At 35.8% G+C, this 57,671-nt stretch carries 50 protein-coding genes and 1 other annotated feature (1 of these 51 running past the window's edge); of the genes, 45 read left to right on the top strand and 5 right to left on the bottom strand.

Going from position 1 to position 57,671, the window contains the following annotated elements; all coding sequences use genetic code 11:
* The 10 genes from GF867_RS09980 to GF867_RS09930 form a co-directional block, all read left to right on the top strand.
* Positions 1–937, top strand: partial view of a S41 family peptidase gene (locus GF867_RS09980; protein ID WP_253940801.1) — the 3' portion only. 536 nt of this gene lie to the left of the window's left edge; 937 of the gene's 1,473 nt are visible here — the last part of the coding sequence; its start codon lies beyond the left edge, outside the window; the stop codon is at positions 935–937.
* A complete protein-coding gene (lepB, locus tag GF867_RS09975; RefSeq protein ID WP_153832962.1) occupies positions 930–1,523 on the top strand; it encodes a signal peptidase I in 594 nt (197 codons plus the stop codon). Before GF867_RS09980 ends, lepB begins: the two co-directional genes overlap by 8 nt.
* 124 nt (positions 1,524–1,647) lie before the next feature.
* Positions 1,648–2,502: a ribosome biogenesis GTPase YlqF gene (ylqF, locus tag GF867_RS09970; protein ID WP_153832961.1), complete on the top strand. Its 855-nt coding sequence runs from the start codon at positions 1,648–1,650 to the stop codon at positions 2,500–2,502.
* Positions 2,502–3,305 carry a ribonuclease HII gene (gene rnhB / locus GF867_RS09965; protein WP_153832960.1) on the top strand — a complete coding sequence of 268 codons (804 nt, stop codon included), beginning with the start codon at positions 2,502–2,504 and terminating at the stop codon, positions 3,303–3,305. Before ylqF ends, rnhB begins: the two co-directional genes overlap by 1 nt.
* Positions 3,306–3,426: 121 nt before the next feature.
* Positions 3,427–4,329, top strand: a complete 903-nt coding sequence (gene dprA, locus GF867_RS09960; protein WP_153832959.1) for a DNA-processing protein DprA — start codon at positions 3,427–3,429, stop codon at positions 4,327–4,329.
* Between the two features lie 139 nt (positions 4,330–4,468).
* Positions 4,469–6,529 (top strand): type I DNA topoisomerase, encoded by a 2,061-nt coding sequence (gene topA, locus GF867_RS09955; protein ID WP_153832958.1) that lies wholly within the window; start codon positions 4,469–4,471, stop codon positions 6,527–6,529.
* A 142-nt stretch (positions 6,530–6,671) separates the two neighbouring features.
* Entirely contained in the window at positions 6,672–7,601 is a 930-nt protein-coding gene (gene xerC / locus GF867_RS09950) for a tyrosine recombinase XerC (protein WP_153832957.1), read from the top strand.
* Between the two features lie 3 nt (positions 7,602–7,604).
* Positions 7,605–8,135, top strand: coding sequence for an ATP-dependent protease subunit HslV (hslV, locus tag GF867_RS09945; protein ID WP_153832956.1), 531 nt, complete (start codon positions 7,605–7,607; stop codon positions 8,133–8,135).
* Between the two features lie 28 nt (positions 8,136–8,163).
* Positions 8,164–9,576 (top strand): ATP-dependent protease ATPase subunit HslU, encoded by a 1,413-nt coding sequence (hslU, locus tag GF867_RS09940; protein ID WP_153832955.1) that lies wholly within the window; start codon positions 8,164–8,166, stop codon positions 9,574–9,576.
* Positions 9,577–9,593: 17 nt separating this feature from the next.
* Positions 9,594–10,499: an aldose 1-epimerase family protein gene (locus GF867_RS09930; protein WP_153832954.1), complete on the top strand. Its 906-nt coding sequence runs from the start codon at positions 9,594–9,596 to the stop codon at positions 10,497–10,499.
* Positions 10,500–11,352: 853 nt separating this feature from the next.
* Here GF867_RS09930 and plsY read toward each other — a convergent pair.
* Positions 11,353–11,988: a glycerol-3-phosphate 1-O-acyltransferase PlsY gene (gene plsY / locus GF867_RS09925; RefSeq protein WP_153832953.1), complete on the bottom strand. Its 636-nt coding sequence runs from the start codon at positions 11,986–11,988 to the stop codon at positions 11,353–11,355.
* A 242-nt stretch (positions 11,989–12,230) separates the two neighbouring features.
* On the opposite strand from plsY, the gene parE reads away from it, so the two are divergent.
* The 7 genes from parE (at position 12,231) to GF867_RS09895 (ending at position 21,893) form a co-directional block, all read left to right on the top strand.
* A complete protein-coding gene (parE, locus tag GF867_RS09920; protein ID WP_153832952.1) occupies positions 12,231–14,324 on the top strand; it encodes a DNA topoisomerase IV subunit B in 2,094 nt (697 codons plus the stop codon).
* A 2-nt stretch (positions 14,325–14,326) separates the two neighbouring features.
* Entirely contained in the window at positions 14,327–16,816 is a 2,490-nt protein-coding gene (parC, locus tag GF867_RS09915) for a DNA topoisomerase IV subunit A (RefSeq protein WP_153832951.1), read from the top strand.
* A gap of 277 nt (positions 16,817–17,093) precedes the next feature.
* Positions 17,094–19,322 carry a formate C-acetyltransferase gene (pflB, locus tag GF867_RS09910; RefSeq protein WP_153832950.1) on the top strand — a complete coding sequence of 743 codons (2,229 nt, stop codon included), beginning with the start codon at positions 17,094–17,096 and terminating at the stop codon, positions 19,320–19,322.
* A gap of 75 nt (positions 19,323–19,397) precedes the next feature.
* Positions 19,398–20,168 carry a pyruvate formate-lyase-activating protein gene (gene pflA, locus GF867_RS09905; RefSeq protein ID WP_153832949.1) on the top strand — a complete coding sequence of 257 codons (771 nt, stop codon included), beginning with the start codon at positions 19,398–19,400 and terminating at the stop codon, positions 20,166–20,168.
* A 227-nt stretch (positions 20,169–20,395) separates the two neighbouring features.
* Complete coding sequence (locus tag GF867_RS14255) at positions 20,396–20,530, top strand: hotdog family protein (RefSeq protein ID WP_301538515.1); 135 nt, start codon at positions 20,396–20,398, stop codon at positions 20,528–20,530.
* Between the two features lie 66 nt (positions 20,531–20,596).
* Complete coding sequence (locus tag GF867_RS13840; protein ID WP_216650289.1) at positions 20,597–20,842, top strand: hotdog family protein; 246 nt, start codon at positions 20,597–20,599, stop codon at positions 20,840–20,842.
* 118 nt (positions 20,843–20,960) lie between these two features.
* Positions 20,961–21,893, top strand: a complete 933-nt coding sequence (locus GF867_RS09895; protein WP_153832948.1) for a manganese-dependent inorganic pyrophosphatase — start codon at positions 20,961–20,963, stop codon at positions 21,891–21,893.
* Between the two features lie 62 nt (positions 21,894–21,955).
* Here the strand turns inward: GF867_RS09895 and GF867_RS09890 are convergent, their stop codons facing one another.
* A complete protein-coding gene (locus tag GF867_RS09890) occupies positions 21,956–23,671 on the bottom strand; it encodes an Rqc2 family fibronectin-binding protein (protein WP_153832947.1) in 1,716 nt (571 codons plus the stop codon).
* A gap of 730 nt (positions 23,672–24,401) precedes the next feature.
* On the opposite strand from GF867_RS09890, the gene GF867_RS09885 reads away from it, so the two are divergent.
* From GF867_RS09885 to GF867_RS09845, 9 genes are all read left to right on the top strand, one after another.
* Positions 24,402–24,599, top strand: coding sequence for an ABC transporter substrate binding protein (locus GF867_RS09885; protein WP_153832946.1), 198 nt, complete (start codon positions 24,402–24,404; stop codon positions 24,597–24,599).
* On the top strand, positions 24,581–25,231 hold the full coding sequence (locus GF867_RS09880; protein WP_366927812.1) for an ABC transporter substrate-binding protein: 651 nt from the start codon (positions 24,581–24,583) through the stop codon (positions 25,229–25,231). Before GF867_RS09885 ends, GF867_RS09880 begins: the two co-directional genes overlap by 19 nt.
* Entirely contained in the window at positions 25,228–25,401 is a 174-nt protein-coding gene (locus tag GF867_RS09875) for a hypothetical protein (protein ID WP_153832944.1), read from the top strand. Before GF867_RS09880 ends, GF867_RS09875 begins: the two co-directional genes overlap by 4 nt.
* Before the next feature lie 332 nt (positions 25,402–25,733).
* A complete protein-coding gene (locus GF867_RS09870; protein ID WP_153832943.1) occupies positions 25,734–26,726 on the top strand; it encodes an ABC transporter substrate-binding protein in 993 nt (330 codons plus the stop codon).
* 5 nt (positions 26,727–26,731) lie between these two features.
* On the top strand, positions 26,732–27,634 hold the full coding sequence (locus GF867_RS09865; protein ID WP_153832942.1) for an ABC transporter permease: 903 nt from the start codon (positions 26,732–26,734) through the stop codon (positions 27,632–27,634).
* Positions 27,634–28,428: an ABC transporter ATP-binding protein gene (locus GF867_RS09860; protein ID WP_153832941.1), complete on the top strand. Its 795-nt coding sequence runs from the start codon at positions 27,634–27,636 to the stop codon at positions 28,426–28,428. The genes GF867_RS09865 and GF867_RS09860 overlap by 1 nt, the downstream gene beginning before the upstream one ends.
* A 245-nt stretch (positions 28,429–28,673) precedes the next feature.
* A complete protein-coding gene (locus tag GF867_RS09855) occupies positions 28,674–29,549 on the top strand; it encodes an LD-carboxypeptidase (protein ID WP_172974006.1) in 876 nt (291 codons plus the stop codon).
* Between the two features lie 200 nt (positions 29,550–29,749).
* Positions 29,750–29,977 (top strand): glutaredoxin-like protein NrdH, encoded by a 228-nt coding sequence (gene nrdH, locus GF867_RS09850; protein WP_153832939.1) that lies wholly within the window; start codon positions 29,750–29,752, stop codon positions 29,975–29,977.
* A 92-nt stretch (positions 29,978–30,069) separates the two neighbouring features.
* Entirely contained in the window at positions 30,070–30,543 is a 474-nt protein-coding gene (locus GF867_RS09845; protein ID WP_153832938.1) for a nucleoside deaminase, read from the top strand.
* 42 nt (positions 30,544–30,585) lie between these two features.
* Here the strand turns inward: GF867_RS09845 and GF867_RS09840 are convergent, their stop codons facing one another.
* Positions 30,586–31,749 (bottom strand): helix-turn-helix domain-containing protein, encoded by a 1,164-nt coding sequence (locus GF867_RS09840; protein WP_153832937.1) that lies wholly within the window; start codon positions 31,747–31,749, stop codon positions 30,586–30,588.
* A gap of 277 nt (positions 31,750–32,026) precedes the next feature.
* On the opposite strand from GF867_RS09840, the gene GF867_RS09835 reads away from it, so the two are divergent.
* The 9 genes from GF867_RS09835 to GF867_RS09795 all read left to right on the top strand — a co-directional run bounded on the left by GF867_RS09835 (position 32,027) and on the right by GF867_RS09795 (position 44,142).
* On the top strand, positions 32,027–32,515 hold the full coding sequence (locus GF867_RS09835) for a PTS sugar transporter subunit IIB (RefSeq protein ID WP_153832936.1): 489 nt from the start codon (positions 32,027–32,029) through the stop codon (positions 32,513–32,515).
* 690 nt (positions 32,516–33,205) lie between these two features.
* Complete coding sequence (locus GF867_RS09830; RefSeq protein ID WP_153832935.1) at positions 33,206–33,925, top strand: thermonuclease family protein; 720 nt, start codon at positions 33,206–33,208, stop codon at positions 33,923–33,925.
* 29 nt (positions 33,926–33,954) lie between these two features.
* Positions 33,955–37,452, top strand: a complete 3,498-nt coding sequence (locus GF867_RS09825) for a pyruvate carboxylase (RefSeq protein ID WP_153832934.1) — start codon at positions 33,955–33,957, stop codon at positions 37,450–37,452.
* Between the two features lie 22 nt (positions 37,453–37,474).
* Positions 37,475–38,665 (top strand): CapA family protein, encoded by a 1,191-nt coding sequence (locus GF867_RS09820; RefSeq protein ID WP_153832933.1) that lies wholly within the window; start codon positions 37,475–37,477, stop codon positions 38,663–38,665.
* Between the two features lie 86 nt (positions 38,666–38,751).
* A complete protein-coding gene (locus GF867_RS09815) occupies positions 38,752–40,413 on the top strand; it encodes a coiled-coil domain-containing protein (protein WP_153832932.1) in 1,662 nt (553 codons plus the stop codon).
* 90 nt (positions 40,414–40,503) lie between these two features.
* Complete coding sequence (locus GF867_RS09810; protein ID WP_172972539.1) at positions 40,504–40,860, top strand: DUF6568 family protein; 357 nt, start codon at positions 40,504–40,506, stop codon at positions 40,858–40,860.
* Between the two features lie 46 nt (positions 40,861–40,906).
* On the top strand, positions 40,907–41,488 hold the full coding sequence (locus GF867_RS09805) for a hypothetical protein (RefSeq protein ID WP_153832931.1): 582 nt from the start codon (positions 40,907–40,909) through the stop codon (positions 41,486–41,488).
* Positions 41,489–41,588: 100 nt separating this feature from the next.
* Positions 41,589–41,809 (top strand) — a binding site (T-box leader).
* 72 nt (positions 41,810–41,881) lie between these two features.
* Positions 41,882–42,529 (top strand): amino acid ABC transporter permease, encoded by a 648-nt coding sequence (locus GF867_RS09800; protein ID WP_153832930.1) that lies wholly within the window; start codon positions 41,882–41,884, stop codon positions 42,527–42,529.
* A gap of 431 nt (positions 42,530–42,960) precedes the next feature.
* Complete coding sequence (locus GF867_RS09795) at positions 42,961–44,142, top strand: pyridoxal phosphate-dependent aminotransferase (RefSeq protein WP_153832929.1); 1,182 nt, start codon at positions 42,961–42,963, stop codon at positions 44,140–44,142.
* Positions 44,143–44,322: 180 nt separating this feature from the next.
* Here the strand turns inward: GF867_RS09795 and GF867_RS09790 are convergent, their stop codons facing one another.
* Positions 44,323–44,829 carry a GNAT family N-acetyltransferase gene (locus GF867_RS09790; protein WP_153832928.1) on the bottom strand — a complete coding sequence of 169 codons (507 nt, stop codon included), beginning with the start codon at positions 44,827–44,829 and terminating at the stop codon, positions 44,323–44,325.
* 197 nt (positions 44,830–45,026) lie between these two features.
* On the opposite strand from GF867_RS09790, the gene adhE reads away from it, so the two are divergent.
* From adhE to GF867_RS09750, 8 genes are all read left to right on the top strand, one after another.
* The gene (gene adhE / locus GF867_RS09785) at positions 45,027–47,669 is read left to right on the top strand and encodes a bifunctional acetaldehyde-CoA/alcohol dehydrogenase (RefSeq protein WP_153832927.1); all 2,643 of its coding nucleotides are present in this window, start codon (positions 45,027–45,029) and stop codon (positions 47,667–47,669) included.
* Positions 47,670–47,793: 124 nt separating this feature from the next.
* Positions 47,794–49,020, top strand: a complete 1,227-nt coding sequence (locus tag GF867_RS09780; RefSeq protein WP_153832926.1) for a serpin family protein — start codon at positions 47,794–47,796, stop codon at positions 49,018–49,020.
* Positions 49,021–49,156: 136 nt separating this feature from the next.
* Positions 49,157–50,491, top strand: coding sequence for a TrkH family potassium uptake protein (locus GF867_RS09775; protein ID WP_153832925.1), 1,335 nt, complete (start codon positions 49,157–49,159; stop codon positions 50,489–50,491).
* 9 nt (positions 50,492–50,500) lie between these two features.
* Positions 50,501–51,157 carry a potassium channel family protein gene (locus GF867_RS09770; RefSeq protein WP_153832924.1) on the top strand — a complete coding sequence of 219 codons (657 nt, stop codon included), beginning with the start codon at positions 50,501–50,503 and terminating at the stop codon, positions 51,155–51,157.
* 26 nt (positions 51,158–51,183) lie between these two features.
* On the top strand, positions 51,184–51,645 hold the full coding sequence (locus GF867_RS09765) for a GyrI-like domain-containing protein (protein WP_153832923.1): 462 nt from the start codon (positions 51,184–51,186) through the stop codon (positions 51,643–51,645).
* Between the two features lie 303 nt (positions 51,646–51,948).
* A complete protein-coding gene (locus GF867_RS09760) occupies positions 51,949–53,184 on the top strand; it encodes a M20 metallopeptidase family protein (protein ID WP_153832922.1) in 1,236 nt (411 codons plus the stop codon).
* Positions 53,162–54,346 (top strand): M20 metallopeptidase family protein, encoded by a 1,185-nt coding sequence (locus GF867_RS09755; RefSeq protein ID WP_153832921.1) that lies wholly within the window; start codon positions 53,162–53,164, stop codon positions 54,344–54,346. The genes GF867_RS09760 and GF867_RS09755 overlap by 23 nt, the downstream gene beginning before the upstream one ends.
* A gap of 118 nt (positions 54,347–54,464) precedes the next feature.
* Entirely contained in the window at positions 54,465–54,908 is a 444-nt protein-coding gene (locus tag GF867_RS09750) for a hypothetical protein (RefSeq protein WP_153832920.1), read from the top strand.
* A 74-nt stretch (positions 54,909–54,982) separates the two neighbouring features.
* Here GF867_RS09750 and pcp read toward each other — a convergent pair whose 3' ends face one another.
* Entirely contained in the window at positions 54,983–55,630 is a 648-nt protein-coding gene (gene pcp, locus GF867_RS09745) for a pyroglutamyl-peptidase I (protein ID WP_153832919.1), read from the bottom strand.
* A gap of 160 nt (positions 55,631–55,790) precedes the next feature.
* Here pcp and GF867_RS09740 point away from each other — a divergent pair, with 160 nt between their 5' ends.
* Positions 55,791–56,468 carry a hypothetical protein gene (locus GF867_RS09740; protein WP_153832918.1) on the top strand — a complete coding sequence of 226 codons (678 nt, stop codon included), beginning with the start codon at positions 55,791–55,793 and terminating at the stop codon, positions 56,466–56,468.
* 23 nt (positions 56,469–56,491) lie between these two features.
* Positions 56,492–57,523, top strand: a complete 1,032-nt coding sequence (locus GF867_RS09735) for a YdcF family protein (protein WP_153832917.1) — start codon at positions 56,492–56,494, stop codon at positions 57,521–57,523.
* The last annotated feature ends 148 nt before the right edge of the window (positions 57,524–57,671 follow it).

The following is a 57,671-nucleotide window of genomic DNA, read 5'->3' as shown; positions in this document are numbered from 1 at the left end:
AGATTCAGAGGTCGTATTGTTAATACAAAGAAATAACTCTACGTTTGAAGTAACGTTAGTCCGTGCAACGATTCCTAATATCACAGTTACTGGTGAAATTGATGAAACTGAATCAACAGTTGGTCACATTAAAATTTCTCAATTTGCGGATAATACCTATAATGAATTAGTTGAGACAATCAGTGAATTACGCAAAGAGGGAGCAAAAAGTTTAATCATTGACTTACGTATGAACCCTGGTGGTTTACTGGACTCAGCTTTAGATATCGGTAACATGTTCCTAGAAGACGGGGATATGATTATGCAGATAAGCGAAAGAAATGCTGATGAAGCATCTAAATTCACTGCGAATGAACGTGCATTTGGTTCTTTCAAAATAACGGAACCTTATGTATTGTTAATAGATGAGGGTAGTGCCAGTGCGAGTGAAATTGTGGCAGCAGCAGTTCAAGAGAATACGGATGCTAAACTAATTGGTCAAACAAGCTTTGGTAAGGGAACTGTTCAGACAATCTTAAACCCAAGTGATTTAGGCGAATTAAAATTAACGTCGGCTAAATGGCTAACACCTTCTGGTAACTGGATTCATGATGTAGGAATTGAACCAGATATTACAGTTGAAAACTTGCCTGTTGCCTCTTCTTTATTAATGAACTCCAATGAAACTTTATCATTAGGGGTAAGTAATGAATTTGTTGAAAGTTTAGCTCTGATGTTAAACGCTTTAGGCTATGAAGTTAAATCTGAAAACTTTTTCGATGAAGAAATGGAAGCAGCAGTTAAAGAATTCCAAGCAGCCAATGATTTAGAAGTAGATGGTCAAGTGACAGGTGAGACAGCTCATGCGTTAAACCGTTTAGTTCGCGAATATCTAGCTGAAAACGACCCACAGTATCAAGAAGCGGTTAAATTATTAGTAGGCGCGACGAATGATTAGATTATTAAAGACATTAATTGTCGAAACAGTTAATGTGATTTTTGCAGTATTGGTTGCGGTTCTAATCTTTTTGGCTTTACGCCAATATATCGTACAACCTTTCCAGGTTGATGGCCATTCTATGGACGAGACGTTAGCTGATGGTGAACAGATGTTAATGTTTAAACAAACAAGCTTAGATCGTTTTGATATCGTTGTTTTTCCTGACCCTCGTGGTTCAGGCGACTCTTATGTCAAACGAATCATCGGCTTACCTGGAGATGAACTGTACTACGAGGACGATCAATTGATTTTAAATGGTATTGTTGTAGACGAACCTTACTTAGAGCCTTTAAAAAGCGAAAGTATTGAAAACTTTACCCAAGATTTTGACTTGTGGAGTGGTTTAGGCGTCACGACTGTCCCAGACGGATATTATTTCGTTTTAGGTGACAATCGACCTTACTCTGGAGATAGTCGCCAATTTGGATTTGTACCGATTGATTCAATCGTAGGCGAAGCAAATTTTATTTATTTTCCATTTAGTGAATTTGGATCATTACCAAATTATCAATTATTAGAAGATGGACAAGTAATTAGCGATTAATGGACATGTAATATAGAAATTCCTAGCTAGTTTTTAGCTAGGAATTTAGTGTTTTTTAAGCGAAGAAATATTTGGTATAATAAAAAAGCGAGTTTTAAGAACATATTGAAAGGAGTAATAGATTATGAATCATATCCAATGGTTTCCAGGACATATGGCGAAAGCCCGTCGTGAAGCAACCGAAAAATTAAATTTAGTGGACGTTGTCATTGAATTAGTAGATGCACGTATTCCAGAATCAAGTCGTAATCCAATGATTCAAGAGATTATTGGTCAAAAACCTAGTATTATTGTATTGAATAAAGCGGATATTGCGGATAATAAAGTAACGAATGCGTGGTTAGAATTTTACCGTTCTCAAGGTTTACCTGCTTTAGCAATTGATGCTCAACATCAAAAAGGCTTAAAGGCCCTAGAACAAGAATGCAAAAAAATTATGGCACCATATTTTGAAAAACAGAAAGCGAAGGGGGTTAAACCTCGTTCGATTCGCTTGATGATTTTAGGAATTCCAAACGTTGGGAAATCAACTTTAATTAATCGTTTCGTTGGTAAAAACCAAGCACAAACAGGTAATAAACCTGGTGTGACAAAAGCGCAACGTTGGTTAAAGATGGGGAAAGAATTTGAATTATTGGATACTCCAGGTATTCTATGGCCTAAATTTGAAGATCCTAAAGTAGGGCAAAATTTAGCAATTACAGGTGCTATCAAAGATTCTTTATTACATATGGACGATTTAGCTTTAGCTTTAATTGAAATTTTATTAGAACGTCACCCAGAAGTGTTGAAAAAGAATTTCCAATTAACTGCGGATCAATTAGAAACTTTAACAAAGGTAGAGATTCTTTTAGAAATTACTAAAAAAATGGGCTTGAAAGATGACTACGGAGAAGCAAGTCAAAGATTGATTATCCAATACCGTCAAAACAAACTTGGTAATATCAGTTTAGATCTCCCGATAGAAAGATTGGTTTAATGGATTTAGAAAATAAACTAACAGTTGCACAAATTAAAGAGATTGTTGATTTAATAAGTGATGAAAACGATCCGGTGTTGCATAAATTAGCAAAAGATGAACGAAAAAGCGTACAGAGGCTTATCCAAAATAAGGTCAAACTTATCGATAAAGCTAAACAGGCTGAAATTGAACATTTGAAAAGACTGACGTTTGAAACTACTTTGTGGAAAAATGGTTACGAATTTATTGCTGGAATCGATGAGGTTGGTAGAGGCCCTTTGGCTGGTCCTGTTGTGACTGCTGCGGTTATTTTACCTAGAGATTGTTCTCGTTTAGTCGGTGTGAATGATTCAAAACAACTTTCTTTGGAAAAGCGTAAAGTCTTTGATCAATTAATAAAAGAGGTTGCTTTGGAGTATTCAATTACAGTTATTGATAGTAACGAAATAGATCGCTTAAATATTTATGAAGCGACTCGTCTGTCAATGTTGAAGTCAGTAGAACAACTTAAGTTAGAACCTAACTATTTACTCTTGGATGCGATGCGTATCGATAGCGCGATTCCACAAGAAAGCCTTGTAAAAGGGGATCAACGTTCGCTGTCAATTGCTGCGGCAAGCATTATTGCGAAAGTTTATCGTGATGAAATGATGATTGCTTATAGCGAAATGTTCCCAGAATTTGGGTTTGAAAAGCATATGGGTTATGGTACAAAGCAACATTTAAATGCCTTAGCTTCCTATGGCTATACACCGATTCATCGGCAATCATTTTCTCCTGTAGCCAACACTCGTCAAGCCTATGAAAGTAGTGGGCAATAATTTAATAATTTTTACAAAAAGCAATTGGATGGATGCCAATTGTTTTTTTTTATCTTTTTTTAAATAAATAGTGATTTTTGCGATAAAAATTTGTATTTATATAAAAGGAGGAATTCATTTTATGAATTTTAAAGAGTTACTAATTTTATTACAGCTTCATCGTTGCTCATATCACTATCTTTTGGAAATATTTCGGTATATTGTAAACAACCAACTTAGTGAACAATGTTTTGATGGGGATTTGTTGAGAGAGGTGATTCATCGTGTAAATCTATCTTTGGATAATCGTCGTATTCAACAATTACCATTGGATCAAATCAACCTGAGTCGTTTAAACGAGGCTAAAAACCTTACAAATAGAGCGATAATGATTGGTGAGAGTATTTATCCATCAAATTGGTTACAATTGCCACAACCGCCTTTAATTATCTATTTCGAAGGTGATTTGGCCTTGCTAAAGAAACAATCTATTTCGATTATCGGAACACGCGATGTTTCACATTACGGGATAGATGTTATTAAGAAACTAGTTGCTTTGATGTGTGAGGAAGATTGGGTGTTAATCTCTGGATTAGCAAAAGGCGTTGATACAACGGTACATTTAGAGGCTTGTCGTTTGAAAAGAAAGGCGACAATCGGCATTCTAGCAAACGGTTTTAATTATTCTTATCCACTCCAGAATGCATCCCTACAAGCTCAAATGGGACATGAGCAGTTACTTTTAAGTGAGTATTTACCCAATCAGAAGGCTCAACGTCATCAATTTATCATGAGAAACCGTTTGGTTGCTGGTATTAGCCCAGTTACCATAGTGATTGAAGCAGCTAAAGACAGCGGAAGCTTAATCACTGCCAATTATGCCTTGCAATATAATCGTGAAGTATTTGTGTTACCAGGAAGAATTACAGATGATCAGGCTTATGGTTGTAATGCATTACTTAAAGTAGGTGCAAATCCTATACTATCAATTGAAAGTTGCGTAGCTGAAATTAAAGATTTATTAAGACAAATGAACAACAGTTGAAGAGGTTTATATATAGAAGAAAAAATCTAATATTTGACAGACGCAAAACTTTAGCATAAGATTGTTACGATTTTAATTTATGAAAAAATCTTTTAATTATACATAACATTGACTGAATAAAAAGGAGAAGATTGACAATATGACCTATAAATATCTAGTCATCGTCGAATCACCTACTAAAGCTAAAACAATTGATAAATATTTAGGCAGAAACTATAAAGTAGTTGCTAGTAAAGGACATTTAAGAGATTTACCTAAAAGTAAAATGGGCGTTGATATTGAAAATGATTTCGAGCCTCATTATATTAGCATTCGTGGGCGCGGCGATACCATAAAAGAATTAAGAAAATTAGCAAAGAAAGCAGAAAAAGTTTACCTCGCAGCCGATCCGGACCGCGAAGGGGAAGCAATTGCATGGCATCTAAGCTTCTTATTGAATTTAGATCCTGAAGCTGAAAATCGTGTTGTATTTAATGAGATTACGAAGGAATCTGTTAAAGAAGCGTTTAAGCATCCGCGTCAAATAGATAAAGATTTAGTTGATTCTCAACAAGCACGTCGTATTCTAGACCGTGTTGTCGGTTATTCAATTTCACCTTTATTATGGAAGAAAATTAAAAAAGGTCTAAGTGCGGGACGTGTTCAATCGACAACTCTGAAAATGATTATAGATCGTGAAAACGAAATTCGTAACTTTAAACCAGAAGAATATTGGACAATTCCATCGAAGTTTAAAAAAGGTCGTTCGACTTTTGAAGCGAATTTCTATGGAGTAGATGGCAAAAAAGTTGAGCTTAAAAATGAAGAGGATGTTAAGGCAGTTACTGAGCGTTTAGATCAATCTGCTAGCTTCAATATTGCTGATATTGAAGAGAAAGAAAGACGTCGTAAACCACTTGCACCCTTTACAACAAGTACACTTCAACAAGAAGCAGCTAACCGTTTAAATTTTAGAACCAGCAAAACAATGATGGTTGCCCAACAGTTGTATGAAGGGATTGCAATTGGACGTAATACAATTGGTTTGATTACATATATGCGTACCGATTCAACTCGTATTGCGCCTAGTGCTAAAAATGCTGCAGCTGATTTCATTGAAACAGAATACGGTAAACAATATCTTGGTGGCGGACGCAAGACGGGAAATACCGCTGGTGCCCAAGATGCTCATGAGGCGATTCGTCCGTCTAATGCTAGTATGACGCCAGAAAGCATCAAAGATTCACTTTCACGTGATCAATTCCGTCTATATTCATTAATTTGGGCTCGATTCATGGCCAGTCAAATGGCTGATGCGGTATTTGATACAATCCGTGCAGATATTGAGCAAAATGGTGTGACTTTTAGAGCGAATGGTTCTCGAATAAAATTTGATGGTTTCTTAAAAGTTTACCCATCGAATAGTTCAAAAGATAATTATTTACCTGCTCTTGAAATTGGCGATGAGGTAAATGCTACTGAAATAGAACCCACACAGCATTTTACCCAACCTCCAGCACGATACAATGAAGCCAGTTTAGTTAAAGTTTTAGAAGAAAAAGGCATCGGTCGTCCATCGACTTATTCGCCGACTATTGAAACATTACGTCGCCGTTATTATGTAAAAATGGTTGCGAAACGATTCGAACCGACTGATTTAGGTGAAATTGTTAACGATGTTATGGTTGAATTTTTCCCTCAAATTGTAAACTCTGAATTTACCGCTGGTATGGAAGAGAACCTTGATGATGTTGAAGAAGGTAAACGAGAATGGGTCAATGTATTAAATGAATTCTATGACGGTTTCGGTAAGGACTTAGACAAAGCGGAAAAAGACATGGAAAAAATTGAAATTAAAGATGAACCAGCTGGCTTTGATTGTCCAGATTGTGGTAATGCAATGGTCATTAAAATTGGCCGTTACGGTAAATTCTATGCATGTAGTAACTTCCCAGACTGTCGCCACACTGAAGCAATTGTTAACAAGATTGGTGTTAAATGTCCAACATGTCAGCAAGGTGATGTCATTGAACGCAAGTCTAAGAAAAATCGTATTTTTTATGGATGTAATCGATATCCTGAATGTGAGTTTGTATCATGGGATAAGCCAATTGAACGTAACTGTCCGAAATGTGAACATTTCTTAGTTGAAAAAGTTTCGCGTAAAGGCAAACAAGTCAAATGTAGCAACTGTGATTATGAAGAAGCACTTGGAAATTAATCAAAAGTTCATAAATATATGGTAAAATTAAGACCTCAGTACAATGTAACTGAGGTCTATTTTTGATATGATAGTCTAGCAACATATAGTTGCTGAAGTCATCTCAAGTTCTAGTGATTTTGCTTTATTATAGGAGGTTAAAATGAAGGAGAAAATTGACCTGTTCGTACTATATTTGCGAAACGAGCGAAGGTATTCTGAATTAACGATTCAAGCATACCAAAGAGATTTAAAAGAATTTGAAGACTTTTTATTGAAATCAGGAGGTCTACAATTCGACCAAATTGGCTATCAGGATGTGCGATTATTTGTTGCTTTTTTAACTGAAAGACAATTATCTCGTACAACGATTGCACGTAAGTTATCCAGTTTAAGATCTTTTTTTAAATATGCGCTACAAAGAAACTGGACAGCAGTTAATCCTTTAGAGCTTATTCAATATAAGTCGAAAAAACAGCGCTTACCTGAATTTTTCTATGAGAATGAAATAAACTCTATACTAGATGCAGCTGAACAAGATGAACATCCCTCAGCTTTGAGAAACATAGCGTTACTTGAATTACTTTATGCAACTGGTATGCGGGTAAGTGAATGTTGTGAATTAACGTTACAACAGATTGATTTCACTTTGCAGATTATTCGAGTAATCGGTAAGGGCAACAAGGAGCGAATTGTACCAGTTGGTGATCAAGCGATTCGAGCAATTCGTCAGTATCAAATGGAGTTAAGAGAAGAATTATTGAATAAAATACCAAAATCACCCTATAGTGATTACTTATTCCTTTCTGATAAAGGCAAACCATTAACAGCCGCTCAAGTTAGAACTATTTTGAATCGTTTAGTGGATAAACATGGCTTAAATTTGAGCATCCATCCACATAAATTAAGACATACTTTCGCCACACATTTGTTAAATAATGGTGCTGATATGCGAAGTGTTCAGGAATTGCTCGGACATGTCGATTTAAGTTCTACACAAATCTATACACATGTCACTAAAGATAAATTAAAAGAAACATACTTAAAGGTTCATCCAAGAGCCAAAAGACAAACAAATTTCAAGGAGGATTAATTAATGACAACAATATGTGCAGTAAAAAAAGGTAACCAATTAGCTATGGCTGGAGATGGCCAAGTAACGATGGGTGAAACAGTTATCATGAAAGGTACAGCACGTAAATTACGTCGTATCTATAACAACCAAGTTGTTGTTGGATTTGCTGGTGGAGTAGCCGATGCGGTTACTTTATCTGAAATGTTTGAAGCTAAACTAAAGGATCATCAAGGACAATTTACTCGCGCTGCGGTTGAAGTTGCGAAACAATGGCGTACAGACCGTAGTTTACAGAAGCTAGAGGCTTTATTAATTGTAATGAACAAAGATACAATTCTACTAATTAGCGGGACCGGTGAAGTCATTGAACCTGACGATGGTATCTTAACGATTGGTTCAGGTGGAAATTACGCATTGGCTGCTGCACGCGCTATGTTAAGAAACGCAGATGACTTATCAGCTAAAGAAATTGCCGAACAAGCGTTAAAAATCGCTAGTGAAATTGATGTTTATACGAATGATAATATTATAGTTGAAGAAATGTCGAATTAATTAAAAACGTTACGCAAGGAGATATAAAATGAATCAGAATAATTTAACACCACGCCATGTGGTATCAGAATTAGATAAGTATATTATTGGACAAGATGATGCGAAAAGAGCGGTAGCCATCGCATTACGAAATCGTTTAAGACGCTTACGTTTAGAAGATGATATGAAAAAAGAAGTTAAGCCTAAAAACTTATTAATGATTGGACCAACAGGTGTCGGTAAAACAGAAATCGCTCGCCGTCTAGCTGATATTGCTCAAGCACCATTCGTTAAAGTTGAAGCGACAAAATATACGGAAGTTGGTTATGTTGGCCGTGATGTTGAATCGATGGTACGTGACTTAGTGGAAGATAGTATTCGTTTGGTTAAGAAACACCAACATTTAGAAGTGCATGATGAAGCCGAAGCTAAAGCGATTGATCGTATTGCTAAAGCTTTAAGACCTGGTCAAAAGGTTAAGCAAGAAAAGCCAGCCGCAAATGCTGGAATGGGCAATATCATGGATATGTTCAAACAATTTAATCCTCAAGGACCAGAAGTAGAGGAAGAGGAAGAGATTGTGTCTGAAGATGTTGCAGCTTCAAGACGTCAAATTCGTCAGCAAATTCGTGATGGCTTATTGGACAACCATGAAGTAACCATCAAGATGGAAGAGAAAAAAGTTCAATTGAACAGTATGAATCCAGCAATGGAACAAATGATGGAGATGCAAGAAAGTTTAAGTGCTATGCGTCCTAAGAAAAAAATTGAAAGAACGATTACAGTGAAAGAGGCCTTAGAATTATTAACAGAAGAAGAGGCCGACCGTTTAGTTAATCAAGAAGATATTAATCAAAAGGCTCTACAATTAGCTGAAGAGAGTGGCATCATTTTTATTGATGAGATGGATAAGATTGCGACGAAAAACCAAAACGCTGGTGAAGTTAGTCGCCAAGGTGTACAAAGAGATATCTTACCAATTGTCGAAGGTAGTCAAATCCAAACAAAATATGGCGTGATTGCAACGGATCACATCTTATTTATTGGTAGTGGTGCTTTCCATATGGCTAAACCATCCGATTTAATCCCAGAATTACAAGGTCGTTTCCCAATTCGTGTTAATTTAAATGACTTAACCCAAGATGATTTTATCAGAATTTTGGTTGAACCTAAAAATGCACTTGTTAAGCAATATCAAGCATTATTAGCAACTGAAGGGGTTGAAGTTGAATTTACGGAGGAAGCAATTGCCAAAATGGCTGGATATGCGGTAAACTTAAACGAAACAACAGATAATATTGGGGCTCGACGTTTACATACTATTCTAGAAACATTGCTTGAAGAATTACTCTTCGAATCAGCAGAAATGCAGATGGGACATATTGATATTACCGAGAAATATGTTGAGCAGAAATTAGAGAAAATTGTTGAAAACGAAGATTTAAGCCACTATATTTTATAATATAGGAGTTGAAAAGAATGATCACTTTATCTAATGAAGCTTTAACAATTTCAATTAATGAGGTCGGTGCCGAATTAACATCCGTCATCGACAAACAAACAGGCTATGAATTTTTATGGCAAGGAGATCCAAAATATTGGGAACGTCAAGCACCTGTTTTATTCCCGAATATTGGTGTCTTTAAAGAAAATAGTTACCAATACGAAGGGAATACCTATCATTTAAACCGTCATGGTTTTGCCCGTGATATGGAGTTTGTGGCTCAAAATGTAACGAATAATTCAGCTAGTTTTTATATTAAAAGTAATGAAGATACTTTAAAGGTGTATCCTTTTGAATTTAGTTTCCAAATCACTTACATTTTATTTGATAATCGTATTACGGTAACGTATGAAATTTTAAATCCTAGTTCAAAAGAAAAAATCTATTATAATGTTGGAGGACACCCTGCATTCAATGTGAGTCATACAAGCAATAAGTCAGGTAAACCAGAATTTGATGAAGTATCCTTCCACTTTGAACCAAGTGGTCAATACCTAAATATCCCATTTTTCGAAGGTGGTCTAACTGATCGCAATAAAGCTAAATATACTTTAGTTGAGAATATACCTTTATTGCATCGTACCTTCAAAAAAGACGCGCTAGTATATCAAATTAGTGAACACACGGAAGTCATTCTAAATGATCCGAAGAATGAAGTTCAAGTAAGAATGAAACCAAATCGTATGAATTTCATGGGGATTTGGTCACCTTATCCAGCTAAAGCAAGTTTTGTGTGCCTAGAACCTTGGGCAGGCTTATCTGATGACGTAACAGCTACAGGTGACATCACAGAGAAATATGGTGTATTCGAATTGTCACCGAACGAAATTATGACCCACGATTATACAATGACTTTTAATAAAGGACCCGTTTCAAAATAATTTTAAACATATCATGTAGAGTGAGCAGGCATTTCGGTGCTTGCTTTTTTTTGCCATCATGGGTAGCAGAAAACTTTGGACGAGTCCGAGGGCTATTTAAATTTGTTTAGCTTTATTCTACTATTTATTTTGAGCCTTTTATTTGCGCCACTGCACGTTTAGCACAGCACAAAGCTTGATAATTAAACGCAAATCTTATAAAACATGATAAGAAAAAAAAGCCGGTAGATTCAGTTCCCAAGCAGTTGGGTAACATTGCATTAGACTGCCTTTTTTGTAAGGGTAGCGAACTATACTATGGCTCCTGAGATTATCATGACTTCTTTTGTGAGAAAAGTCGTCCTTTATGGTGTTCTTCGTCAAATATCAGTTGGCTTAATTAAACTGAATTAAAAGCACATAGCCAGGTCTATCATTTTATTTGAAAATATTATCATTATATTGATTCCTATGTATTCTAATGTGCTAACTCAAAGTTTGAGTCGACACGTTGGGTAGGTTAATGTGTCAACTCAGTTCGCCAGTCGACACGTTGGAAGCAATATGTGACTTTTAGTGGACTTTTCCAGCTAGTTTTTCAACTTTTATCCAATAAACACCCAATTTACTGGCTAGAAGCCATCAATATTTCTCATATTTTTTCCTAATGTGCTAACTCAAAGTTTGAGTCGACACATTGGGTAGGTTAATGTGCCAACTCAGTTCGCCAATCGATACGTTGGAAGCAATTTTTGACTTTTATTTGCGCGACTTCAAGTTGAGTGAAGCATACACTCCGATAAATCAACATAATACTTATAATCCCTTATATTATAAAAAAATCCTCCGAATCATCGGAGGATACATGTCAAATTTAATCTTTGTTTTTCGGTTTATTTAAACCAAAATTTAAGCGACGTTCTTCACCTTTTAATATACGTTCAATGTTCGAACGGTGACGATACATCATAAATAAAGCTATTAATAAAAAGCCAACGCCGTATATTTTTGAAGGTAGTGCAAAAAACAAATAAATTGCGATAATAGTGTAGCTTAACATTGCCGATAAACTAACCATACTAGTTACAAACACTAAACCCGCTAATAAAGCTACTTGGATTAAAGCTACTGGGAACCAAAAGCCTAGCATGACACCGATGGATGTTGCGACAACTTTACCACCTCTAAAGCTAGCCCAAAGTGGATATGCATGTCCTAAGACAGAAGCGATACCTGTTAGCATGATCGCCCAATCAATAGTAGGGAATAGATGTTTAGCTATTAAAATTGGAATCCAGCCTTTTAACACATCAACTGCAATCACTAAGATGGCTGCGATACCGCCAAAATTTCTTCCGACGTTAGTACCACCACTGTTACCACTACCTAATTCACGAACGTCTATTTTATGTACTAATTTTGAATACCAGACACCTGTTGGAATTGAACCAGCAAGATAGGCTAGAACAATCATTAAGATGGGTTTCCAAATTTGAATCGTTTGTTCCATTATTTACCTCCCTTTGACTTTTCTATTTTACCACGAAATATATCGATTACAATATTGATTTCATGTTTTGCATCATTTAGCAAACACGTGTTCTTATATGCAGGCTTTGTGCTATAATGGATAGTGGCCCTTTGGGGCGAGTGCTTTTTGGTGATTATTTTGGCTAGTGGAATTGCATTTGTCAATATAAATCTGATATGATAGCACAGTTGAAAGTTTGAGCACATTGAAGAGGTGAATAAATGACTCAAGAGAAAATATCATTAAATAATTATAACGATGATGCCATTCAGATTCTTGAAGGCTTAGATGCAGTTAGAAAGCGTCCTGGTATGTATATTGGATCAACTGATCAAAGAGGCTTGCATCATTTAATTTATGAAATTGTTGATAACTCTGTAGATGAAGCCTTATCGGGCTTTGCATCTGAGATAAAAGTAGAAATTTTAAAAGATGGCAGTATTCGCGTTACCGATAATGGTCGTGGTATGCCAACAGGTAAGCATGCTAGTGGTGTACCAAGTATTCAAGTTATCTTTACAGTCTTGCATGCTGGTGGGAAATTCGGCCAAGGCGGTTATAAATCAGCCGGAGGTCTTCACGGGGTAGGTGCCAGTGTTGTAAATGCTTTATCAAGCTGGTTAGTAGTTAAAGTTGTCCGTGATGGCTCTATTTACGAAATGCGTTTCGAAAATGGTGGTAATCCGGTCACAAAGTTAACAGAAGCGAAATATAAGAACAAAACGGCTCATGGTACAAGTGTACACTTTATGCCAGATGAAGCAATTTTCGGTAATGCAACGATTAATTACGATATTATTGCGGAACGTTTAAGAGAGTCAGCTTTCTTACTTAAAGGCTTAAACATCAAGATCATTGATGAAAGAGATGAAAATGAAAGTGAATTTCATTATGAGAATGGTTTAAAAGATTTTATCCAATATCTTAACGAAGAGAAAGATACGTTGGGAGATGTTGCTTATTTCTCAGGTGAAGTTGATGATTTCGAAATTGACTTTGCGTTACAGTACAATGACGGCTATTCTGAGACGATACTTTCATTTGCGAATAATGTACGAACTACCGGTGGTGGTTCTCATGAAGTCGGTATGAAAACTGCCATTACCAAAGCGTTTAATGAATACGGTCGTAAAGTTGGTTTATTAAAGGATAAAGACAAAAACCTTGAGGGTAGTGATGTACGTGAAGGAGCATCGATGGTTATTTCCGTGAGAATTCCTGAACAGTACTTACAGTTTGAAGGTCAAACGAAAAGTAAATTGGGGACGCCGAAAGCACGTACAATTGTAGATAATTTTGTTTTCGAGAATATGTCAGCTTATTTAAATGAAAATGGTAACTTTAGCCAAATGATTTTAAAAAAAGCTCTGAAAGCACGCGAAACCCGTGAAGCAGCCCGTAAAGCACGTGATGCATCACGTAGTGGCGCAAAACGTCAACAACAAGAGCGTTTAATTTCTGGAAAACTAACAAAAGCTCAATCAAAAGATTCAAGCAAGAATGAATTATATTTAGTCGAAGGTAACTCCGCTGGTGGTTCTGCCAAATTAGGTAGAGACCGTAAATATCAAGCGATTTTGCCCTTACGTGGTAAAGTAATTAATACTGAAAAAGCGTCAATGACTGATATTATGAAAAATGAAGAAATTAATACAATGATCTATACAATTGGTGGCGGTGTTGGTGCAGATTTCGATATTTCGAATATTAACTATGATAAAGTCATTATCATGACCGATGCGGATACCGATGGTGCCCATATCCAAGTTCTACTACTAACTTTTTTCTATCGTTACATGAAACCTTTACTGGAAGCAGGACGTGTCTACTTAGCGATGCCTCCTTTATTTAAAGTATCAAAAGGCAAAGGTGCTAAAGAAGTTGTGGAGTATGCTTGGACCGACGAAGAATTACAAAGTGTCATCGACAAAGTTGGAAAAGGTTATACCTTACAAAGATATAAAGGTCTTGGTGAGATGAATGCAGATCAATTGTGGGATACAACGATGAATCCTGAAACGCGGATACTAATCCGTGTGACGATTGATGATGCAACACAAGCAGAGCGTCGTTTAACAACCTTGATGGGGAACAAAGTTGAACCGCGTCGTAAATGGATTGAAAAGAATGTTCAGTTTACGATGGATACTGAAGACACTTTATTAAATGACAATACATCCTCTAAATCGAATGCTGAACTTTCCAATGAAACTGTTATTGAAGCTAATCCTAAAGCTGATATAAGTTCAGAAGATAGTTTCGATCAGGTAGATGATACAGGTCAATTTAGTCTATTTGATGAAGGAGATGAGTAAAGATGAATGATTTACAAGGAATTCAAGAATTAGAGTTCGCTGATGTCATCGGTGACCGTTTCGGTCGTTACTCTAAATATATTATTCAAGACCGTGCTTTGCCTGATATACGTGATGGTTTAAAACCTGTACAAAGACGTATTCTGTTCGCAATGTACAAGGAGAGAAATACTGCGGATAATCCTTACCGTAAATCAGCTAAAACAGTCGGTAATGTCATTGGTAATTATCATCCTCATGGTGATACATCAGTTTACGATGCAATGGTTCGTATGTCTCAAGATTGGAAATTACGTGAACCATTGATTGATATGCACGGTAACAACGGTAGTATGGATGGCGATATGGCTGCGGCGATGCGTTATACGGAAGCGCGTATGTCTAAATACGCAAATGAATTACTCCGTGATATTGATAATGAAACGGTCGACTATGCCTTAAACTTTGATGATACCTTAGAAGAACCCATTGTTTTACCTTCACGTGTTCCAAACTTGTTAATTAATGGATCAACTGGGATTTCGGCTGGTTATGCGACTGAGATTCCACCACATAATCTAGGTGAAGTAATTGATGCGATTATCTACATGCTTTCGCATAAAAAATATACTATTGATAATTTATTGAAATTTATTCAGGGGCCTGATTTCCCAACAGGGGGAATTATTCAAGGCTTTGACGGCATTCGAAAAGCTTATAGCAAAGGGCAAGGTAAAATCCTTGTTCGCTCTAAGACACATATCGAGCAACTAAAAGGTGGTAAGAGCCAGATTGTAGCGACAGAATTACCGTATGAAGTCAATAAAGCGAAGTTAATACAAAGAATCGATGATATTCGTATCCTTAAAAAGGTCGAAGGTATTGACGACGTACGTGACGAATCTGACCGAACTGGAGTACGTGTCGTTGTAGAATTGAAACGAGATGTAAATCCAGATAGTATTTTGAATTATTTACTTGTGAATACTGACTTACAAGTAAACTATCACTTAAATATGGTGGCCATTGATGATCATCATCCAAAAGTTGTGACGTTACCAAGAATCTTAGAAGCGTATATTCAGCATCAACAAGAAGTCATTACGCGTCGCACCAAATTTAATTTGGCTGCTGATCAAAAACGTCTACACATCGTAGATGGCTTGATTCGTGTGGTGTCAATTCTTGATGAAGTAATTGCAACAATTCGCGCTAGTGAAAATAAAGCGGACGCCAAGAAGAATTTAATAGCAGAATATGATTTCTCAGACGCTCAAGCAGAATCTATTGTAAATTTACAATTATATCGTTTAACGAATACCGATGTAGTGGCATTACAAAACGAGCGCTTAGAGTTAAATGAACGTATTCTAATGTATAAAAACATCTTAGGAAACAGTGAAACGTTAAATAAGGTATTAATTAATGAATTAAAAGATGTCAAAAAACGTCTCCAAACGCCGCGTAAAACATTAGTTGAAGCGGAAATTCAAGAAATTAGTATTGAAACAACTTTATTGATTCCTGAAGAAAAAGTCTATGTGTCGGTAACCAAAGAAGGTTACATGAAACGAACAAGCATCCGTTCTTTCTCTGCATCCGATGCTTTAGATTTAGGCAGTAGAGAGATGGATTATCCATTGTTTGTTCAAGAATTAAGTACGCATGATGCGATTATCATTGTGACAAATAAAGGGAATTATATCCATCTTCCAGTACACGAAATGCCAGATATTCGTTGGAAAGAAATGGGTATTCATTTATCTCAAAACTATCAATTAGTCAACGGTGAACAAATTATTAGTGTGTTTGCTTCAGTAAATGGTGGAATTGAAACTGGTGAGACTAAGACTGAAGACGAAGAAGATAACATTGTGCTTATTACGCGTAATGGTCGTATCAAACAAAGTAGTTTAGCTTTATTTACCACTTACCGTAGCTATAAATCAAGAACAGCTGTTGCGATGAACTTAAAAGAAGAAAACGATGAGTTAATCGCAGCCATTAGAGCTAAGCAAGGTGTTCGATACCAAGTACTCTTAATGACAGCTAAAAGTTATAGTCTGCGTTATGACCTTGAGGAAGTGTCACAAACTGGGCTTAAGACGCAAGGGGTTATTTCAATCAACCTTAAAGATGATGACTATGTTGCGGCTGGTTTGATTTTTGAACATTCAATTACACGTCCTCAGGCGCTTGTCCTGACTCAAAGAGGAAACCTGAAACGATTTGATATCGAAATTATTAATCAAGCAGCACGCGCAAGTCGTGGAATATACTTATTGAAAGAATTAAAGAACTTGCCACATCGTATCTTAACAGCAATCCCATTAACAGGAGGAAGTATTCCGGTTGTTGTGCATGGAGATACTGGCTATATTTATGACTTCAATACAAAAGATATTCCGTTGACGGAAAGATTAGCAAATGGGTCGGCAATCACAGAGTTAGACCAATTAGGTAAGGTTCTGAGTATGCATCCAGCACGTCTAAAAATGTTAGACGATAATTAAATAAGTTTGATAACTGTACCACAAACTATCTTGTTATAGTTAGTAGTGGTACAGTTTTTTTCTGTAATAAAACAGATTGAACATTATTCACATTTTAAGAATGATATTCGCATTAGCGATGAAAGCGCCTTTAAGAATTTGATGAGAATCCATGTTTATTCACTGTTTTTTTCATTTATGTGTTGCTTTGTTTGTGAAACGTGGTACAATAAGAGTGAAAAGTTGAACAAGTCGTTTGTCTAATTTTCAAGAAAAAGTATAACAAGGAGGATTTTTGATGAAACAGTGGCAAGGATTTAAAGGAACAAAGTGGCAAGACGAAGTAGATGTACGTGACTTTATACAAGCAAACTTCAAAGAGTATAGAGGCGGGGACGAATTCTTAGCTGGGCCGACAGAAGCAACAACTAAGTTGTGGGAAGAGGTCATGGATTTATCTAAACAAGAACGTGATAACGGTGGAGTTTTAGATATGGATAACAAGGTTGTTTCAACGATTACTTCTCATGATGCTGGTTATATTGACCAACCTTTAGAAAAAGTAGTTGGCTTGCAAACAGACAAGCCATTAAAACGTAGTTTCCAACCCTTCGGTGGTATTCGTGTATCTGAAAACTCATTAGAAGCTTATGGTTATGAAGTTGATCCAGAAAACCATAAGATTTTTACAGAATATCGTAAAACACATAACCAAGGCGTATTTGATGTCTACACGCCTGAAATGCGTGCTGCACGTAAATCTGGTGTTATTACTGGTCTACCTGATGCTTATGGTCGTGGACGTATTATCGGTGACTATCGTCGTGTGGCTTTGTATGGAGTAGATTACTTGATGGCCGATCGTCAAAAACAGTTTGATAATATTGGTTACGGTACGATGACAGATGATATTATTCAATTGCGTGAAGAAGTTAGCGAACAATATCGTGCATTAAAAGAGTTAAAAGAATTAGGAAAAATTTATGGCTTTGATATTTCTGTACCTGCATCAAATGCGCAAGAAGCCTTCCAATGGACTTACTTAGGTTATTTAGCAGCGATTAAACAACAAAATGGTGCTGCTATGTCTTTAGGTCGTGTATCATCATTCTTGGATGTCTATATCGAGCGTGATTTAGCGAACGGTACACTTACAGAAGAAACAGCTCAAGAATTAGTGGATCATTTCGTTATGAAATTACGTTTAGTAAAATTTGCGCGTACACCAGATTATAATGACCTGTTCTCTGGAGACCCAACTTGGGTAACAGAATCAATTGGTGGGATGAGTAATGATGGCCGTTCATTAGTAACGAAAAATTCATTCCGTTTCTTACATACGTTATCTAACTTAGGACCAGCACCAGAACCAAACTTAACAATTTTATGGTCAGCAAAATTACCAACTGGCTTCAAAAACTTTGCAGCGAAGATGTCAATTTTATCTTCAGCCATTCAATATGAAAACGATGATATGATGCGTCCTATTTATGGAGATGACTATGGTATTGCATGTTGTGTGTCTGCAATGGAGATTGGAAAACAAATGCAATTCTTTGGAGCACGCGCAAACGTTGCAAAAGCTCTATTATATGCAATCAACGGTGGTGTTGATGAGAAACTTAAAGACCAAATCGGACCTAAATTCCAAGCAATTACTTCAGAATACTTAGATTATGATGAAGTGATGGAGAAATTTGATGACATGTTAGAATGGTTAGCTGGATTATATGTTAACACATTAAATATCATTCATTATATGCATGATAAATACAGCTATGAAAGTATCGAAATGGCCTTACATGATGTCAAAATTAAACGAACAATGGCAACTGGTATTGCTGGCTTCTCTGTAGCGATTGATTCATTATCAGCGATTAAACATGCGAAAGTTAAGACTATTCGTGATGAAAACGGATTAGTTGTGGATTATGATATTGAAGGAGACTATCCTAAATATGGTAACAACGATGATCGCGCCGATCAAATTGGAGTTGATTTACTAAAATCATTTATGACAAAAGTTAAGAAACATCCAACATACCGTAACGCTATTCATACAACATCAATCCTAACCATTACATCTAACGTTGTTTATGGTAAGAAAACGGGTAACACACCTGATGGACGTCGCGCTGGTGAACCATTTGCACCAGGAGCTAACCCAATGCACGGTCGTGACACACACGGCGCTTTAGCAAGTTTAATGTCAGTGGCAAAAATGCCATACGAATACTCATTAGACGGAATTTCAAACACATTCTCAATTATTCCTAAAGCCTTAGGCAAAGAAGATGAAATTCAACAAGAAAACTTAGCAAGTATGCTAGATGGTTACGTAACACAAGGTGGACACCATTTAAACGTTAACGTATTTAACCGTGAAACTTTACTAGATGCGATGGAACATCCAGAAAATTATCCACAATTAACTATTCGTGTATCTGGTTACGCCGTTAACTTTATTAAATTAACACGCGAACAACAATTAGACGTTATTAATCGTACAATGCATAGTTCAATGTAGTACATATAAGACAAACGTAACCAAGTTACTGATATATTTAGTGACTTGGTTATCTAATTGAAAGGAGTCGTCATTATGACAGAAGTAGCTACGCCAATAATCGGATATGTTCACTCAACTGAAAGCTTTGGTTCGGTGGATGGACCAGGTATTCGTTTCATAACATTTATGCAAGGTTGTCGGATGCGTTGTGAATTCTGCCATAATCCTGACACTTGGAATATGAAGGGCGGGAACCCTTATACACCGCAAGAACTTTATGATGAAGCGATTCAATATCGACCTTTCTGGGGGAGTAAAGGTGGTGTCACAGTCAGTGGTGGTGAACCTTTATTGCAAATTGATTTTCTAATCGAATATTTCAAAATATGTAAAGAAAACGGGGTTCATACTACGATAGATACTTGCGGACAGCCTTTCACATTTAAAGAACCTTTTTTTGGAAGATTTCAAGAGTTGCTTAAATATACAGATCTATTTTTATTTGATATCAAGCATATTGATAGCGAAGGGCACCGTCGCTTAACAGGGCATCCTAACAATGGTATTCTAGATATGTCTCGTTATTTATCAGATATTAAACATCCAGTATGGATACGGCATGTGTTAGTTCCGGAAAGAACGGACTATGATGAATATCTACAACGCTTAGGTGATTATGTTGCGAGTCTAGATAATGTATTGAAATTTGAAATTCTACCTTATCATAAAATGGGCGTTTATAAATACGAAGCAATGGGCATTAAATACCGTCTTGAAGGTATCGAACCTCCCTCTGCAGAACGTGTTGAAAATGCTCGTCGTTTATTGAGAACAGATGAGTACAAAGATTATCTCAATTATTGATAAAATCCTGAAAAGCCTCAAGTTTACTTTTGAAGTAGATTTGAGGCTTTTTCCTTTTTATAATTCCTCTTTGGAAAAGCGAGCTACGGGAGGTAGTTCAAAAGGTATTCTGCGATGTCTTTAATCATTCACTTAATTTTTCCTAGATTTATTTATCTTGACGGAAAATTGTATTATGGCTAATATTTATTTACTGATATTCAAATACTATGAAGTGAGGTAAAGTAATGCCTAAACGCTTATTATACTTAGATGACTTACAAGTCGGTGATAACTTTATAAGCGGAGAGCATGTATTAGTTAAGGAAGAAATTATCTCTTTTGCAAATCAGTATGATCCACAATTGTTTCATACAGTTTAAGAAGCTGCTAAAGATACCTTTTTTAAAGGTTAAGCTGGTAGTGGATGGAATACTGCAGCCATCACAATGCGTTTAATTGTCGAGAGCGTTCCTTTTTCTGCTGGAATTATTGGAGCAGGAGTGGATGTAACTTGGCCAACCCCAACTAGACCTGGGGATATTCTTCATGTTGAAAGTAAAATTACTGATATTAAAATTTCTGAATCAAAGCCGTCACAAGGGATTGTTTTTACAGAGAGTAGAACCCTGAATCAAAAAGGGGAAGTGCGTCAAATAACGCGTACGAAATTATTAAATTTCTTTAAGGCATAGAATTTATTTTAGCAAAGTAACATTTCAATTGAATCGATAATTATTTTATTTTGTTCATTTTTATCGAAACTAGTGGTAAACTATAATGGTAAGCATATTCAAGGAGGATTATTCTTTTATGACGAAATATTTAGTGTTTGGACACAAAAATCCTGATACGGACACAATTGCTTCAGCAATTGCGATGAGTTATTTTCTAGAAAAACAAGGTGAAGAGGCTGAACCAGTCGCTTTAGGCGAAGTAAATGATGAAACAGCTTTTGCTTTAAATTATTTCAACGTTTCAGCACCACGTGTTGTCACAACGGTTGCTAATGAAGTGTCGAATGTAGCTTTAGTGGACCATAACGAGTCAGTTCAGTCAGTAGAAGATTTAAGTGAAGTGACAGTAGATTATGTAGTGGACCACCACCGTATTAGTGGATTTGAGACAGCTCAACCACTATATTATCGTGCAGAACCAATTGGTTGTACTGCAACTATTTTATTCAAGATGTTTGTTGAACATAGCTACGATATTCCTAAAGCAATTGCAGGTTTAATGTTATCTGCCATTATTTCGGATACACTATTGTTTAAATCACCTACAACTACTAATCAAGATGAAAATGCAGCCATTGAGCTATCTAAAATAGCGGATGTTAATTTAGAGGTTTATGGTATGGATTTATTAAAATCGGGTACTGATTTAAGTAGCAAATCAGAAACTGAATTATTAAATTCAGATGCTAAAAACTTTGATATGGATGGTAAAAAAGTACGTATTGGACAAGTTAATGTTGTTGACTTTGAAGATATTCTTGCGCGTAAATCAGCTTTGTTAGATCAAATGGCTACAGAGTTTATGGCAGCAGGTGATTTAGAATTATCTGTTTTAATTATTACGGATATTCTAGAAAGTAATTCAATCGGTTTAGTCGTTGGTAACGACTTCGCCGCTGTGGAAAAGGCATTTAAAGTGCCAGTTGTTGAACAACAATTAGAACTACCTGGTGTAGTGTCACGTAAAAAACAAGTTGTTCCACAATTAACTGAAAGCTATACTGTTTAATTAATTACATCAAATAATCCTGAACAAACAAAGCGTGAGCTAAGTTGTTCAGGATTATTTTTTTATTCTTCTTTATCAACGGAAAGGGTATTGATATCAGTTTCCACTGGTGTCACAAATAAAGTTTGTTGTCCTTCATAAATAACAAAACCAGGTTTAGCACCATTAGGTTTATGCAAGTGTTTTACTTGAACTGTATCTACTGGCACATTGGCTGAATGTTGGAATTTAGAATAGTAAGCAGCAATTTCTGCCGCTTCTTTCATTGTTTGATCAGAAGGGCGATCTGATTCAATGATAACGTGAGCCCCTGGTATATCTTTCGTATGTAACCACCAATGATTTTTAGCAGCTTTTTTCATACTCAATTCATCGTTTTGTTGATTATTGCGGCCGACGTAAATCATCACACCATCACTTGAACGGTAGCGACGTGGCTTAGAGGTACTCTTAGCCCGCTTTTTAACGGAGCCTTTGCGTTGACTGACATATCCTTCGTCTGTTAACTCTTGTTTAATCATTTCAATATCTTCTAAGTCAGCTTGAGATAATTGAACGAGAATGCCATCAAGATAATCATTTTCCCCTAATGCTAATTCCTCTTGTTGGTCTATATACTTTAAGGAGTCACGATATTTCGCATATTTCTTAAAGTATTGTTGACTATTCTCAATAGGAGTCTTACGTGGGTCAAGCTCTACCGTCATCAGTGCATTATCCTCATAATAATTTTCTAATTCTACCTCAGTTAAACCTTTTTGTATACGATAAGCATAAGCGTTTAATAGCTCGCCTTTAATACGATAAGTATCAGCAGCGCTGGCTATTTCGCGTTCTTTAGACAGCTTTTCGAGCTTAAGTTCATTACGCCCAATAACGTGCTTGATTTTCTGAATCATATCGCCAGATAATTGTTTTACACGGTCTAAATGGACTTTTTGGGTGAAAAATTCGGCTAAAACTTTCGAAAAAGTCTGAAGTTCTTGACGTTTTCCTTCAAGGTTAGGTAAATCAATTAAATAAAATTTCACGGTGTTCTCAGCAACAAATAGCAGGGGTTTAGACTGTTCTTTTACTTCATAAATAAACCACTGAATCGCTTCCTGTGGGGTTAGATTTCTTTCCTTAATTAAGAAAGCAAGTGCTTCAGCTGCCATTTTACTTAATCCCTGCGTCACTTGATGCGCTTGTCCAGCGACTATTTTATCTTCATTAGCTTGAATCCAATCACTTAAGTCCGTTTCCGATAGAGAAAGGATATTACTTTGTTGTGAGTTACTTGGAGGACGAACGTAAGTTGCACCTGGCTGTAAAGAACGGTATGAATTTAGGGCAGGGGATACATGTTTAATACAATCAATTATTGTTGAAGTTCTCGAATTGATTAATAGAATATTACTATGTCTACCCATTAATTCAAAAATTAACAAATAGTTCTGCAAATCGCCTAATTCATCGCGACCACTTAATTCAAATTCGATAATTCGATCATTTTCAATCTGACGAATATCAAGAACGATGGCGTTCTCCAAATGTTTACGCATTAACATACAAAACATTGGCGCATGTGTCGGATTACTTGGGCGTTCCTCTGTTAAGAGTACCCGATAATAGGTAGGATGAATTGAAGCAGCTAAACGTTGATTTTGTCGATTAGCTCGAATCACAAATTGTAATTCTTGTTCAAAGGGTTGATATATTTTATGAATTCTACCTCCAAGCAATTGTTCTTTTAATTCATTAACAAGCGCTCGGGTAAAGAAACCATCAAAAGACATGATAAAACCTCCTTATGTCTAAATAGACTACTCTACTAGTTTACTATTATTTTTGCAAAATACCTAATAATTATTTTAGCAGACATAACTAATCAGAATATCAAGAAACATCAGAAATCCTCAGACGAGTCCGAGGGCTTAAATTCCGTTTAGCAGAATTAATTTGATTAAATCGCTTTACTTTTGTAGCTCAGCGTCTTGTTTTCCAAAGGAGTATCAAGGGCAATCGGCGCAGCGGCTCTGACTATAAGTAAAGAAAGCGAAGTAGACAGAACCTAGCCTATTGAGCTGGAAAAGCACGAACTTCAGTGAGGTTTTAAAAGCGACCACGCCTTGGAAAACAATAAGCTGAGTAAAACATAAAACGCAGTAAATCAACATAAAAAATATAATCCTTTGTATCATTAAAAATAAATTAGAAATTCCTTGACTTTATAATTAGGCACCGTTATCATTAAATACAATTCATAAGAGAGGAGCCAAGAATATGTTAAACAATAACACAAACAAATTTAATAGCTGGCACAGCTGGCATAGATGAGGTTGTAAACTTGGACATATTCCATGGATACAGCCCAGTTTGCACTGAAGTTGTATCTATGTGGCGATTCTTCCAGTTTACCACGTAGATGTTTTAAACATACTATGTGGTATTTTTGCTATTTAGCGCGGACACATTGTATGTTGTCGGCGTTTTTTTATATTTTTCAATAAAAAGGAGCAAATAAAAATGAAGCAATTATTCAAAGTGATAAAGGTTTTATCAACGATTTTTGTATGTGTAACAACTATGGTGGTGCCAGTCAAAGCTGAAGAAACAATTGATATTGCGATTGTCCAATATGTTAGTCATCCTTCACTCGACCAAATTGTCCAAGGTGTGAAAGATGAATTAGCAGCTAACGGTATATCGAAGGTAAAAACTTAACGATTGACTTTCACAATGCTGAAGCAGATATTAACTTACTAAGCACTATTGCTGAGCATGTTATTTCGCAAAATCCTGATTTGATTTTTGCGGTTACGACCCCAGTACCTCAAACTTTTCAGAATCAAACTGATGAAATCCCTATCGTCATGACAGGGATTAATGATCCAATAGCAGCTGGCTTAGTTGATAGTTTAGAAAAACCAGGTGGTAATATATCCGGTTCAAGCGATCAATATCTCTTAGATGAACATTTGAAGTTGATGTTAGCCATCGACCCTAATATTGAAACATTAGGCATGATTTACACATCGAGTGAAGATAATGCACAAGTGGAAGCTGAGAATGTTAAAGAAATTGCAGAAAGCCTTGGTTTAAAAGTTGAAATGACGATCATTGCTTCGACACTCGACATGCAAATGGCTGCTGAAAACTTAAGTTCCAAAGTAGATGCAATCTATGTAGGTTCTGATAATGCGTTTGAATCATTATTAGATGCTACCGATCGAATGAATATCGCCGTTTACCCAAGTGTTGATATTATGGTCCAACAAGGTGGACTTGCAGCAATTGCGATTAACCAAGCTGATTTAGGAACGGAGGCAGCAAGGGTGGGGATATTGAAGTATTGAATGGAACACCAATTGGTGATATACCGGTTCACTTCGCTAAAAAATTGCGTTCAGTTTATAATTCTGATACAGCAAACCGCTTAAACATTGAAATTCCAACTGATTTACTTACTAAACTAGGAGACTTAAACGCAGAAAAAACTGCCAAAATATTAAGTTACACCATTTAATGAGAAAATGGTGTGGGAATAATTAAAATTGCTTGACATCATCGTAAATGAGGCGTAAGATTAATATAAATTTAAGAGAGAGGAGCCAATCATATGTTACAAATCAACAATACTATTTTTAATAGCTGGCAAAGCTGGCATAGATAAGGTTGTAGACTTGGACATATTCCATGGATACAGCCCAGTTTGTACTGAAGTTGTATCTGTGTGGCGACTCATCCAGTTTACCACGTAGATGTTTTAAACATACTATGTGGTTTTTTTGCGTAACGCGGACACATAGCTATGTTGTCGGCGTTTTTTATTATACATTTAAAAAGGAGCGATTTATTATGAAACAATTTAAAAAAACGGTATTAGCAGTAGTCACTTTAGTCACAGTTCTTTTCTCCTCATTTGGTTTAACACCTTTACAAGTTAACGCACAAGAAGCAATTGATATTGCGATTGTTCAATTCGTGAGCCATCCTTCTTTAGATCAAATTGTTCAAGGTATTAAAGACGAATTAGCTGCAAATGGTTATGTCGAAGGTGAAAACTTAACCATTGAGTTTCACAACGCTGAAGCTGACATCAACCTATTAAGTACAATTGCTGAACAGGTAGTTTCAGAAGAACCTGATTTAATTTTTGCAGTGACAACACCCGTATCTCAAGCATTCCAAAACCAAACCTCTGAATTACCAATTATCATGGCTGGTGTGACTGATCCAGTATCGGCTGGATTAGTTGAAGATGTTGAAAAACCAGGAGAAAATATCAGCGGAACAAGTGATGCATTTCCACTAGAAAAACATTTTGATTTAATGTTACAGGTTGATCCAAGCATTAAAAAAATTGGTATGATTTACACATCTAGTGAAGATAATGCACAAGCTGAAATTGAGTCTGCTAAAGAAGTTGCCGAAAGTATGGGCTTAGAAGTAGTGGTTGAAGGAATTGCGACAACACTTGATATGCAAATGGTTGCTGAAAATTTAAGTTCTCAAGTAGATGCTATCTATGTAGGATCAGATAACACAATTGCATCAGCATTTGAAACGCTTTTAGACGCAACAGATCGTATGGATATTGCAGTTTATCCAAGTGTTGACAACATGGTAGAACAAGGTGGTTTAGCTGCTGTAGCGATTAATCAAGCAGATTTAGGAATTGAAGCAGCTAAAATCGGAATTGAAGTCTTAAACGGTACTGCAATTGGGGATATTCCAATTCACTTTGTTGAAAACTTACGATTAGTTTATAACTCAGATACAGCTGAAAGATTGAATGTTGAAATTGAAGCTGGCTTGTTAGAAACATTAGAAGATTTAAGTGGGGAATAATTTTTATGGCAATATACTTTAGCGCAGTCGCTCAAGGTATTCTATGGAGTATCATGGGTTTAGGCTTATATATCAGTTTTAGAATTTTACGTTTTGCAGATTTAACAAGTGAAGCATCGTTTACCATGGGAGCAGCTACGGCTGCTACCTTGGCAACGAATGGGGTTCATCCAATTATCGCTACATTGGCAGCGATAGGGGCAGGGATGATTGCAGGTTTAATTACTGGCTTTTTAACGACATATTTCGAAATACCAGCCTTATTAGCTAGTATTATTACACTAACCGCTCTATATTCCATTAATTTACGTATTATGGGGAACCCAAACTTAAGTTTCCGAGGAACCGATACATTATTTGATTTAATGCGTAATTTTCTTAACGAATCATTATATGCGCGTATTGCAGTTGGCCTTATTTTCGTTATTATTTGTATTCTAATTATGGTATTTTTCTTCAAGACTGATATTGGTCAAGCGGTTATCGCTACAGGAGATAACGAAATAATGGCAAATTCATTAGGCATTAATACACCTCAAATGATTCGTGTAGCTTTAATGTTTGCGAATGGGCTGATTGCTTTAAGTGGAGCTTTGGTGGCTCAAGATAACGGATTTTCAGATATCCAAATGGGTTCAGGAACGGTTGTTGTAGCCATGTCTTCAATCGTAATTGGCGAAGTATTGCTGAAAAATGAATTAACTTTAGCCAAACGTCTTGTCTCCATTATCGTAGGTGCAATCATTTATCGTGTAATTTTAGTATTTGTTCTACGCTTAGGCTTTAATTCAAATGATTTCCGCTTAATTTCTGCTACCGTTTTAGCGTTATTCCTAGCTTTCCCGTCAGTTAAAGCGAAATTATCACCAAAAACTAACACTGTAGGCAACAAAGGAGGGCGCAGATAATGGCACATATTGAATTACAAGGTGTAACCAAACGATTTAATCGTGGTAAAGGCGACCTTGTTTCTGGCTTGAATGATGTTAACTTATCAATTGAAAAAGGCGAAGTCATCGGAGTTATTGGAACAAATGGTGCGGGTAAATCAACTTTGTTTAATTGTTTATCTGGGCAGATTAAGTTAGATGAAGGACAAATATATTTAGGAAATCATGAGATTTCTAGTTTAAAACCGATGGAGATTGCGCGTAATATCGGACGTGTTTTTCAGGATCCTCGAATGGGAACTGCCCCACGTATGACAGTCTTTGAAAATTTAATGTTGGCTCGCAAAAGAGGCGAAAATCGCTTGTTTGGCCGTTCATTAACTGAAAGAAACTATCAAGAAATGGTAGAATACCTTAAGCCATTCCGTTTGGATTTAGAAAAAAGATTAGATGTACCCATTGAAAATTTATCTGGTGGGCAGCGTCAAACAATTTCTTTAGTTATGGCGACGCTACAGCAACCTGAGTTATTATTATTAGATGAACATACAGCAGCTCTCGATCCTCGAACAGCTAAACAGGTGATGGCAATGACACAAGATATTGTCAAAAAATTAAATTTAACTACACTAATGATTACACATCATCTACAGGACGCTTTGACTTATAGTGATCGTATTATCGTCATGCACCAAGGACAAATCAGTAAGATTTTTACGAAAGACGAAATACCTAAGTTAACCGCTGCAGATTTATTTAGTACAATCGAACATTTATCTGGTTTTGAAAATGGTGTCGCAATCGAAGATTAAAAACAAAACGTACACTCTTTTTTACGAGTGTACGTTTTTTATTTGTAAAGAATTATAAATAGGGATAATTGTTTCACTCACCGTGTTGTGGAAGTTGCTTGCGCTTCCTCACTGACGTTCTTTTCCCCCTATATAAGAGGTTACCAAGTATTTAGAGATATTAGGCATATTAAATGAATGAGGTTTCAGACGTAGTATGAAACATTAGAATTGCTGTATAATGACTAATGATAAGGAGTGTTAAAATGAAATTAAATCGTGGTGACCATGTTGTTATATTAGGTTGTTCAAATGGCTTAGCTCGAACGTCTGGGAATGTCGAAAAAATCGAAAAATTAAAGAAATTATTAGAAGAAGACTATGCTTTTAAAGTGGTCATTCAACCTTCGGTTTTTATTGATAATAATACTGGTATGACTTTATCTGCCCGAAGCAGGGCAGACATCTTGGTAGATTCTATTACTAAGTCAGAAATAAAGGCTGTGTTTGATGTCAGTGGTGGAGATTTAAGCAATGAATTATTAGCAGTTTTTACAGAAGCGGATTGGAAACACTTAAAAGTAACTGGGCAAAAATATTATGTGGGCTATAGTGATAACTCGGTTCTGTTAAATAGTTTTATGCAGACAGAGTCTATCATACCAGTTAATTTTCAATTATTAAAATTAGTTGAAGCTGAATCCGAAACGGCAAAAATGGGATTTGAAAGTGTGTTTGTCGAACAAACTTCAATTGAATGGCAGATTTTAAATGCAGATATTTCAAATCGGCATGCAACGCTTAAACCACAGAATGTAATCGGTGGTAATATTCGTTGTTTTCTAAAATTGGCAGGCACTGACTATTGGCCGAAAAATAGAGCTAATGTTTTACTACTAGAAGCATACTCAGGCGATATCGAAAAAATCAGAACTTATTTTGCACAATTATCTCTTATTGGAATTTTTACCGAAGTTGACTATCTTATTTTAGGAAATTTTACTGAAATTCATAACAAGCAACAAGAACAAGCGCTGTATGATTTAGCTAGAAACTATGCAAGTCAATATCGGTTAGAACTTTATCATTCTCAATATATCGGACATCATAACAAAGTTTATCCATTTAAAATGCGCTTGTGAAATTCTCTAAATATTTAAACAATATTCTTACTAAATTGAGTTAGAAATATTCTAAGCATTAAAACATTCAATCTATTGAATTTTATCTTAACCGCAATATTTAGTGTTAGAATTACTTAAACCTACTATATATGGTTGTTTTTTTTGGAAGGATTAAGTATGATGAAGACACTAATATTTAATGGAAACGAGTGAATTATATGAAAAATATTACAGTCTATTCAAAACCAAACTGCATGCAGTGTACATTTACTAAAAAGTTTCTTGATGAGAAAGATATCTCATATACAACGTATGATGTTTATGAAAATGAAAAAGCATTAAAAACAGTTAAAGATTTAGGTTTTCAATCTTTACCAGTTGTTGTTATTGACGGTGAAAAGCCATTTTTTGGCTTCAGACCAGATTTATTAGAAAAATTAGCATAATTAATTTCGCCCGTTAAGTTCACCCTTAGCGGGTGTTATTGTTTTAAAAAAAGCTAAAATTGTTGAGCCTCTATCGAAAAGGAGTTAAAAAGATGATTAGTGCTAAAGATTATCAATATTTGGTCAAAGCTGTTGATCTAGCTGAATTAGCTGTTGAAAAAGGTGACCAAGCTTTCGGTTCAATACTTGTATCGGAAGCAGGAGTGATTTTATTCGAAGGACATAATGAGGTCTCAAGTGGCGATCATACTCGCCATCCAGAATTTGCGATTGCACGTTGGGCTGCAAATCACTTAAGCGAGAACGATCGTTTAAAAGCAACTGTCTATACTTCTGGAGAGCACTGTCCGATGTGTGCGGCTGCCCATGGATGGGTTGGATTAGGTAGAATTGTTTTTGCAAGTTCTTCGACACAATTACAAGCATGGTCAAAAGAATTCGGTTGGAAAGAAAGCCCAGTAAAAGCTTTACCCATCGAAGAAGTAATTAATAATTGTATCGTTGAAGGTCCAGTTGATGATTTAGCTGAAAGAGTAAAGGGATTACATCAAAAAGTTTTTAATTGAAAAAGACCTATCCGTCAAAAATGACTGGATAGGTCTCTAGTTTTATTTAACTAATGATTTTGCATAACTTGAAGGGCTCATGCCGAATTCACGACTAAAAGCACGTGAGAAATATTGAATCGAACCATAGCCTAATTCATTTGCGATTTCAGAAAGACTCATTTTTGAATCACGAATTAGTATCTTGCTTCGTTTTAATCTTAACTGATTAATATATGCTTTAGGTGATGTATTTGCATATTTTTTAAAGAGCATTTGAAGAGTAGAGCGAGAAAGTGCAAAATGATCGACTAAATCATTAACTTGATTCTGCTCCTCAACATTCTGATGTAAGTAATCCACAATTGCTTGAAATAATTCATTTTCATAATTTTCACGCATTGAAGTGGTTGCTTCTTCAATATTATCCGCTTGACCTTGAATTAAACTCAATAAAATATTCTTAAAGTTCAAGTAAATCTCATCACTATAATAACGAGAGTTAGGTTGGGTCGATAATTTCACAATTTTTTCAATTAAATTAGCATGTTTATTACTTAAATGATACACACGATTACTCATGACCTCATCTAAACCTGTAGCATCAAACATTATCGTCAGATAGGTAGTTACCCCGTCAGTTTTAATTTCTTGAGTGAAATTCTGATTTGGAAATAACACCATACATTCATGTTGTCCAAGCATAAAGTCTTTACCGTTAACTCGGTGATTCATTTCACCTTGATCGACGATTATTAACTCAAAATAATCTCGGTCTTGAAATTGTGTGACAAACGGGGCAGTCTTAACTTGATACAGAACACTAAATATTTGATTAACTTGTACAACAGCATCGCTGTATTTTACTTTAAAGCGTTTAGGAACACTTATTAATATAGGGTCATCAACCTGTTGTGGCTCTAAAAAGATGCTGCATTGCTTCGTAACGGTTAACGTATTAAAATAAACGTTACTTGCTAATGTGATAGAACCTTGCAGAATATATTCTTGATAGGATTCTGGGTTATAAGGGTCATCTGTAACAACAAGCAAAGCGATTCCACTGTTAGCTGTTAATGTTACAGGTTTTTTAAATTGAAAAAAAGTATCACTGTAGTTCTTCTGAATGGTCATCATGCGATTGCGCGGTTTTTGTCTAACATCTTGAGAAACAGTCAATTGTTCAAAAAGATTTGTTGTTGCCATTGCGGTTGTTTTAGTATACATAATGAGTCCTTTCTTGTTTATTTATCTAAATGAATTTTAATTACCATTTCAGTATACACTAAAAATTATACAACTACTAACAATTTGGTTATTTTTGTATGTAATTAACATTTTAAAAAGTTTATTTTATTATTTAAGACAACGTTATAATCATTTTAGATACAACAGTTATTAAAAAAAACAAGTTATTACCTTTCGTTTTCTTCTTGTTTTGCTATAATAAGTTGCATTGTATTTATCAATCCCACAGGGAATTGTGAAAGGAAAGAATTGGAGAATGTCTACAATAAAGATGGCTCACATTGATGATCATTTTATACATGGTCAGGTTGCAACAAGATGGTGTGAGGCGCTAGAGGCTAATTTAATTGTCGTAGTTAATGATGATTTAGCTTCTAATAAAATGCGTCAAGGTCTTCTGGATATGGCAGTTCCAGATAAAATAAATTCTCGTTATTACTCAGTTGAGAAAGCTATCAAACAAATCCCATTAATCAAAGAAGATAAACAGATATTACTAATCACAGCAACACTGAATGATATTAATCAACTCGTAGAGGGTGGAATTGTCATCCCACGTATCAATTTAGGTAGTATTGCTTTTGAACATGGTAAAAGGCACTTGACGAATTCACTTTCTTTAGATGAGCATGACTTTAGTATATTAGAATCATTTGTTCAATTAGGTATTGAAATTGATTCGAAAACTCAACCTGAGGACGAATCACAGGCGTTAACTTCAAAATTAGATCACTTTATCAACTAATAGACTAGATCAAAACGTCATTCCGTCAAAAGAGTGGCGTTTTTTATATACGAGATTATCTGTTGATTTACTAAAACTTGTGCCTCAATCTGCTAATTGTTTTCCAAGGCGGTGGTCGCTTTCAAATTCTCATTGGTATTCATAATGTACGGGATTTTCCAGATCAATTGACTAGGCTGTAATAAAGAATTCGCTGTGCTTATAGTCAGAGCAGCTGCGCCAATTAGCCTTTATCTCGCTTGGGAAAATAAATCGCTGAGCTATGTTTAGTGTTTCACTAAAACAACGCTTTATTATCCAATTAGAATTGTTACAGGAATTCTAAAGCCTTGGACTTGTCCAAAATTTTCTTGCGACATTATTATTATTTAAAGATGATTTAATGCCACTTCATTTTTAATAAGAACTACTGAAGGCTATGTAAGGTAATTTAATTAAGTACGCTATACACAATTTTACTCCTTTGTATCTCAGCGCTATATGAAGAGTTTAAGCAATTCTATCTAGGTCTCGGGAAAATTCAGAGAATTTTCTGATTCTTTAAGCTAGTATTTTGGGCGTCAACATAATAAAATTAATTGGCTAGTGTTTTTTTAGTGTTTTAAATGCTATACTAAATTAGAAATACCTCATTAAAATATCATTTAATATAAACATTAATAATTATTATAAACTTCAGAGGTGGAAATTTTGCAAGAAAAGCAGAAAAAACAATTGAAAAAAATCGTTTCAAATGGACCTAATGGTGGCAAGAATGGTTTATTTAAGTGGTTAGTTGCTATAGTTATTCTTTTAGCAGCTGGTGGTAGCGTTAATTTTACCGATTTTTTTGGGTCAGATACTCAAAATAACGCAAACACAGTTACTTCTCAGTCGGGTGAACGAACCTCGACTAACGAAGAATTAACAGCGGTTATTAATGATTTCGACGGCGAGAATTTTGATATTTTACCTAAATTAGTTAAAATTCCAGTCACTTACGAACGTGTAGTTGATGGTGATACTCAAATTGTGAGTCTGAATGGACATAACTTAAGAGTTCGTCATTTAATGATTGATACCCCTGAATCTGTAAAAGAAGGAACAAGCGTTCAACCATATGGTAAAGAGGCATCTAATCGAAATGATCAATTATTCAAAGAGGCTAACAATGTCTATTTAATGTTAGATGAAGGGCCTACTACTGATAATTATGCTCGCGTGTTAGCTTATTTATACGCTGATGATTTACTGATTGCCGAACAACTATTGTTAGAGGGTTTGGCAAGTGTTCGTTATGTAAATCCTCCAAATAACACACTGGAAGAAGCATTCCGAGCTGCTCAAAAAAGTGCTCAAAAGGCTGAGTTAAACATTTGGAGTATTGAAGGATACGTCGAGGATAATGGCTATTTTAACCAAGTAGATTAGGAAACAATTTTTAGAAATGAGGAAGAACCATGTATAAAAAGATAGAGAAGTTATTAGTTGCTAACCGTGGCGAAATTGCCATTCGTATTTTCCGAGCTTGTAAGGAGGTAGGGATTAGCACTGTAGCAATTTACTCTAAAGAAGATATGGGAGGCTTGCACCGCCAACGCGCTGATGAGTCTTATTTAGTCGGTAAAGATTTAGGTCCTATCGAAGCTTATTTAGATATTGAAGGCATTATTAAATTAGCGAAAGAAAAGAATGTAGATGCTATTCATCCTGGTTACGGCTTTTTGAGTGAAAACATCGAATTTGCTAAACGTTGTCGTGAAGAGGGGATTATTTTTGTAGGACCTGAATCGCGTCACTTAGAAATGTTCGGTAATAAAACTCGCGCTAGAGAAACTGCCATTGCTGCAGGGTTACCTGTAATTCCAGGTACTGATGGAGCGATTAAAGATTTATCAGAGGCCATGTCTTTTGCTGAATCACATGGCTATCCGGTAATGATTAAAGCAGTTAGTGGTGGTGGCGGTAAAGGGATGCGTATCGTGAACAATGGTGATGAATTTGCGGATGCGTACCAACGTGCAAAATCTGAAGCTAAAACTTCTTTCGGGGATGATCGTATTTATGTTGAGAAATACGTAGCAAACCCTAAACATATTGAAGTTCAAATTCTAGGAGACATGCACGGCAATGTGATTCACTTGTTTGAACGTGATTGTTCAATTCAAAGACGTCATCAAAAAGTAGTAGAAGTCGCTCCATCTTTCAACTTGTCTGAAAGCATGCGTCAACGATTAGCAGATGCTTCGATTCAATTAATGGAGAATGTTAGTTATTTAAATGCTGGTACAGTAGAATTTTTAGTAGCTGGTGATGACTTTTACTTTATTGAAGTAAACCCTCGTATCCAAGTAGAACATACAATTACTGAGCTAGTTACAGGGATTGATATTGTAAAAACACAAATTAAAATTGCTGAAGGTTTAGGAATGTTCTCCGATGAAGTCGGAGTGCCTAAACAAGAAGATATTCGTTTGCTTGGTTATGCGATTCAAGGCCGTGTGACTTCTGAAGATCCATTGAATGACTTTGCACCTGACTCAGGTCGCATCATTGGTTATCAATCACCAGGTGGTACTGGGGTACGTTTAGATGGTGGAGGTGCCTTTACTGGTGCTGAGATCACACCTTACTATGACTCTTTATTAGTTAAAATTTCTACATTTGCTTTACAACCTCGTTGGGCAATCGAAAAAATGGAACGTGCTTTAACTGAAATGAAAATCAACGGCATTAAAACAAATATCAAATTCTTACAAAATATTGTGTCACATCCACGTTTTGTAGAGGGTGATTATGATACTAGTTTTATTACAGAATATCCAGAATTATTCGAGTTCGTACCGTCTCGTGACCGTGGAAACAAATTATTAAAATATATCGCAAATATTTCTGTTAATGGATTCCCTGGTGTAAGCGATGGACCTAAACCAATTTTTGAAAAACGTGAAATCCCTAGAATTAAAGGATATCATCAAACAATTGCGTTACAATCTGGTGATACATTGGGCCAAACATTAGAAATACCAGCTCACACTAAGCCTAGCTTTAAACATATTCTTGATAAGCAAGGTCCTAAAGCTGTCGCAGATGCTGTCTTAAAAGAGAAAAATGTTCTATTGACAGATACAACGCTAAGAGATGCGCATCAATCAGTTTTAACTACTCGTATGAGAACGAACGACATGCTAAAAATTGCGCCATTCATGAATGAAACAATGCGCGACTACTTCTCACTTGAGATGTGGGGTGGGGCTACATTTGATGTTGCATACAATTTCTTAAAAGAAAGCCCGTGGGATCGTCTAGAAAAACTACGTCTGGCTATTCCAGACATTCCATTCCAAATGTTACTCAGAGCATCAAATGCTGTAGGATATCAAAACTATCCTGATAATGTTGTTAAACAATTTATCGCAACGAGTGCTCGTGAAGGAATTGATGTTTTTAGAATCTTTGATTCACTAAACTGGTTAGAATCGATGAAATTACCAATTGAGTTGGCTTTAGAAACAGGTAAGTTTGTTGAAGGAACAATCTGTTATACGGGTGATATTAGTAATCCTAAGCGTTCTGAAGTGTATACATTAGATTATTATGTAGAGTTAGCGAAGCAAATTGAAGCATTGGGTGTACATTCACTTGCAATTAAAGATATGTCTGGTGTTTTAAAACCTGAAGCAGCCTATCAATTAATTTCGGTTTTAAAATCTGAAATTAAAGTGCCGCTTCACTTACATACGCATGATACTAGCAGCAATGGTTTATTAACTTACTCACGTGCGATTGATGCTGGAGTTGATATTGTGGATACAGCCAATCAAGCTTTGGCTGGACAAAACTCTCAACCAAGTGATAACTCGCTTTACTATGGTCGTCAAGGAACACAACGTGAAGTTTTACTTAATCCTGTTGCAAATGATTTATCTGCAGATTATTGGAAAGAAACACGCAAATATTACAAATCATTTGAAACTGACCTAACAAGTGCTTGGACACAAGTTTATGAATATGAAATGCCTGGTGGCCAATATAGTAACTTAAGAATGCAAGCTAAATCAATGGGATTGGGTGAACGTTATCACGAAGTCCTTGCAATGTATCGTCGTGTAAACTTCTTATTTGGAGATATTGTAAAAGTTACGCCTTCGTCAAAAGTTGTAGGAGATATGGCTTTATTCATGGTTCAAAATGACTTGGATGAAGAGAGTGTTATCGAGAAGGGGATGACTCTTGACTTCCCTCAATCAGTTGTATCATTCTTCAAGGGTGAAATCGGTCAACCAGCGGGTGGAATGAACAAAGCACTTCAAAAAGCTGTATTAAAAGACGAAGTTGCTTATACAGATCGTCCTGGTAAACACATGGCAGACTATAATTTTGATGAAGCAAGAGAAATTATTAGTCAACGTATCCACGGGGAAATTGATGAAAAATTACTCTTAAGTTATGCCTTATATCCGAAAGTTTTCAAAGATTTCCTAGATTTTGTTGCTGAAACAGGTTTGGTTGATATGTTGGATTCACCTACATTCTTCTATGGAATGCGTCCGCACGAAACATTAGCAATTGACCTAGAACCTGGTAAAACAATGTTAATTGAATTAACAAGTATTGGATCCGTTAAAGAAAATGGGACTAGAACTGTCTTCTTTAACTTGAATGGTATGTCACACTTTGTGGTTGTTCAGGACTTAAATGCAAAAGTAACTGTCGCAACTAAACAAAAAGCTGATTTACAAAATCCTCAACACGTTGCTGCACAAATGCCTGGTACTGTATTTGCAATTGAAGTTAAAGTTGGCGACCAAGTGAAACAAAGTGACGTTTTAATCATTACTGAAGCAATGAAGATGGAAACTGCCATTCGTGCACCAAAAGATGGTATAATTAAAGCAATTCACTGTTCTACACAAGAAATTGTAGCGGGCGGGGATTTACTAGTAGAACTAGACTAATTAATTATCGAGGAGCAGGTGCATGGTTCGACAAAAAGTGAAAAATAGTTTAAGTAGTAAATATGTAATAGGATTATTCTGTGGAATTTTTATTTTCTTGTTAGCTGGTTGTGGTCAAATAACTCAATCGCAACAGTCATCTTCACAAGAAGAGGCGAATGCTGAAAGTTCTGGTACTGATGAAGAGGCAACGACAAGTGAAGCGACAATTGAAAAAGAGTCTCAAAAGATTACGATCCGTTCAATTGGTGATATCTTAGTTCATGATACGGTTTATTATGACGCAATAACTGCTGATGGTTATGATTTTGCTCACATGTTTGAACCAGTGAAAGAATATATTGGCAATGCAGATATTACAACAGCCAATCTAGAGACAATTGCTGCTGCCGGCGAGTTAGGTTTTTCAAATTATCCACTATTTAATGTACCAGAAGAGATCATTGATGAACTTAAGGTTTTGGGAGTTGATCTTGTAAATAATGCTACAAACCATACCTTAGATTTTGGTTCTGTTGGAGCACATGCATCCATACAAGCTTTACAAGACCGTGATATGATGTATGTTGGGAGTTATGAAAGCTGGAACGATTACAATACGCCACGTATTATTGAAGTAAATGGGATAAAAGTTGGTTTCTTATCTTATTCTTACGGTGCCAATGGTAATTACATTCCAGAAGATGAAGCTTATTTACTTAGTTTAATCGATAGTGAGTTAATTCCGCTTGAAATTGAGCATTTAAATGAGCAGGTTGATCTATCCGTCGTCATGTTCCATAACGGTTATGATTCTGTACTACCAAGTGAAGAGCAGCTAAGTGTGATGCAAATTGCTAGAGATGCTGGGGCTAATTTTATTTTAGGCGGGCACCCGCACGTTTTACAACCTTTCGTTTACTATAATGAATCTCAAGCTGGCATTTTCTCACATGGTAATTTCTTATCTGGTCAATATCAATTAGAAGAAAAACTCGGTGGAATTGTTGAATATACTTTCTTGAAGGATTCCGACGGAAAGGTTACGCTGGATAATATGCGGTTTATGCCGACCTATAATTTTGGATTACCTGAACAGTCTGAATACTTAGTTATTCCTTTAGCTGATGGTGTGGATTATGGTTTAGCTGACGCTGATTACTTATTCGACATGATTACCGAAAGAATGAAATATTTCACAGATAAAGTAGAAGTTGTGGATTATCTGGATTGATTATAAAAAATAAATAAGTCGAATCTCCAAACTTAAAAGTGAGTTTGGGGATTTTTTTTTGTATTTATATATGGAGGTGTTTTATTATGAAAAATACAAAAAAAATATCACTTGTAACTATTATCAGTCTTAGTTTATTTTGTTCGCCTGTTGCGGAAGCAGAAACAACTTCACTTGAAGCTAGCGAACCTTTTATTGTTACCCAGAGCATTAACACCGAGCTAATCGATGCGGATAGCTGCATTTCACTTATTCGCTTTCATTCAACTGCCGCGGATACTTCTTCATTAGAATCCCAGACAATTCTAGCTGATATTGAGTCACTTCAAGCTGAAATGAACTATGCCAATCAAACTTATCAACGTTTAAACCAAGAAATTGCACTGTTGGAGGCTGGGGAAGAGGATTCATTGAATTATGCTCAATCACAATTAGCAGTTGTTATTGAGTTGATTTATGAGGATTATTTAGCAACTGATCCTGCGTTTGTCTTGCTGACTAATGAAGAACAAATGAATATTATTAGTCAGCATGATGTGATTATCGAATGGCAAGACTACATCCTTCAACTGCAACAACTCATTAATCAAAAAGTTATCGAAAGAGATAACCAAGAAAATTATTATTATCAGCTTGTTTATCAAATTGAAAACCAAACTCGTTTATTAGAAGAAGAAAAAAGTAATCAAGCTCAATTGAATCAATGTTTACTTTATCCATATTCAACAACCTACCTAGATAGTAGTAATGTTCTTTTGAACTCGAACAATGATTCATTAGAAAGTTATCTTATGGAAGTTGATTTGATTTTACAAAAAATTGTGCCGAGTAATTATAGAAAAGTTTCCTTTCACGATATTTATCGTCTATTTGAGCTCCCTAAAGATGATGAAACCAGTATTGAATTTTTAAGCAACAAAGAAAATATCTATGTTGATGAGTATGGATTAACTCAATATGCTTATGCAAAAGAGCTTAGTTTATATGATCTGGAAGTACTAGGTAATTACGCCAAAAGAGACTATTTAAAGCTCGAAGACCTCGTTAGCTTTCAGGAGAGTTATCAATCCGCTTTAGCGCTTAAAGAAGCTCAATTTGCCTATTTCTTTCAAATTAATCAAGAAAGCTTCCTTACACTTAGTGATCAATTGGCCAATTATTTAAATAGTCAAAATTTAATTTCGCAAGAAGTAATTAAACAAATTCAAACTTTACACAATCGTCATCAGATTAAATTTGTTTATTTTAATGATGTGACTCAAACTTGGTCAGCAAACAAGACTGGTTTTTCAGGCTATTACGAAATATATAATAATCTTTCTTTGTTAGATAATATTCCGATTGATACGATAACGGGAAATCCAGCGGAAACAGACAATTTCGATGAAGATAAAGATCATTCAAGTGAATCGCATAATGGCAACGGAGATTTATTGGATGAAACGCCAGAACAACCAGTTGACAATACGGATGCACTTGACTATTTAAAGGACCAATTAACGAGTAACAGTGGGAGTCCTTCAAAAGTCAAAACTAGCGATTTACCAAGTCCTAATGAGCTCAAAAACAGTAGTGAATCATCAAGTAATTCTGGCAATACATCTCTAAGCTTACCCAATACGGGCGAAGTTCGATTCTGGACGATTCTCGGAATAGTGCTATTAATGATTGGTCTACTAATGTTATTAGCCAATCAAATAACCAGAAGAAAAAGACGGGAAAAATTAGATGAGATTGAATTGGATTAGACGACTCGCTTAATGTCTGACGTTTTTTTCGACAAGTATGGATAATATGCGTTATAATAAGTAAAGAAACTATTGGAGGTTTAACGTAAAATGACAGAAATTGAAAAATATTTAGAAGAAGTAAAGAGTTTTAAAGAAGTGACTCCCGCAGATGCAGATGAATTATTAACTGCTCAAAGTGGAAATATCGTATACATTGGACGTGAAACATGTCCATTTTGCCGTCGCTTCGTTGGCAAATTAAGTGCAGTTGCTAAAGATGAGAATTTAACTATCCACTATGTTCACTCTCAAAAAGTAGAGACATTAAAAGAAGTAGAAGCTTTACGTAATAAGTATGGCGTGCCAACAGTGCCAGGTTTCTTGTATTCTGATGAAGATGGCGTGCAAGTTAAATGCGATAGTTCAATGTCTCCAGATGACATTAAAACTTTTGTAAAAGCCTAATTCGAAAATTAAGATTATTCTATACTTGATAAGGGGAGGCATACAAATGAAGAATAAAATATATTTGAGTGCTTTATTTGCCGGTTTATTGCTATCAGGCTGTGCAAGTAATGAAGCAAATATTGTTGAAACAACTGCAGACTCTTTTAATGAAACACCCATTGTAGTGGAATCCGTAAAAGAAATCGAAGAAACAAGTGTTGACGTTTCAAGTGTTGAATCAGATGAAAGCAGTATGGAAAGTAGTGAAGCGATTCTTTCAGAAGAAAGCCTCTCTGAAAGAGTAGAAGAAAGTTCGTCAGAAACGCCAGCATCAGTCGAAGAATCAGAAGAAGTGGTTGAGCCTGAAACTATACTATTCACTGAGGCAGTTTATACAGACTATCAATTAGAAAATGAACTAGTTGAGGAACCCGAAATAGACGCTGGTATGCGAGCTGTCATTAAATATTTAAAAGAGAATAATCATTATTTTGACTCGGCTGAATATCATTTTACTATTCTGAATACAGAAACTGAAGGTGTTGTTGAAATTACAATTGCAGAGCAATATTCTGATGGCGAAATTGTTCGCGGAGTTTTTGAGTATGATACCATTAATAAAACATTAGAATTAATTCGTAAATAATCGTGGTTAACTGTTCAGCATATGTAATGGTATAACGGTTTCATTATAAAAAGCTGTTGACAATCTATTTAATCTAGCATACTATTAATCACAAGTTAATAATCAATCGATGATTAGGAGAGTAAGTTAAAAATCATTTCAAGCGAGATAGAGTTGCTGTGAGTCTATCAATGATTTTAGACTGAAACGCACCTATGAGATAAAGAAGTGAGCAGCTTGTGAGCTAGTAGCTTTTTTCGCCGTTATAGCGTTATATAATAAGTGAGTTACAAGTTTAATTGTAACTAATTAGAGTGGTACCGCGGAATTTTCGTCTCTATTTCCTATATATAGGGAATAGAGACTTTTTTTATTGTCATTATTTAGTTAGATTTATACGAAAGGAAGTTTATTATGGAAATTATTCAAGAATATTTACCGCTGTTTATGAGAGGGGCACAATACACAATTCTCTTATCATTTACAGTTGTTATTTTATCATTACCCTTTGGAGCATTGCTTGCTTTAGCAAGAATCTCTAATAACAAGCTATTAAGTTCACTGGCTCGTGTTTATACTGAAATTATTCGTGGAACGCCTTTATTAGTTCAAGTATATCTTGTCTACTTCGGGCTACCAATGCTTGGAATTTACTTAGAGGATTTCCCATCAGCCGTGTTAGCCGTTACCATCAACTCAGTTGCATATATGAGTGAAATAATGCGTTCTGGGATTCAATCAATCGATCCTGGTCAAACTGAAGCGGCACGCGCACTTGGCTTACCGCAATGGGTAACCTTTAGAAAAGTAATCATGCCTCAGGCAGTTAAGAATATTCTCCCAGCAATTGGTAATGAGTTTGCTGTGCTAATCAAAGAAACATCGATTGTATCTGTTTTAGGGATTAAAGATTTGATGTTCGCTTCTGATACTGTTCGTGGTGCAACGTATACAACTTTTACACCGCTTTTATTTACAGCACTTGTATATTTCATAATGGTATTTACAATCTCTACTTTAATGAATTTACTTGAAAAGAGATTAGCTAAATCGGATCGTTAATCAAAGATACACTTCCTATAAGAGTCTGAGCAGAAGACACTTATAGGAAGTGTTTTTTATAATAGAGAATATAAGTTTTATTGATTTACCAAACTTTATACTTCGCTCAACTTATTGTTTTCCAAGGCGGTGATTGCTTTAAAAGCCTCACTAAAGGGTGAGCTTTGAGTAGTCTCTAATGAAATATTCGTTACGCGCAAAGATAGCATAGCTAATCCGACTGGCCATTATAACGATACCATCTTACCGAACCACCACACTGAGCTACGTGGTATTTCAACTAAATGTCACGATATACAAAGAAATGAAGCGATACATTAACAAAGAGTCTTTGGACAAAGCCCAAGTTTTTTATATAGATTTGACTTGCGTGTTGTGTAATTAAAGCTTAGAATAGAAGGAACATTAGAATTTAGTGAGAAGGGTGACTTATGACATTATTAGCAAATCGATTTAATCAAAACGTCCATAAAATTGGCACTTCAGCCATTCGTGACTTTGACCAGGCAGTTTCCATTATTGAAGGTGTTATTAAATTAACATTGGGAGAACCTGATTTTAATACACCTGATCATGTAAAAGAAGCGGGTATTCAAGCCATTAAAAATAATCGTACTACTTACGCTCCAACTCCTGGCTTACCGGACTTACTACAAGCAGCCTCTCAATTTATGCAAGATAAATATGACTTAAACTATGCTACTGATGAGGTCATTGCGACAATTGGTGCGACTGAAGCTCTTTCAACAGCCTTGCAGACTATACTTAATCCTGGAGATAAAGTACTTGTTCCTAATCCAATGTTCTCCCTTTATGAGAGCATGATCTTAGTAAATGGTGGAGAACCTGTACATATTAACACTGCTAGCAATGATTTTATTTTAACACCAGAAATGATTGAAGCAGCCTTAGCTGAGCATGGGGAAAGTATTAAAGCGATTATTCTTAACTATCCAACGAACCCGACAGGCGTTATGTGGACAGCTGAGGATGCGCAAAAGATTGCAGAAGTTTTAAAAGGTAAACCAATCTTTGTAATTAGTGATGAAATATATAGTGAGTTAGTTTTTGAACAACCACATGTTTCGATAGCGTCTTATTTACGTGAACAAACATTTGTTATAAATGGGGTTTCCAAGTCTCATTCAATGACAGGTTGGCGTTTAGGTTTATTATTTGCTCCGCGCGAAATGATGAATGAAGCCGTTAAAGTTCACCAGAATATGGTGACGTGTGCTACCACTATTTCTCAAGTCGCAGCGACTGAAGCATTAGTTAACGGAGCTGATGATGCGATCCCAATGAGAGAGGAATACATCAAACGACGCGATTATATTTATGATGCGATGACTGCATTAGGTTTCAAAATTGTAAAGCCAAATGGAGCGTTCTATATCTTTGCAGAAATTCCTTCAGATTTAGAACAAGATAGCTTTAAATTCTGTCTAGACTTAGCAAAATCCAATGCTGTTGCTTTTATACCAGGTAATGCTTTTGGAATTGGTGGCGAAAATTTCGTAAGATTAAGCTATGCAGCTAGTATGGACAATATTGAGAAAGCAATGGATAGACTTAAACAATTCATTGACAATCAAAGACAAATTAATGATTAAAACAAATAAACAGTAGCCTTGCGGATTGTGTCCAAAGAGCTGCTGTTTATTTATTGTATTTTTTAGTTGATTAACCGAACTTTATGCTTCGTTAAGCTTAATGTCCAAGAAAAGTATCGTTAAATTATCAAGTTTAAACTGTAAAACGTAAATTAATGACTCCGACTAGTCTGAGGTCTATTAATTTGTAGGGTTAATTGTTTTGATAAGCCAAGCGACGTCATGCCACTCCTCAAATTTATAGCCAATTTTCGGAATCAAACCAGCTTTTTCAAAGCCGCGGCGTTCAAAAAAATTTAGACTTGCTATATTAGATGCTGTTATACAAGAAATAACTTGCACAACACCAGATGCAACTAGTTTTTTCTCTAAAGCATCATATAGTAAACCGCCTAAGCCTTGATACTTTATATCTTCAGCAATATAAATGCTCACTTCACTTGAATATTGATAAGCTTCGCGAGGAGAAAAGGGGGCCGCATAAGCAAAACCAACGACCTGATCATTTAACACCGCTACCAAATATGGATGAGTTTGGGTATACTTCGTAATTCTATTTGCCATTTCGTCAACTGAAGGCACTTCAATTTCAAAACTAATCGCTGTTTTTTCGACATAAGGTTCGTAAATCGATAAAATAGCTTGTGCATCGCTAATCAATACATTTCTCACATGAATATCACTCATAAGACACTTCCCATCAAAAAAAATTATAAATTTATCATAGTACAGTTTTTATTAATTTACAAACAATGGAAACGCTGACATTCAATCAAATTTTGAAAGCCTAAAAACTTTTTAGAAAATAGTACTTTACAAAAGATTGTGAACAAGGTAACATGTAGTTGTAAACAAAAACAAAGCAATCCAGGGAGGATATTAAAATGGTTGAGACTATTGATAATAAGCAAGTAGTAGACGTTAAAGCAGCAATTGATTCGTTGGTAACAAAGGGGCAAAAGGCATTAAAAGAGTTCCTATTGCTCAATCAGTCACAAGTTGATCACATTGTCACTAAAGCATCAATCGCCGCACTAGACAATCATGGTATCTTAGCAAAACATGCAGTAGAAGAAACAGGTAGAGGCGTATTTGAAGACAAAGCTACCAAAAACTTATTCGCCTGTGAACATGTGACGAATAGCATGCGTGGTATGAAAACTGTAGGGATTATTGAAGACGATGACGTGACTGGTTTAACACTAATCGCTGAACCAGTGGGCGTAATTGCTGGTGTAACGCCTGTAACTAATCCAACTTCTACAGCTATTTTTAAATCACTTATCTCATTAAAAACACGTAATCCAATTATTTTTGCTTTCCACCCAGGTGCTCAAGAAAGTTCAGCTCATGCTGCCAGAGTTGTTTATGAAGCAGCGGTAGCAGCTGGTGCACCAGAAAATTGTATTCAATGGGTTGAAGTACCTTCAATGGAAGCAACTTCTGAATTGATGAACCACGACGGAGTAGCAACTATTCTAGCTACTGGTGGTAACAGCATGGTTAAATCAGCTTACTCTTGTGGTAAACCAGCCTTAGGAGTAGGTGCAGGTAACGTACCTGCTTATGTTGAGAAAACAGCAAATATTAAACAAGCAGCACATGATATAGTTTTAAGTAAAGCTTTTGATAACGGTATGATTTGTGCTTCTGAACAAGCAGTTATCATTGATAAAGAAATATATTCAGAGTTCATCAATGAAATGAAAACATATCACGTCTATTTCGTCAATAAAAAAGAAAAAGCACTTTTAGAAGAATTCTGTTTCGGTGCTAAAGCTAATGGCAAGAATTGTGCCGATGCTGTTCTAAATCCAACCATCGTAGGAAAGTCTGTACAATGGATTGCAGAACAAGCTGGATTTACTGTACCAGATCAAGCAACCATTATCGCAGCTGAAGTAAGCGAAGTAGGGGAAAATGAACCATTAACGCGTGAAAAATTGTCACCAGTATTAGCAGTACTTAAATCTGATAATTCAGACGATGGAATTAATAAAGCAGCGCAAATGGTAGAATTTAATGGCTTAGGTCACTCAGCGGCAATTCATACAAACAATGCTGAATTAAGCAAAGAATTTGGCCGTCGTGTAAAAGCAATCCGTGTAATTTGGAACTCACCTTCTACATTCGGTGGTATTGGTGATGTATATAATGCATTTATGCCATCTTTAACATTAGGTTGTGGTTCTTACGGTAAAAACTCGGTGGGTGATAACGTTAATGCATTGAACTTACTTAATATTAAAAAAGTGGGGAGACGTCGTAATAATATGCAATGGTTTAAAGTTCCTTCAAAAATCTATTTCGAACGCGATTCAATTCAATACTTGCAAACAATGAAAGATGTTGAGCGCGTTATGATTGTAGCGGATGAGTCTATTACTAAATTAGGCTTTACTAATAGAGTCATCGATCAATTAAACAAACGTGATAACAAAGTAACTTATCAAGTATTTGATTCAGTTGAACCGGATCCAGATATTTCAACTGTTGAAAAAGGTGCTGAAGCCTTTAGATTATTCCAACCAGATACAATCATTGCGATTGGTGGTGGTTCGGTAATGGATGCCGCTAAAGTAATGTGGTTATTCTACGAACAACCTGAAGTTGACTTCAGAGACCTTGTTCAGAAATTTATGGATATCCGTAAACGTGCTTTTAAATTCCCAGAATTAGGAGAAAAAGCAAAATTTGTTGGAATCCCAACTACTTCAGGTACGGGTTCAGAAGTAACACCTTTCGCAGTTATTTCAGATAAGAAAAATAATCGTAAGTATCCTTTGGCTGACTATTCATTAACACCAACTATCGCAATTGTTGACTCTGCACTCGTTGAGACAGTTCCAGGTTTTGTAGCAGCTGATACAGGAATGGATGTTCTGACACATGCTGTTGAAGCATTGATTTCATGTTTATCAAACGACTATACAGATGGCTTAGCTTTACAAGCAATAAAATTAGTTTTTGAACATCTAGAGAATTCAGTTGTCACAAACGATCCAGAAGCACGCGAAAAAATCCATAATGCTTCTACGATGGCTGGTATGGCATTTGCGAATGCTTTCCTAGGGATGTCACATTCAATGGCACATAAAATTGGTGGTGTTTTCCATACAGTTCATGGTCGTACCAATGCTATTTTATTACCTTATGTCGTTCGTTATAATGGAACTCGCCCATCAAAAGCAGCTTTATGGCCTAAGTATAACTACTATAAAGCAGACATCAAAATCCAAGAAATTGCTAGAATGTTAGGTTTACCATCATCAACGCCTGAAGAGGCAGTCGATGCATTCGCCAAAGCAGTTTATGACTTAGGTGAACGTGTGGGAATTAAAATGAACTTCAAAGATCAAGGAATTGATGAGAAAGATTGGTTAGCTTCTGTTGAAGAAATAGCTTTCCTAGCCTACGAAGATCAATGTTCACCTGCAAACCCTCGTTTACCACTTGTAAGTGATATGACAGAAATCTTGCAAGATGCTTATTATGGATATAAGGCACAACCAGGCCGAATTAAATAGATTTTAAGTCTATACAAACCAATTCTAACAGATTACCTTAGTCTAGCTAGGGTAATCTGTTATTGTTTTACCTTCATTGAAAAAAAAGATATAATAAACATTAAAATAGAAAGGAGCATTGTTTATGAAATTACTTAAACTAGTGACAACTTGTTGCTTTATGTTAAGTAGTCTTTTTCTTATGTCTTCACCCGTTATTGGTATGACGAATGATGATAATCAACATGAGTTTCATTTTGTAATTAACCAATTACAAGAATTTTCAGAAAATCTAAGGCCTTTAGTTTTAGAAAAAGAGGAAAATGTCATTTATTCTCCATTATCTTATTACCTTGCTTTACTATCATTAGAACCTGGTTTAACCAATGAGCAACAAGAATTAATGATGGACGCTTTAATTCCGGACAGCGACAAGATAGATCGAAAAGAGTATTTAGATTTGGTTGCTAGTTTTTTAACTAAAGCCACAGAAGACGAAACACCAACATTTTTGACAAAATCTTACTTGTTGGGAAACCAAAATAAAAAATGGCATGCCGAATTTGAATCTGCGGTTAAAAATCTTGCGACCTTTTTAAAATTAGTAGACTTCACGGATCCCGCTACTTATGAAGCATTGAATAAGGACATTGCTCAATTTACCAATGACTTAATCAATCCTTATTTCACAGAGGATAGAATTGAAGAATTAATCAATAACGAAGCCTTATATTTAATGGTCTTAAATATGCTTTACTTCAAAGGTGAATGGACTAATACTTTTGAAGAGACTTTAACCGAAGAAGCTCCATTCTATGGACGCGCTGAAGAAAGTACCGTTGACCTGATGTCACAAACAAATTATTTCGATTATTATGAAACAGATGATTACCAAGCAGTTCGTTTAAATTATACAAACGATGCTAATTTTATTGTTGTATTACCTAAAGAAGCAGTAGCTTCTGACATAATGTGGGAATTTTATGATGATGTGAACGATAATGACGATATCGAATGGGAATCAAAACGAATTAAATTATCCTTACCTAAATGGGAAGAAAGTGCTTCTTTAGAATTAACAGAATCCTTACAGTATTTAGGCTTAGACAGCTTCGCGAAAGATTTAGGCGACACTACATACTTCACTACAGAAGCAGAAGTGTTTATCAGCCAAATTCTTCAACGCGTTGAATTTAAGTTAGATGAAAATGGCACTGAAGCAGCTGCGGTAACAGAGCTAATTATGGAAACGAAAGCGATTATGGATGAACATGAGCCAATTGAAATGATCGTTAATCGACCATTTGTCTATAATATTTCATTAGATGGACTTCCTTTATTTGAAGGTAGTGTTCAAAACTTAAGTAAATAATCATATAACGGCTCTATCTGCTACTAACTGCGGGCGATAGAGTTGCTTTTACTTGTAATATTAAACATTCATATGTTCAATAATTTCTGTGTAAGCGCAGATTCGCAATTCTTAGGTTAGGAGGCAAACAATCAAGATGGGAAATATATTTAAATTTATGTCCATATCTCAAATAATTGTGTCTGTTTATATCGGGTTAATTATAATTGGCGGACTTGTCCTATCCTTACCAATGTCATCTGCCAGTGGAGATTGGACACGTTATTTAGATGCATTATTTACTGCAACATCCGCTTTATGTGTTACCGGACAAGTCACGCTAAACACCACGACACATTGGAGTCCCTTTGGCAAAATGTTCATTCTCCTATTGATTGAAGTGGGAGGATTAGGATTCATCACTCTTTGGATGTTATTTTTTATGATGCGTGGATCAAAAGCAAATATGCGACAAAGAATCGTTTTATTAGAATCACTCAATCTACCTGCTGATTTTGATTTAAAGAAAATAGTGACTTACATTGTGCAATTTACTCTTTTCATTCAATGTATAGGCGCTATATTATTAAGCTTTGCATTCATCCCTCAATTTGGTTGGATTACAGGTATTTTATACGGTTTCTTTCATAGTATTTCTGCATTTAATAATGCTGGATTTGATCTATTAGGAGATAGTCTAATTGGCTATCAGACTAATTTTTATGTCCTTTTTGTTATTTCAATGTTAATTATCGCAGGCGGGTTGGGATTTTTGGTTTGGCGTGATTTATTAACTTACCGTCATAATCACAAGTTACTGCGTTATACTAAATTAACGCTTATTGGTACAGCAACACTTTTGATAGCAGGTTTTATTTTGTTCATTTTATCAGAAGGTATCAATGGTACTTTTAACCATCTTTCATTAGGTGACTTTTTGATGAATACCTTCTTTTTAAGTGTAACACCTCGAACCGCTGGTTATGCGAATATTGATTACAGTCATCTATCCACTCTAGGTACGTTTATTACATTGATTCTAATGTTTATTGGTGGTTCTTCAGGCTCTATTGCAGGTGGTGTTAAAGTATCCACAATAATGGTGACCAGTATGTTTTTAATTCGTTATTTTACAGGCAAACCATTTACCATATATGCTAGAACGGTAAAGATAGCAACCATTCGTCGTGCGTTGTTTCTTATACTCGCCGCTTTGTCCATTATTACATTTGCCAGCATGGTGCTTTTACTAACAGAAGAAATCCCTCATGGTTTTGGTATTGAATACATACTAATAGAGGTCATTTCTTGTCTAAGCACAGTCGGTTTAACAATGGGATTAACGCCTAATTTAACAATTATTGGTAAAATAATACTGATTATATTAATGTTAATGGGTAGGGTAGGCTTGATTACATTTCTATGGTCGATAGGGTCCCACCGCAACAACAGCACGATAAAATATCCTGAAATGAATATTATGATTGGTTAGGTGATTGATATGGAAAAGAGAATTTACGCAGTTTTAGGGCTAGGTCTCTTCGGAGCCTCTTTAGCTAAAAGTCTTGCGATAGAAGGACAAGATGTCATTGCAATTGATAAGAATATGAATCACGTAGAAGAAGTGAGTGAGCTTATTGATCAAAGCATTCAAGCTGATTTCACAAAAATTGAGCAATTAAAAGAAGCAGGCGTTAATGCAGCTGATGTTGCAATTGTCGCCACCTCTCAACGTTTAGAAGACACTATCATTGCGATTCTTAATTTAAAAGAACTTAATGTTAAACACATTATTGTTAAGTCCAAAAGTCAGACTTATAGAGATGTCTTATTAAAAGTAGGCGCAGACCGCGTTATATTACCGGAAGTAGATACTGGAAATAGAATTGGAAAAGAACTTGCTAATCCACATATAAATGACCTAGTTGACTTGGGCCAATTTTATCACATCGCTTCATTTCCCGTAAAAAAGGAGTGGCTGAATAAAACACTCACAGAGATAGATTTTAGAGCAAATTACGGAATTAATATTATCGCGATCAAACACGGTGAACAACCTTATATTGTTGAAATCGATGGTAACTTACGCTTACAGGATCAAGATGAATTATTAGGTGTAGTAAAAGATGAAACGTTAAGACGATTATTCAAAGGATAAAATATTAGAAATGGCGGTTTTATATATTGAAGAGAATTGTAAAAAAAGAAGCATTTGAAGTAGCAGGAATCAAGTTAGAACAAATTACAAGTGCGGAATGTCCGAATGCCTGGAACGCACTTTATGAGAAAGCATCATTCATCCCACTAGAAATGATGGGGAACGGACAAAGCATGGGTCTATGTTACGGTGAAATGAATGGCGATAAAATTAACTATATGGCAGCTTATCACCTGAATGATCATACAAAAGCTGAAGAATTAGGCTTAGATATTCTAGCGTTGCCTTCAGCAGAATATTTCGTACTGACACTTAAAGGACCAGTTCCTCAAAGCATTCAAGATGGTTGGCAATATGTAATGGAAGAATATTTCCCCACTTATGGATTCCAACATGCAGGAACTCCTGATTTTGAGTTATATAGTCAAGGAGATATGACAAGTGAACACTATACGATGGAACTTTGGGTGCCATTTGTTAGATTATAATCCATTTACTATTAGTTTATTACAAAACAACTTTTATATAAATCCTCTTACCACACTTAGTGATAAGGGGATTTTTTGATTGTGAGTGTAACTTAAGCACCATAAAAACATGCTTAATAAAACATCAATTGAATAACATTTATTAACGTTTTTTTTAATACGCTTCTATATCTTGTCTTGTTATATTTTATGACATGCATTCTTTAAAAATATTCGCACATTTGCAATAACGGCTCATATTCATTGTTTTTCTAATCTAATTTTAATATAATGTTCTAAATACTAAAATTGCGGAGTGATTTGATGGATTTAGAATATATTTTTGAGAATATCGAACAGTCTTTTAATGAGAGTTTGGCAATATTTCGCCATCTACATCAACATCCTGAGCTTTCATTTCAAGAAAACGAGACACGAAGATTTATTGAGAATAAATTAAGAGAGTTTGGCTACCAACACATCGAGACAAATGTTGGAGGTGGTGGAATCATCACTCGCCTTGAAACCGGCAAACCTGGGCCAACCATCGCATTTCGTGCTGATATTGATGCGTTAGCTATTAACGAAGAAACAAATTTACCTTACAAGTCTATTTATCCGGGCGTGATGCATGCTTGTGGACATGATGCGCATACTACGATTCTTTTATCGACAGCTAAGCAATTGCTCTCAATTAAAAATCAACTAAGTGGAACGATTGTTTTTGTATTTCAACACGCAGAGGAGATGCATCCTGGAGGGGCGAAAGGCATTATGAATTCAGGTGCTTTGGATGATGTAGATGTCATTTATGGTTTACATACAAAAGGCGATCGTCCTTATGACGGAACTATTGAATGTCGACCTGGTTTTGCGATGGCGGCTTCAGACTCCTTTGTTATTAAAATTCAAGGTAAAGGCGGGCACGCTGCTAGTCCTCATTTAACGGTTGATTCAACTGTCGTCGCTGCATTTGTTATCCAACAACTACAAACGTTAGTCAGTCGCCAGAAAAACCCTATGGATGCTGGTGTGATTACAGTTGCTACTTTCCACTCTGGCCAAGCAATTGCTAATATCATTGCGGATCAAGCAAAACTTAGTGGAACTATGAGAACGTTTAACCCTAAACTAAGAAATAAATTGAAAAGTAGAATTGAACAAATGGTCACACAAATTTGTGATGCTCACGGTGCCGTGGGTAACGTCGAATTTTCTGATGGTTATCCAGCATTATTCAATCATCATGAACAAACTCATTTAATTCGTGAACTTTTCAAAGATAATTTACCAGATCAAAGTATACTGACTACTGGACCACGGATGGGCGGAGAGGACTTTGCCTATTATTTACAGAAAATTCCTGGTTCCTTTTTCTATGTCAGAGGTGGTGTCAATGGCCGTACCAATTATCCGCATCATCATCCGAAATTTGAACTAGATGAGCGTTGTTTAATAGATGGTGCAAAGGCATTTCTAATTATTGCGAAACACTATAACAGTTTACACAACACTCATGAAAAGGTAGGTGAACTACATGCAGAACACATGGATAGATGATGCAAGTTGGGTAGAAGCGGATGTGATTCGGTCACGCCGTTATCTACATCGCCATCCTGAGTTGTCCTTTCAGGAACAAGCTACTTCAGATTATATTTATGATAAATTAGTCAGTTATGGCATTCCTGACATCCAACGTTCTGTCGGAAATGGTCACAGTGTCATTGCTCGTATAGAGGGTGTTACCGATAAAGGACCAACTATTGCTCTTCGAGCAGATATGGATGCTTTACCCATTGAAGAGGAAACCGACTTGCCATTTAAATCAGTTCACTCAGGTAAGATGCATGCTTGTGGCCATGATGCTCATACAGCAATTCTATTAGGTGTTGCTAATTTAATGCAACATAAGAAAAATGAGTTTCATGGTACAATCGTTTTTATTTTCCAACATGGGGAAGAAGTAAAACCCGGCGGCGCCAAGAGCATTATGGAATCAGGCTGTTTAGATGATGTGGATGAAATTTATGGTCTACACGTTGACCCTCAATTAAACATAGGTGAGATGAGTTATTCCTATGATTATAGTTCTGCCTCCTCTGATTCGATTCAAATAGCTGTTCAAGGTAAGGGAGGCCATGCCTCTAGGCCACAAGAAGCAGTTGATTCAGTGATTATCGCCGCCGAAATTATTACAAATCTACAAACCTTGATTAGTCGTAATGTAGATCCTTTTAAACCAGCAGTATTGACCTTTGGTAGCGTCCAAGCTGGTGGAACAGCTAAGAATATTATTGCTGATCAAGCTTTAATCTATGGTACTTTACGTACATTTTCTGAGAACATACGTCTTACAATCAAAGAAAAACTTATTAAGATGGTTGAAGCCATCGCATTAATGAATGAAGGAGAGGTGTCAATTAACTATCAAGATGGTTATCCTGCACTCTTGAACAACAAGGAAATTGTTAAGCAAGCGGCTTCAGTTATTAAAACTCAAGGTGCCTTCAAAAAAGTATTTGAAAGAAGTCCTTCGCTCATCGGTGAAGATTTTGCCTATTATGCCCAAGAGATACCAGGTGCGTTCTTCCAATTAGGTACGAGTGACCTCAATTTTGAAGAACGTTATCCATTACACCATCCTAAGTTTAATATTAAAGAAGCTGCTCTTTTAAAAGGAGTGCAACTCTTTATCTCCATCTTATCAGACCGTTTAAATTAATACTTTTTATGCAGAATAAGCTATAATATGATTAAGAACAAATAAGCTAATTAATTTACTTTCACTATTAGAATCAGTAAACTAACAATCAAATCACTTAATAAGGAGGATGAAATTTATGTCACAGACAGTTTATACGAATTATTGGGTCAATCGTCGAGCAAATGTAAAAAAAGAGCACGGAAGCTATTTAACCGAGGAAGAAGCATTGCAAGGTATTAAGATTTGGTGGGAAATCCATAAAGAAAAACATCATAACGTGGAAAAAAAGCGGACGAATTCAGGCGCTTTAGAAATTTCCTATGGAGATGATAATTATTACTATCGCATCGAGAAAAGACAAACAGCAAAACCACTCCCGTCACGCAAATATAAATTGCGTACTAAAGGAGAAGTAGAAGCGCTGCGATTTAAGCATCAACTCAATGATGAGAGTTTTCTTTATGAAGAGTTGGCCGAACCTTACCGTGATCGTTTAATGATTGTTATGGCGGATGCCAAAAAGTTACGTGATTATGTCTATGATATTAAAGGACGTCCAATCAAGAATTTTACACATTGATAAACACACCCCATTAAAGGATTGAATCTATTCAATCCTTTAATGGGGTTTCTACGTGCTTACATTGAAGTTTATCAATGTAAACTGCCACCAACAGTTTTTATATCTGCATGACCTTGATAAGTGATGATCGTCTCAATCGAAATAACCAACCCTTGTACAATTGTTTTTAAATCCATTGAAGGAAGACTCGCTTTATCTGCAACTTGTTGCGGTAAGTAGGGGACATGAATGAAACCACTTTGTATTTGCGGATAGTTCATCTGACAATAATGTAACGTCTGATACATTATATGATTACATACAAAAGTTCCTGCGCTATTAGAAACAGTCGAAGGTATGCCAACCTCCTGCATATTAGCTACCATTGCTTTAACTGGCAATTGGCTAAAATAAGCTGCGGGACCATTTTCAGCAATTAATTGATCAATTGGTTGCTGGCTTGAATTATCTGCTATACGTGCATCGTCTAAGTTAATAGCAATTCTTTCTGGAGTGATTCCGAAGCGACCTCCTGCCTGACCAATATGTACCACGATGTCCGGTTGGTGTTGTTGAATCGCTAAATTTACAACATTGGCGGATTGATGAAACATTGTTGGTATTTCAAGTTTTATAATTGATGCGCCAAGTATTTCATTTGGTAATTGTTTAACAGCTTCTAGCGCCGGATTAATAGTATCCTGCCCAAAAGGGTCAAAGCCCGTGACTAAAATTTTCAAGTTTATCGCCTCCTGCGAGTAATGTATTGTATTTCATTGTAAAATAATTTCATTAATATATAATTGTAAGTGCATTGACGTTAATTATATCATAAGTAAATAGCTGATTAAATTAAGACGTATTATTACAAATATTTCTATTAGGAAGTGGGATTGGTACATGTTTGAAAATTGGGTTTCGATGGAAACTTTTTACTACAAAGAAATGATAATTGAGATAGTTATCGCAATTGTTTTTGGTATTATTGCATTAGCTACGTTGTTTAATCTAAAAAATAAAATAGCTAAAAGATTGTTTATGGTGAGTTCGATTATTGTGCTAATAATGGTATCTTTATCCGCTTGGGGATTGAATAAGCATAATGACTTGATTGATAAAACACGTTATGAAAACGCTGCTGTTAGACAATATAAGGTTGCACCATTTAATAAGTTTCGCTACTCGAACACTGAAACTTCCATTTACCGAGTTGGTTACATGGTGGATAACTTTATCAACATCGGCTTATATGAACCCCAGCCTATTGAGCAAGAAATAGAATACTTAGGTTCAGACGATAGTTTTATCTATTTCCAAATCGCTAGTACTCGTGTCTATGCCAATAAACGTTATGGTGAATTTTCTGATGATATTTCAACCGCTAAGAGAGTTGGGACCCAATATCATTTAATTGAACCTGAATTTTCTGATATTGGCTTTTATGAAACTTCAAGTAGATTTTTCGAACAATATATTATTCCGAGCGAGCTTGCTGATTTAAAAGTAGAGGCTGATATTGCTGATGCGGCAGTTTATCAACATACAGAGGATGTTATTGCTAGCTGGGTAGTACAATAAATTTATATAAAGATGGTGAAGCGATGTTAATTTTTCTTTTAATGACAACTATATTTTTAGGATGTTTGTACTTTTGGATATACTTCCGAGAACCACGAACACTTTGGTTGGGAATTAGTTTCTTTTTATTTATTGGCTCAGCGCTATTTTTATTAGCTACTTTTCTAATTTCCGTTGATCAGGAGGCACCCCTATATATTATTGCGATTGTGTTAGCTTTCGGCTTATTATTATTTCCAACAGTCATGATATTCACCTTTCTTTTTAACGGAGTCAAAGTAATTAAAAACGAAGGTTTTCACTTTGGTAATATATTAGCGCTTGGTTTCGGAATAGCATTATTTATATACTTAACCTTCTGGCCAATACAAGAAGATCTTACGAATCAAACTTTACTCAATAGTTTTTACTATTTTGTATCGATATTAGTGGGTTATTTCTTAATTACGCTTAACTTATATACTGTGACTTCATTGCTAAACGTGTGGCATCTATATAAGCCTAAAGTTGATTATTTAATTGTGTTGGGGGCAGGGTTAAATGGCGATAAAGTCACGCCTTTACTTGCAGCACGAATTGATAAAGCAATTAGTCTATACCGAAAAAATCCCAATTTGCGGTTAATTATGACCGGAGGACAGGGGAGTGACGAACTTGTAGCTGAAGGAGTTGCAATGGCACAGTATGCGATTGAACAGGGTGTCCCAGAAGCGTCTATAATTATTGAAGATAAAGCGATTAACACTGAAGAAAATGTCGAATTTTCAATTAATTTAATGGATACTATGGATGCGAAATTTGCGATAGTAAGTAATTCATACCATGTCTATCGAGCGCTCATTATTGCGAAAGAACAAGGCTATAAATGTAGTGGTTATGGAGCCAAGACCAAATTTTACTTCTCAATCAATGCCTTTATTCGTGAGTTTATCGGTTATCTTTATCTTAAACGTAAAATATATCTCATATTCTTAGGTGTTATTACATTTTTGTTTTTAATTTTAAATTTATTGCCTACGTTGCTAGGCTATTATGTCGAGTATTTTGTACACTAGTCCAAGCTGGAAAGCTTGGCTTTTTTTTATGTTTTCGAAAACCCCTGGCTATGCCGGGGGTTCCGGAGAGCTTCCAGCGTGGGGACAAAAACACCTCCTTTTATGCTAGAATATGGCTGGTTTCCCGACCGCCACATTCATGTTAAAA

The organism is Fundicoccus ignavus, assembly GCF_009659375.1.
Taxonomy (GTDB): domain Bacteria; phylum Bacillota; class Bacilli; order Lactobacillales; family Aerococcaceae; genus Fundicoccus; species Fundicoccus ignavus.
Note: the sequence above shows the minus strand (reverse complement) of the source record. Positions and strands in the feature narration are given on the sequence as shown.

Bases quoted from the DNA above. Each gene is read 5' to 3' on its own strand.
- GF867_RS09885 (WP_153832946.1), top strand. From the start codon at position 24,402: ATGAAGCAATTATTCAAAGTGATAAAGGTTTTATCAACGATTTTTGTA.
- GF867_RS09790 (WP_153832928.1), bottom strand. From the start codon at position 44,829: ATGAGTGATATTCATGTGAGAAATGTATTGATTAGCGATGCACAAGCT.
- lepB (WP_153832962.1), top strand. From the start codon at position 930: ATGATTAGATTATTAAAGACATTAATTGTCGAAACAGTTAATGTGATT.
- GF867_RS09815 (WP_153832932.1), top strand. From the start codon at position 38,752: ATGAAAAATACAAAAAAAATATCACTTGTAACTATTATCAGTCTTAGT.
- pflA (WP_153832949.1), top strand. From the start codon at position 19,398: ATGACAGAAGTAGCTACGCCAATAATCGGATATGTTCACTCAACTGAA.
- GF867_RS09755 (WP_153832921.1), top strand. From the start codon at position 53,162: ATGCAGAACACATGGATAGATGATGCAAGTTGGGTAGAAGCGGATGTG.
- GF867_RS13840 (WP_216650289.1), top strand. From the start codon at position 20,597: ATGCGTTTAATTGTCGAGAGCGTTCCTTTTTCTGCTGGAATTATTGGA.
- nrdH (WP_153832939.1), top strand. From the start codon at position 29,750: ATGAAAAATATTACAGTCTATTCAAAACCAAACTGCATGCAGTGTACA.
- GF867_RS09740 (WP_153832918.1), top strand. From the start codon at position 55,791: ATGTTTGAAAATTGGGTTTCGATGGAAACTTTTTACTACAAAGAAATG.
- ylqF (WP_153832961.1), top strand. From the start codon at position 1,648: ATGAATCATATCCAATGGTTTCCAGGACATATGGCGAAAGCCCGTCGT.
- GF867_RS09840 (WP_153832937.1), bottom strand. From the start codon at position 31,749: ATGTATACTAAAACAACCGCAATGGCAACAACAAATCTTTTTGAACAA.
- GF867_RS09895 (WP_153832948.1), top strand. From the start codon at position 20,961: ATGACGAAATATTTAGTGTTTGGACACAAAAATCCTGATACGGACACA.
- GF867_RS09865 (WP_153832942.1), top strand. From the start codon at position 26,732: ATGGCAATATACTTTAGCGCAGTCGCTCAAGGTATTCTATGGAGTATC.
- GF867_RS09930 (WP_153832954.1), top strand. From the start codon at position 9,594: ATGATCACTTTATCTAATGAAGCTTTAACAATTTCAATTAATGAGGTC.
- plsY (WP_153832953.1), bottom strand. From the start codon at position 11,988: ATGGAACAAACGATTCAAATTTGGAAACCCATCTTAATGATTGTTCTA.
- GF867_RS09810 (WP_172972539.1), top strand. From the start codon at position 40,504: ATGACAGAAATTGAAAAATATTTAGAAGAAGTAAAGAGTTTTAAAGAA.
- GF867_RS09735 (WP_153832917.1), top strand. From the start codon at position 56,492: ATGTTAATTTTTCTTTTAATGACAACTATATTTTTAGGATGTTTGTAC.
- GF867_RS09775 (WP_153832925.1), top strand. From the start codon at position 49,157: ATGGGAAATATATTTAAATTTATGTCCATATCTCAAATAATTGTGTCT.
- GF867_RS09860 (WP_153832941.1), top strand. From the start codon at position 27,634: ATGGCACATATTGAATTACAAGGTGTAACCAAACGATTTAATCGTGGT.
- hslV (WP_153832956.1), top strand. From the start codon at position 7,605: ATGACAACAATATGTGCAGTAAAAAAAGGTAACCAATTAGCTATGGCT.
- rnhB (WP_153832960.1), top strand. From the start codon at position 2,502: ATGGATTTAGAAAATAAACTAACAGTTGCACAAATTAAAGAGATTGTT.
- GF867_RS09855 (WP_172974006.1), top strand. From the start codon at position 28,674: ATGAAATTAAATCGTGGTGACCATGTTGTTATATTAGGTTGTTCAAAT.
- GF867_RS09805 (WP_153832931.1), top strand. From the start codon at position 40,907: ATGAAGAATAAAATATATTTGAGTGCTTTATTTGCCGGTTTATTGCTA.
- GF867_RS09780 (WP_153832926.1), top strand. From the start codon at position 47,794: ATGAAATTACTTAAACTAGTGACAACTTGTTGCTTTATGTTAAGTAGT.
- adhE (WP_153832927.1), top strand. From the start codon at position 45,027: ATGGTTGAGACTATTGATAATAAGCAAGTAGTAGACGTTAAAGCAGCA.
- topA (WP_153832958.1), top strand. From the start codon at position 4,469: ATGACCTATAAATATCTAGTCATCGTCGAATCACCTACTAAAGCTAAA.
- parC (WP_153832951.1), top strand. From the start codon at position 14,327: ATGAATGATTTACAAGGAATTCAAGAATTAGAGTTCGCTGATGTCATC.
- GF867_RS09795 (WP_153832929.1), top strand. From the start codon at position 42,961: ATGACATTATTAGCAAATCGATTTAATCAAAACGTCCATAAAATTGGC.
- parE (WP_153832952.1), top strand. From the start codon at position 12,231: ATGACTCAAGAGAAAATATCATTAAATAATTATAACGATGATGCCATT.
- GF867_RS09800 (WP_153832930.1), top strand. From the start codon at position 41,882: ATGGAAATTATTCAAGAATATTTACCGCTGTTTATGAGAGGGGCACAA.
- GF867_RS09890 (WP_153832947.1), bottom strand. From the start codon at position 23,671: ATGTCTTTTGATGGTTTCTTTACCCGAGCGCTTGTTAATGAATTAAAA.
- GF867_RS09750 (WP_153832920.1), top strand. From the start codon at position 54,465: ATGTCACAGACAGTTTATACGAATTATTGGGTCAATCGTCGAGCAAAT.
- GF867_RS09770 (WP_153832924.1), top strand. From the start codon at position 50,501: ATGGAAAAGAGAATTTACGCAGTTTTAGGGCTAGGTCTCTTCGGAGCC.
- hslU (WP_153832955.1), top strand. From the start codon at position 8,164: ATGAATCAGAATAATTTAACACCACGCCATGTGGTATCAGAATTAGAT.
- xerC (WP_153832957.1), top strand. From the start codon at position 6,672: ATGAAGGAGAAAATTGACCTGTTCGTACTATATTTGCGAAACGAGCGA.
- pflB (WP_153832950.1), top strand. From the start codon at position 17,094: ATGAAACAGTGGCAAGGATTTAAAGGAACAAAGTGGCAAGACGAAGTA.
- GF867_RS09760 (WP_153832922.1), top strand. From the start codon at position 51,949: ATGGATTTAGAATATATTTTTGAGAATATCGAACAGTCTTTTAATGAG.
- GF867_RS09835 (WP_153832936.1), top strand. From the start codon at position 32,027: ATGTCTACAATAAAGATGGCTCACATTGATGATCATTTTATACATGGT.
- GF867_RS09870 (WP_153832943.1), top strand. From the start codon at position 25,734: ATGAAACAATTTAAAAAAACGGTATTAGCAGTAGTCACTTTAGTCACA.
- dprA (WP_153832959.1), top strand. From the start codon at position 3,427: ATGAATTTTAAAGAGTTACTAATTTTATTACAGCTTCATCGTTGCTCA.
- GF867_RS14255 (WP_301538515.1), top strand. From the start codon at position 20,396: ATGCCTAAACGCTTATTATACTTAGATGACTTACAAGTCGGTGATAAC.
- GF867_RS09845 (WP_153832938.1), top strand. From the start codon at position 30,070: ATGATTAGTGCTAAAGATTATCAATATTTGGTCAAAGCTGTTGATCTA.
- GF867_RS09825 (WP_153832934.1), top strand. From the start codon at position 33,955: ATGTATAAAAAGATAGAGAAGTTATTAGTTGCTAACCGTGGCGAAATT.
- GF867_RS09820 (WP_153832933.1), top strand. From the start codon at position 37,475: ATGGTTCGACAAAAAGTGAAAAATAGTTTAAGTAGTAAATATGTAATA.